The following is a 57,671-nucleotide window of genomic DNA, read 5'->3' as shown; positions in this document are numbered from 1 at the left end:
TACTGTATGGTGTGCAAGGCACCGGTAACGGACACATCGCCCGTGCGCGAATAATGGCTGCAGCTCTGGCACAGCGCGATGACATTAACGTTGACTTTGTGTTTACTGGTCGTCCCCCTGAGAAGTATTTCGACATGGAAATATTCGGAGAATACCGAACCTTTACTGGCCTGAGCTTTATCACCAAAGGAGGCCGGGTTGATAAATGGGCGACCGTTAAAGATGCAAATGTAAGCCAGTTTATAAAAGACGTGAAAGCCTTTGATACCAGCAACTACGATTTGCTAGTCAATGACTTTGAGCCCGTTACGGCGTGGGCAGCTAAACAGCAAGGTCTACCTTCTATTTCGATTAGCCATCAGGCTGCATTTGCCTACGACGTCCCTAAAAGTGGCAACACGATTTTCGACTCCTTGCTAATGAAAGTGTTTGCACCAACAGAGATTCAACTAGGTGTGCACTGGTATCACTTCAATCAACCGATTATTCCGCCATTCGTTGCAGAAAAGCCGATTGTGTCTTCGGGAAATGGTCACGTTCTGGTTTACTTACCTTTTGAAGATATTGAAGATGTTCAACAAATGTTGGAACCCCTAAGCGATCAGGTTTTCGAATGCTTTCACCCGAACATCGATGAAGCGAAAGAAGTGGGACATATTCATTGGCACCCTACATCTAAGAAGCACTTTCAAAAAGCCCTACAGCACGCCAGTGGCGTAATCGCCAATGGGGGGTTTGAGCTATCGAGTGAGGCACTTCAACTGGGCAAGAAGCTGCTTATAAAACCTTTACACGGCCAGTTTGAGCAACTATCGAATGTGCTTACATTAAATAAATTGGATTTATGCCACACCCTGTTTCAACTTGATACCGACATTGTTGAAGAGTGGCTAGAAGCTCCCGACAACGAAGCAATTGCCTTTCCAGACAACCCCAACATTCTTATCGATTGGCTTAAAAACAAAGACTTTTCTGATACGCAAAGCCTGTGCGATGCGCTTTGGAAAAACGTTCGATATGGCGATAAAACACAAGAACGATTATTGGCTCTTGCAATTTAACGCCGCAATGCGATGATAGCGGCATTTGTCGTATTCTTCGCGGGATTTTTCGTGCTTAAAAAGTCAGTTGTTTTCTTGCTAACACTCACAGCATTATGTGGCTGTGGTTACAAAGGGGCGCTCTACATTCCTGACGCGCCTGCACAAAACACGTCTGCTGAACCAGCGTCTTCTGAAAATGCAGAAACCGGCGCCGACTCTGACACCAATAACACTTCACCCGTAACTACTTCTGGAGAGCTGAACTAGTGGATTATTTCGCCTACAGCCAAGGTCAGCTTCATGCTGAACAAGTGGCTGTTTCTGATATTGCAGCCCAGCATGGAACGCCGGTTTACATCTATTCACGTGCAACGTTAGAGCGTCACTGGCACGCATTTAATGATGCCATTGGTGAGCATCCTCACCTTGTGTGTTATGCGGTAAAAGCGAATTCGAACATCGGTGTATTAAGCGTTCTAGCCAAATTAGGTTCAGGCTTTGATATCGTTTCAGCAGGCGAACTCGCTCGCGTAATCGAGGCCGGTGGCGATGCAAGTAAAGTAGTATTTTCAGGCGTTGGTAAAAAGCATGATGAAATTCGCTATGCGCTACAACAAGGCATCATGTGTTTCAACGTAGAATCAGAGCCAGAGCTTCATCGAATTAACCAGGTTGCAGGCGAAATGGGCACGAAAGCCCCTATTTCACTGCGCATAAACCCGGATGTGGATGCCAAAACTCACCCTTATATTTCTACAGGCTTGAAGGCAAATAAATTCGGTATTGCCCGTGAGCGAGCGCTTGCTACCTATGAATTGGCCGCATCGCTACCTCATTTAAATGTTGTTGGTATGGACTGCCATATCGGCTCGCAGCTCACAGAAATCGGCCCATTTGTAGACGCCTTGGAGCGCTTGCTTCTGCTTATTGATGAATTAGCTGAACGCAACATTATCATTGAACATTTAGATGTGGGCGGTGGTCTTGGCGTTACTTATAACAACGAGCAACCACCTCATCCTAAAGCCTATGCACAAGCCATGGCTGAAAAAATGGTAGGCCGAGAAAACCTAAAGCTTATTCTTGAGCCAGGCCGCGCTATTGCAGCAAACGCTGGTATTTTAGTTACCGAAGTTGAATTCATTAAAGAAGGTGAAGAAAAAAGCTTCGCCATTGTCGACGCTGCAATGAACGATTTATTACGCCCTGCACTTTACTCAGCATGGCAAAAAATTATTCCTGTAAAAGAAGAAACTACGGCAACACCACGTATCTACGATGTGGTAGGCCCAGTGTGTGAAACTGGTGACTTTATAGGAAAAGATCGTGAATTAGCCATTGAACCAACAGACTTACTTGCAGTTCGCAGCGCCGGTGCCTATGGTTTTGTTATGGCGTCAAACTACAACAGTCGCTGTCGTCCAGCCGAGATTATGGTAGACGGTGACAAAGCAATTGTGGTTCGCGAAAGAGAAAAACAAAAAGATCTCTGGCAAGGTGAGTACAAACTTCCGTAAACTAGAGACAAACTAACAAGATAGATGCGCGTTTAATGCAGGTTCAATTTTCTAAAATGCACGGTTTGGGTAACGATTTCATGGTTATTGATAACGTTACTCAGAACGTCTTTTTCTCTAAAGAAAAAATTCAGCAACTGGCTAACCGAAACTTCGGCATTGGCTTCGACCAGCTGTTGATGGTGGAACCGCCTTACGATCCTGAACAAGACTTCCACTATCGTATCTTCAACGCGGACGGTTCGGAAGTAGAACAGTGTGGCAATGGCGCACGCTGCTTCGCACGTTTTGTTAAGCAAAAAGGTCTCATTAATCGCAACAAAATTGTCGTAAGCACCAAAGCTGGAAAAATGGTGCTGTATCTTGAGAAAGATGGTCAGGTTACTGTGAACATGGGTAAACCTGAATTCGAACCTGCGAATATTCCACTTAAAGCCAATAAGCAAGAAAACACCTACATATTGCGAGTCGGCGAAAGCACGCTATTCATTGGATCGGCATCGATGGGTAACCCACATTGCGTGATGGAAGTCGACGACGTTGATACTGCTAATGTGGCCGAGATTGGTCCGCTTGTTGAAAAGCACGAACGCTTCCCTGAAGGCGTAAACGTTGGCTTTATGCAAATAATCAATGAGTCACATATTAAACTTCGCGTATTTGAACGAGGTTCAGGTGAGACCTTGGCCTGTGGTAGCGGCGCTTGTGCAGCGGTTGCAATTGGCCAGATTCAGGGTAAATTAGGAAAAGACGTGCGGGTGGACTTACCCGGAGGCAGTTTACGTATACGCTGGCCTGGCCCAGATAACGTGTTAAAAATGACAGGGCCTGCTGAGCACGTGTACGACGGACATATAAATCTATGAGCGAATTATCAGGGCAGTCTAACGCTACGCAATTGATTGAGCCATTTAACGACACAACGGAATTGTCGAGTGCCGATGTGCGCGCGTTCTTGTTACAAAACCCTGAGTTCTTTGCCGAGCACCCCGACCTTCTTGAAAAAATTAAGCTTCCCCACGAGCAGAAAGGCAGTGTTTCACTGGTAGAAATTCAAAGCGATCAGCTTCGAAAGAAAGTTAGGCAGCTTAATTTCAAACTCAATCAGCTGGTGAGCATCGCTAAACAAAACGAAAAAATATATCGCGTTTACACCGATTTAAACGTGCAGCTTCTGCGCTGTGAAAGTGTTGCCGAAGTTCAGTTTACTTTGGAAGATGTGCTTCAAGAGCGTTTACAATTGTCATCGGCGGTCATTAAGAGCTTTAAAGGTCCACACGCGATCCCCGAACTACAGCAACGTTTATTTACTGAAAAACGTTTTAAAAATACCAACTTTTTCTTTGGTCGATTATCTCAGCACGAACGCCAGCTTCTTTTCGGAGAAAGCCCTGCGGAGTCTGTAGCGCTAATGCTGCTTGGTGACAACCGTGAACTCGGTATTTTAGGTATTAGCAGCAGTGACGCCAGCCACTTCACCCCAGATATGGACACCTTGTTACTTCAACAGCTTCAGCAAGTGCTTAATATCATCTTGCCTGAAATGATGGGATATTAGGTGTAGTGTCTACGGACGCATTGATAAGCGAGCCTTGCCAGCAATGGCTAGATAAGTTTCTGCTACATCTACAGGTAGAACGTGGGTTATCTCTTCACACTATCAAAAATTATCAGCGCCAACTCACAGAAGTTGCAAAGCTACTTGGGCTTTACGAGTGGTCGGGGCTGACGCCGAGCGACATAAAGCGGGTAATGGCTGATGCAAAGATGTCAGGGCACAGCCCGCGCAGTATAGCATTGCGCCTATCGGCACTTAGAACCTTCTGCCAATATCTTATCGATCATCAGCAACTATTCAGCAACCCTGTAGAGGGTATTCAAGCTCCGAAACAAGGGAAGCCATTGCCTAAGCAACTAAGCGTAGATGAAATGCAGCAGCTTCTTAATGCCTCCCCCCGAAGCAGTGACGACGATGAAGGTATGCAATTACGTGATGTGGCTATGTTTGAGCTACTTTATGGCTGTGGACTGCGCTTGAGCGAACTGACTGGGCTTAATTTGGCCGACTGTCTAAAGGACGGTACCGTGAAGGTCATGGGTAAAGGAAGTAAACAGCGAATACTTCCGTTAGGCCGACACGCACAAAAAGCACTTAACGCGTGGTTAAAGGTACGCCCTGCCTACGCATCACCTTACGAAAGTGCGGTCTTTGTGAGTAAGCGCAAAACCCGCATATCCAATCGACAAGTCGCTAATCGCCTCGATAAAATGGCAAGCGAACAGTCGCTGTCACAAAAAGTAAGCCCTCACAAACTGCGCCATTCCTTTGCTACCCACGTATTAGAATCCAGCGGAGATTTGCGTGCGGTTCAAGAGCTATTAGGTCATGCTAACTTGTCAACAACACAAGTTTATACCCATCTGGATTTTCAGCATCTCGCTAAGGTTTATGACGCGGCTCACCCTCGCGCACATAAGAAATAACGCTACTAGAAGGTTTCCCAATGCAGTTTTTCAGGTCTATCAATAACGTCGAGGCTATGACCTTCGACCTTGATGACACCCTCTACAATAATGAACCTATTATTCGACGCGCAGAGCAAGCCCTTCAAGCGCATATTGCTGAACATCACAAACATGCGGCTAAGCTAACATCACTTGATTGGCTACAGCTTAAACGTGCGGCTATCGCCAAAGACGCGCGGTTGGCTTCTGATATGGGGCAGCTTCGTCGCGTTGTTTTAAACGCTGCACTATCTGGCACGCCAGCAAACCAGTTATCAATAGTCCCTACAGAAGACACTGCATTACGTGCTGCTGTAGACAGCTGCTTTAATTGTTTTTATGACGCAAGAAGCGATTTTGCATTAGCCAGCAATGTTCACCACACCCTCGATAAACTTAGCCAGCACTTACCGCTCGTTGGTATTACTAACGGCAATGTAAACGCGCAAAAAGTAGGGTTAGACCGTTACTTCACGGCGATCTTACACGCCAGTGTGGAACGGCCTATGAAGCCTGCTCAAAACATGTTTGATGAAGCGGCCTCACTGATAAAGGTAACGCCGTCGCACATTTTACATGTGGGCGATAATATTATTAAAGACGTCTTCGGTGCCATTAATGCAGGCTATCAGTCGGCTTGGTTTGCATGTAATCGTCCAATGCAGTTGAAATTAGAACCCGTTTCAGTACTTCCACACGTTCAACTTGATTCATTAGAAGAGCTTATTCAATTTGTCTAGGCGCTATTTATCTCGAAAATACAGACCTCTACTACTCATTCTTTTGCGGGATGTGAACCTTTGAGTAAGCCGCATTATTAAAGGTCTAGAGAGCCGCACTTAGGGTGTATAGATTTTAACGCTCACTCGTTATACACTGAAAACTGAAGTCGTAGTTTTTGTGTCCTCATGGAAAAACCTGCTATCTCGAAGTCAAGGTCGCAACAAGCGTCCAAGGTAGATAAGCCAACCTCGAATGTTCATGAACATGCCGAGACAGGTCGCTCTTTTTGGCCGTTTAAGCCACTGTCTGGCTTGTATCAAGATGTATTTATTATCTTGTCTTGGATTGCCATATGGCAAATTGGACGCATTGTTGAATACACTGAACACGCCAGTGTTTGGTTTCCTGCGGCAGGCTACACCCTTGCATGCTTCTTAGTTTTAGGTTGGCGCGCGGTAGTGCCTATTATGGTGGCCGCCATTGCGATTACCGTCTGGAATGGTCATAACTACTTGCTGCCGTTAAGTAACGTAGAAATGATGTGGGGCGGCGTGTTATTCGGCGTTGCACATATGCTCCCTTACTATGCAGGAGCCAGTGTTCTCGGCCATCTATTGAGAAAGCCCGACGTCACCACACCCCAATTAATCGTATCGTTCTTAATCATCGGCTGTATTTCGTCGTTAGTTGCTACGCAACTAGTCATTGGTTCACTTGTTCTCACTAATCAGATGTCAGCGGCGGATATTAAAGAAGCGATGCTGCCCTTTTGGATAGGGGATATGGCTGGTGTTGTAGTGCTTGCACCTCTTTTTGCTGGCTTGTTAGTAAAAATAAGTGCGGCATCTAAAATAGACCTCTTAGCATTTTCTAACTGCGCTTCATCCGATTTACACAGCTACTTTAAAAAAGTGGCAATCAATTTGGCCCTCATACTATTCGTCATGTTATTGGCAAAACTTACCCAGTCTCGTGACAGTGCATTTGCTATCTTTTTTCTCGCCATTACCCACATGTGGATAGCGTGTACTGAAAGTACAAAGCGTAATGTTATAAGCCTTGCTATAAGCAGCCTATGTATTGTTTTGCTAGTGCATATATTCGCCTTAATGGATTACGTCAAAGTGTATCAGTTTGCACTCAACGTTATTGCAGCCAACGCGTTGTTTGGTATAGCCATTCCTCAGTTACAAGCAGACAATGCTCTGCTCAAAGACCGTGTTTTTGTGGATACCTTAACCCAAGCTTATACGCGGGAGTATTTGGCTCAGCGCAGCGCACTAGAAATGGCTCAGAGCCGTGAATCTGGAAGCTCGCTTTATTTCGTTATGTTTGATTTAGATAAGTTTAAACGTATTAACGACGAATTAGGCCATGTAGACGGCGACAATGCATTGCGCCGCTTAAGTCAGGTGACGAAGGATATTGTGCGTAAAGCGGATGTTTTTGCCCGTTTCGGCGGCGACGAATTTGTACTGCTTCTGCCTAATATCAACGAGCAAAACGCCCTTAATTTGGTGGAAAAGGTACGTGAAGGTATAAACGCAATCATTATTTCAGAAGTGTCATTATCATCGAGCTTCGGCGTCACTCTTATGCAGCAAAGCGATACACTCGAGACGCTCATTCAGCGCGCCGACCGCGCACTCTACGCATCAAAAGAAAAAGGCGGCAACACAATAACCCTCAAATAATGGGGTCAGAGTACATTTAATCGCTCAAATACGCTGAAGACAAAAATGTACTCTGACCCCATTATTACGAAAGCAGAAATGTACTCTGACCCCAATTTTATACGTGGGAGTTATCTTCTAGTACGTTTTGGCGCATGGATTCACATGGGCTTTGACAAACCGGTCTCCCAACCACTTTAGCTGGAACACCCACCACAGTAACGTGAGCTGGAACACTATTGAGTACAACGCTACCAGCGCCTACTTTTGAGCCTTCACCTATCTCAATATTTCCAAGGATCTTGGCGCCAGCGCCAATTAACACGCCTTGGCGAATTTTAGGGTGGCGGTCGCCCGACTCGTTACCGGTACCACCTAATGTAACGCTCTGCAAAATAGATACGTTGTCTTCAACCACTGCAGTTTCGCCCACTACAATGCCAGTTGCATGGTCAAACATGACGCCTTTACCTATACGCGCAGCAGGGTGGATATCTACACCAAAGCTTGCCGAGTTGCGGCTTTGTAAGAATAAAGCAAGCTGATGACGCCCATGAACCCAAAGGTAATGCGCCATGCGGTGTACTTGCACAGCATGAAAACCTTTAAAGTGAAGTAAGGGAGTAAGGTAATCGTTGACCGCCGCATCCCGCGCCTTAATCGCTAGAATGTCAGCAATAGCCGCTTCGCTGATGCCAGGTTCAAGTAAGTAAGCTTCATCGAAAACTTCACGAATGGCGAGCGCAGGCATAACGTCGTCTGCCATTTTGTTCGACAGAATAAAGCTTAGCGACGATTCAAAGTTGTGATGTGCAAGAACACTGGCATGCACATAGCTAGACAGCAAAGGCTCTTTTTCAGCAACAACTTGCGCTTCTTGTTTCAGCGTAGACCAAAAATCGATGGGCGTAGTAAGTGCGGTCATGAGCATGTCCCGTTATATAAAAATGCTGTGTTCTATAAGAAAATTGAGTAAGCAATCTAACTTGTTCCTTGCTGGGCATATCTATGCTGACAAAAGGGAACGCGTAAAAGTTTACCTGAGTTTGATGTGATGCAATACCGATGTAATACCGACCAAGCGCATAATTCGATCAATTTATCGAATTAATTCGTTATAGCTAATAACCGTATCGTACATGTATACATCATTAAAGCATCCTGTTCTCTCGCTGCGTCTAACTGAGTGCTTCCATTAATTTAATAGAACGTTCAGAGCGCTCGTATCTTTCATTAAATAATACTTAAAATCATGATTGCACACGAACGTATAATGCCGTTGAAGTTTATCTTCACTGGGAAAAACTGGACTGTATAAATTAACAGGCAGGTGGCATAATAGCGCGCTGCTGAATGTATAACACTATCAACTAACAGGTACCACACTATGGATGTATCTCGACTGCTAGACGAGCTAAACGACAAACAGCGTGAAGCAGTAGCAGCCCCACTATCTAACGCCCTAGTTTTGGCTGGCGCGGGCAGTGGTAAAACCCGCGTATTAGTGCATCGCATTGCGTGGTTAATGGAAGTTGAAAACATCGCCCCTTTTTCTATTTTGGCAGTGACCTTTACCAATAAAGCAGCCAAAGAAATGCGCGGCCGAATAGAGTCGTTGATGGGTCGCAGCCTGCACAATATGTGGATTGGTACCTTCCACGGGCTTGCGCATCGCTTACTACGCGCGCACCATGCAGAAGCCAACTTGCCTGAGAATTTTCAGATAATTGATTCGGACGATCAGTATCGACTTATTCGCCGCATTCTGAAGGCCATGAACCTGGACGAAAAGCATTGGGCGCCTCGTCAAATTCAGTGGTACATAAATGGCAACAAAGACGAAGGCTTGCGCCCTCAGCACATTGAAACCCACGGCGATCATATTCAAAAGACCATGCGCGAAGTCTATGCGGCATATCAAGACGCTTGCGACCGTTCAGGCTTAGTAGATTTTGCTGAACTGTTGCTACGCGCACATGAATTATGGGCTAAAAACCCAGAAGTACTAGTCCACTATCAACGTCGTTTCCGTGCAGTGTTGGTAGACGAATTCCAAGATACCAACAATATCCAATATGCATGGCTTCGTATGCTGTGTAGTGGTGGTAATAATAACATTATGATTGTTGGCGACGACGATCAGTCTATTTACGGCTGGCGCGGCGCGAACGTAGATAATATTCAGCACTTCCTGAAAGACTTCAACGAGCCTACTACTATTCGCCTTGAGCAGAATTACCGCTCTACAGGAAACATTCTTAAAGCGGCGAACACGGTTATCGACAACAATACGGGCCGTTTAGGGAAAGAACTTTGGACAGAAGACGCGCAAGGCGAGCTTATTTCTGTATATGCGGGTTTCAACGAGCTAGATGAAGCGCGCTTTATTGTTTCGAAAATCAAAGATTGGCTTAATCAAGGCAACGCCCTTACTGATACCGCTATTCTTTATCGAAACAACGCCCAGTCTCGAGTACTGGAAGAAGCCTTGCTACACGAAGGGCTGGCGTATCGCATATACGGCGGCCTGCGCTTCTTCGAGCGCCAAGAAATTAAAGACGCCCTTGGCTATATGCGCATGGTAAGCCACCCGCACGATGACGCTGCTTTTGAACGCGTGGTTAACACCCCAAGTCGCGGTATTGGTGAGAAAACCTTATCGCAAGTGCGCGACACCGCGCGAATGCACAACTGTTCAATGTGGCAGGCGTGTCAGTTGCTCATTAATGAAGGTGGCTTCAAAGGCCGCGCGCTAAACGCTATGCAAAGCTTTGTGTTGCTAATTACTGAGCTAGAGCAATCCACGTTAGATGAGCCCCTTGACCAACAAGCCGATAAAGCTATTCGCCAATCTGGTCTGTACGCCATGTACCAAGCAGAGCGCGGAGAAAAAGCCCAAGCACGTCTAGAAAACTTGGAAGAATTGGTTACTGCATGTAAAACCTTTATCGTGCCTGAAGAAGCCGAAGAAATGTCGCCTCTGGCAGCCTTTCTAGCTCATGCGTCGCTGGAAGCAGGTGAAACCCAGGCGGATAAAGACCAGGATGCCGTGCAAATGATGACCATTCACACCGCTAAAGGCCTTGAATTTCCACTGGTATTCTTAGCAGGTGTAGAAGAAGGCATGTTCCCTAGCCAAATGACTAACGACGAGCCAGGTCGAATGGAAGAGGAACGCAGACTTTGCTATGTTGGTATGACCAGAGCAATGCAAAAGTTGTATATTACTTATGCAGAAAGTCGTCGACTCTATGGCCAAGATAAGTATCATACTGCTTCTCGATTTATTCGCGAAATGCCAGCAGACTGCGTTGAAGAGGTTAGGCTGAAATCGACTATTTCGCGGCCCGTGCACAACCGCTTTAGCCAAGCGACGTCGCACGCGAGTTTTGAAGAAACGGGCTTTAGTTTAGGTGAGCGAGTTGTACACCGTAAATTTGGCGAAGGGATCGTACTTAACTACGAAGGGAGTGGTGAGCACGGTCGAGTTCAAGTAAACTTCGACGAATTTGGCAGCAAATGGCTGGTACTTGCTTACGCAAAGCTGGAGAAAGCGTAACATTATTAATAGGCAAGGTAGCCTAAACCTAAGTTGAAATGTATGCAGCAACACGTGCTGATCATCGAAAATGGTGAAGGCAACCTTGAACTTATAGCGAAATTAGTACGCCGGGCAGGCCTTACCCCCGTTGGCGCGACGTCGCTGACAGAAGGCAAAGCACGGTTTTCGCAAAATATGCCGGAAACCTTTCTGTGTGCTATTGTTGCATACTCGCTTCCCGATGCACCAAAAGGCGAAGCCATCGACTTTACGGTTGAGTCTTTCATTCCCACCATTGCTACAACAGAAAGTTTAGATAGCGCTATTCGCGATAAAGTCCTAGAACGTGACGTTGTCGATTACATTCCCAAAGAAAATTCGCAGAACTACGACTACCTCAATCGTCTTATTAGCCGATTAGAAAAAACAAGTCTACTGGTGTCGTCGTGGTAAGCACTAATCGGGTGTTGCGCTCAAAAACCGTTTCATTACTTCAGCGCCATAATTTTATTGCGTTTGAATGCCTAACGGCTACAGACGCTATGCAATGCTTGTCTGAACACAAAAACGTACGTCTTGTTATCACTGACAACACGTTGCCTGATATGACAGGCACGCACTTTGTCGCCAGTTTAAGAAAAGCCTTTTCGAAAGAGCAGTTGGCAATTATGGGCGTTGCTGGAGGCAAAGGCATGTTAATGTCTGCGCACTTTATTAAAAGTGGTGCAAATGACTTCTTACGAGTGCCCTACTGTCATGAAGAATTCTTGTGTCGCGTGATGCAGAACGTGGAATATATTGAGAGCGTTGAAGAAATTCGTCGTGTGGCCAACACCGACTATTTAACAGGTTTGCCTAACAGGCGCCACTTCTTCTACATGGTTACTGTACAACACCAAAACCTGTCTGAAGATCACGCTCTCGCCCTTATTGACCTAGACTTTTTCAAATCGATAAACGATACCCATGGCCATGACGCAGGTGACATTGTGCTAAAAGCCATGGCGGCCCTTATTGAGTTTTATTTTCCAGACGAAATTATTTCCCGCTTTGGTGGCGAAGAGTTTTGTATATACATGCCGTCAACACCACTAAAAGAAGCCTGTGAGCGTTTAGACGACTTCAGAAAAGTGGTGGAAGCAGAAATTATTCAGCTGCCTAAAAGCGACATTAAAGTGACCTGCAGTATTGGGGTAAGTGGCGCCCACACTCAGCGCGTAGATAAGCTACTAAGCCTTGCCGACAAGCAGCTTTATGCCGCCAAAAATAGTGGGCGTAACCAAGTGAAGTGCGAACCACCAGATGTTCCTCAGCAAGAGCAAGCTTCACTGCTTTAGCTTTTCACTCAATCAACTGCCGCTTAGCTGTCCGACGTTTAATTAAAGACTTGTGCGCAAAAGCCCCTACTCCACCGCTAGCTTTCGCGCTTTACGCTGACTGCGGTAATTAACTAGCGAATCTGCACTAAACAAGATAAGCGCAAACCACACAAAGCCGAAGGTCACCAAGCGCGACTCTTCAAGCGGTTCGCCGTACAGGTAAACCGCCAGAATGAACATAAGCGTTGGGCCAATGTACTGAAAAAAGCCCAGCGTTGAATACATAATGCGCCTTGCTGCAGCGGTAAAACAAAGTAGTGGCGCGGTAGTTACAATGCCAGCCGCTAAAATAAGGGTATTTAGCGTGGCGTCGTTATTAAATAAGTTACTGTACTCAGAGCCAAAGAAGACCCAGTAAATAATAGCGAATGGCGAGAGCATTAAAGTTTCAATGAATAGGCCCGGTAGCGAGTCTACAGCCACTTGCTTGCGCAATAAGCCATACACACTAAAACTTCCCGCAAGCACCAGGGCAATCCACGGCACGTGGCCATAAGAGAAAATAAGAATAGCCACGCCAATAACGGCAAGCCCAACGGCTACACGCTGTAAGTTACGCAACCTTTCACCTAAGAAAAGTCGCCCTAAAAATACGTTGATAAGAGGGTTGATGTAATAGCCAAGGCTTGCATCAAGAATATGGTCGTTATTAATTGCCCAAATAAACAAGAGCCAATTCGCCCCGAGTAACAACCCTGCAACGAATAAAATCTGCATAACGCGCTTATTGCGAAAGGCGGCGCCCACTTTGGGCCACTGCTTTAGCGCGGCAATAAGCCCAACCAACAGCACCACAGACCAAATTACCCTGTGCATCAGGATTTCAGCAGCCGGCAATACCATCAACTGTTTGAAATAAACAGGTGCAACACCCCACATACTATATGCGGCAATTGCACAAATAACGCCGACTTGAGCGGCACTGGCTTGCTTAGACAAGACTGACTCCAACGAAATTCGGGGGAAGAAGGCGCGTATTGTTTATCAGGTTAGTTGAATACACAACCCTTAACGCTTTCCAATGCGGCAAAGGACGTGTAACAAGCGGCATAATTAATGAAACGTAATTAACAAAAAATGAAAAAGCCCCACTAAATGTGCTCATTCAATGGGGCCTAAGATCCGTTCATCATGAAAAAACAGGACAAGATTTATCGCGGGAATGGTGCTACAGCAGAAACAGTGTGCCCAAACCTAAGAATGCTACAAAGCCTACAATGTCGGTTACGGTAGTCAAAATGACCGACCCCGACAGTGCAGGGTCTATTTTCAGCTTGTCCAATATTACAGGTACAAACACGCCTGCAAGTGCGGCGGCTACAATGTTGAACAGTATGGCCAAACAGATAACCACCCCTAACATGGCATCGGTAAACCAGAAATAAGCAACAACGCCAATTACCAAGGCCCAAATCACGCCATTTACGCCGCCTACTTTAAGCTCTTTCACCATCAGCGCCCGTAAGTTGGCAGGCGTGACCTGCCCCAACGCCAAGCCGCGTACAATCAGGGTTAGCGTTTGACTACCTGCAATGCCTCCCATACTTGCCACTACCGGCATCAGTACCGCAAGGGCAACCACTTGTTGAAGGGTGCCTTCGAACAATCCAATAAACCACGAAGCTAAAAATGCGGTAAGCAAGTTAATGCCAAGCCAAAGGGCACGATTTTTCGCACTTTTCGCCACAGGCGAGAATAAATCTTCGTCCTCATCCATACCGGCCGAGGCCATCACTTGGCGTTCGTAAAACTCGTTAACCAACTCACTTGCAGAGGTCACATCTAATCGGCCGAGAAGCTTGTTGTTTTCGTCAACTACCGGCAGCGACGCAAGCCCAGAACGTTGAACAAGTAGCGACGCATTCATAGTGTCGTCAGCCCCTTGAATGGTCGTCACACTTTCTTCCGACAAGTCGAATAGCGACACGTGATCTTGCGCATTGAAGAGGTGGCTAATTTTAACCAGCGCGGAAAATTGACCTGAGCGGTTCACCAAAAAAATGCTGTCACAATGCTGAGGTATGTCACGTCTTAATAAGCGTAGCCCTTCGCGCACTTTCGCGTTCGAAGGTAACACTAACTGCTCGTGGTTAACCCAGTGCCCTATTTGGTTATCTGGGAATTGTGTCGCTTCTCTGAAGTACTTACGCTCTTTAGAATCAAGTGATTCATAGGCCATATCGACAAGGCGTTTTGGCAATGAATCGAGTAGTTCCAGTAAATCTTCTGCGTCAATATCAGCAAAAATAGACGCCCATTCGTCGTGCGGCGTATTGTCGATAAGAATTTCACGGGGGTCGCTACGCATCTCAACCAATACGTCGAGCTTACGGTCGCGAGGAATGCCTTCCCATACCGCCAAACGTTTTTCTACGGGCAACGATTCTAACAGTGATGCGATGTATACCTCGTCTTGCCCCGCAAGGGTGGCTAACAAGGTCGCCGGATCGTCACCCATACTTTCGGTAACAATCTCTTCAATTAAATCTGGTAATGGCTCTGCCATGCTACACCTCCCGTTAATACCGCTCACTTCCTTTACACAACGTCACAACAGGCATTGTGGGATGATGCAAACCTATTAAGACACTGCTATCCCAGCATATACGTACCCGTGCCAAAGGCTATATGATCGCCTTTTTCATTGTGCAATTCCATTCTACAAACCACTAATTTACTGCCCTTGCGTATAATCGTGGCTGTCGCAACAAAGCGCTCGCCTCTTCCCGGCCTTAAGTAGTCAACGCGCATATCGACTGTGCCCATGGTGGGCAATCTAACTTGAAGGTCCGCAAGGTGTTCACGTGCGGTTTGTTTGATGGTTTCTACAATTGAAACTAAACCACCGATGGTGTCTAGCATAGTCGCTGTTACACCGCCGTGTAGGATTTTTTGCATTGGATTGCCGGTCAGCGCTGGTTGCCAATCAAGGTGCAGGGAGATCTGTGTATCCAGCCCCTCTCCTTCAGTAACAAATTCCAAGCCCAGCAACTGGTTAAACGGCATAGTATCACGAAAAAGCGCAATTACATGTTTAATCATTAGTTCATGGTTTAGTGTTTCGCTGCCCTTAGCTTCGTCTTTATTAGTCGTTTTCTTATCCACTCGCTTTCCTTGATGAATTGATATTTGTAATGTGCTTATAAGCAACATTACTACCGAACGTAAGTTTGACGGAAATTCATCCAACCAATGATGTTGAATCAAAATAAATTATAAGAGCTGCTGCCCCTCTGATCAGGACTATCGCTGAATTTTAGTCTAGTTTTTTAAATTGCCCCGTGAAGACGTCGCCAAAAACGCGTAAAATCCAGCGCCATGACAACTGCAATAGCTCCATCAGAATTAGCGCCAGAAACGCAACGTGTAAAAACACCAGAAACCGTCTTAAAAGATGTATTTGGTTACGATGCTTTTCGCGACGGTCAAGGCGAAGTCATTCACCAAGTATGTGAAGGTAAAGACGCACTTGTTTTGCTTCCAACAGGTGGTGGCAAGTCGCTGTGCTATCAAATTCCTGCGTTAGTGCGCCAGGGCACCGCTATTGTTGTGTCACCGCTTATATCGCTTATGCAGGACCAAGTAGAACAGCTTAAAGCGCTGGGCGTAAAAGCTGCCTATCTCAATTCAACGCTAGAAGCAGACGAACAAGCACGCATAAATGACGCACTTCAAGCAGGAAAGCTCGACTTGCTCTACGTGTCGCCTGAGCGTTTAATGCAGTACTATTTTCAGCAGTCGCTTGCGCACGCCGACATTGCCTTATTTGCCATTGATGAAGCGCACTGCGTTTCCCATTGGGGGCACGATTTCAGGCAGGATTATCGCGCTCTGGGGCAAATAAAATCTCGCTTCCCCTCTATTCCTGTTATTGGACTCACAGCGACTGCAGATTCAGCGACCCAAGCAGACATACTGACGCAGCTAAACCTTAACAACCCGCTGGTTTATAAAGGCAGCTTCGACAGACCTAATATCCGCTACCGCGTAATGAGCAAGTACAAAGCCTTTGATCAAGTTGTTGCTTACGTAAAACAGCAAGAAGGTAGCGGCATTATTTACTGTAACAGTCGCGCTAAAGTCGACGACCTGCACGCTAAATTATTCAGACAAGGTTTTCGCTGCGCGGCCTATCACGCGGGTATGGACAACGACGAGCGAGAGCTGGTACAACGCCAGTTCCTTAACGATAAAATTGATATTGTGGTGGCCACCGTTGCCTTTGGCATGGGTATCAACAAATCGAACGTGCGTTATGTGGTTCACCACGATGTTCCGCGCAGTGTTGAAAGCTATTATCAGGAGACCGGCCGAGCGGGGCGAGACGGCTTGGAGTCTGAAGCTTTACTATTGTTCGACGAAAAAGACGCAGCCCGCGTAAAACAGTGGATAGAGCAAGGGGAAATAGCCGAGCGTAACCAAATAGAGTTACAAAAATTTGCAGCTATGGAAGCTTTTTCAGAAGCACAAACCTGTCGTAGACAAGTACTCCTGAATTACTTTTCGCAGTTCAGCGACAGCGCCTGTGGCAACTGCGACATTTGCCTAGACCCACCTAAGATGATCGACGGTTTGGTGATTGCACAAAAAGTACTGTCGTGTGTACTTCGGCTCTCACAGCAAGCCTCTAGCCAGTATGTCATTGATGTTTTGCGAGGCAAGCAGCTTAGGCGCCTTCAGGAAGCAGGCCACTACCAGCTTTCCACATACGGCATAGGTAAAGATAAGTCGGATAGCTACTGGCACAACATTATCAACCAGCTTGTTCATAAAGGCCTTATACGCGTTGATATTACTGCTCATGCCGCGTTGCGTTTAACCGAGGCCGCACGACCAGTACTCAAGGGCGAGGTCGCGGTTCAGCTTGCCGTTCCGCGACTTGAATTTAAGCCCGACAAGAAAAAAGCAAAACAAGCGCCTGCTAACTACGACCGAACGTTGTTCACCCGTCTTAAGCACTTACGCAAAGTGTTGGCCGAAGAAAATGAAGTGCCGCCGTATGTGGTATTTAGTGACGCCACCTTAGTGGATATGGCGTGTAAACTCCCCACTACGCGCAACACCTTACTTGATGTAAGCGGCGTAGGCCAAACCAAACTCGAGCGCTATGGTGAGGCTTTTATCCAGCTTATTGATGATTACATAAATCGAGAGCACTGAGGGCTTGCAGGCCAACTAGATTCTGTTTTCCAGCTGGCCGCAGGGTTTGCAGAAAGTAAAAGTGCACGCAGTAGAGATAAACACACTAGGCGTAAGCATATTCCCCCCCTTTCTCAAGCGCAGCTTTGTAGGCTTCTCTAGCATGAACCCGTTTTACGTAACCTTGTATGGCAGTAAAGTCTTTCGCACGCCCGCTGGCTACCAACGACTCTAACGGAAATATCATTTGAACATCAGCGCCACTAGGCGCGTCACCCGCAAACCAAGTATTTTTCGCTAAGTAAGATTCCACATAGCGTAAGCTCTGCCCTAAATTAGGGCCATAATAGGCATTTAAAATACCGTCTATCAGTTTGTTAGTAATTGGCTTAATAAAGAAAGGCTTCGAACCTTTTTGACGCGCTTTCTCCAGCACTAAGTTTGCCACTAGTGGCGGCATTAGCGAACCTTCAGCGAAATGCAGCCAAAACCAATACTGTTGAAGTGCCTCTGGGTCTTGAGGTACAGAAAATGCGTCTGTAGCGTGGTGGCGAACAAGGTATTCCACAATAGCACCAGACTCGGCAATAGCACCGTGCGGCGTAGTAAGCACCGGAGAGCGTCCCAGCGGATGAACAGCGCGCAATGAATCCGGCGCTAGGTTTGTTTTACTGTCTCGTTGATAGAATTCTATTTTGTAATCTACGCCCAGCTCTTCAAGAAGCCACAAAATTCGCTGCGAGCGAGAGTTATTTAAATGGTGAAGTGTTAGCATACCCCGTCCTTAATACGCTTAGATTAACGCTATTGTTTTTGTGTTGTACTATATACACTTTATAAAGCAAGCAGGTTTACAATAACCAGCGAATTGATAAGTTCTATGCAAAATCTCACCAAAGAAGACATTCAACAGCACGCCGTGGTTAACGAACAAAGCGTAGAAATCCGCGTTGCATTACCTTTAACGCCTCTTAAAACTCAGCAGTGGGCAGAGCAGTTTTGTGAAATTTTTCACTTTTCACTATCCGACGCAGATTGGGGAGCCGATCGCTTTCAGGCGCTTGTTACCACCCAATCCAGCGATACAAATTTTCAATGCATACTTTGCATTGAATGGCTTTGCGAGGCGATTTGGCTGGAACCGGTAGGCACTCAACAATCACCGAATGCGATCTACCAGTATCTTCAAAACACGTAAGTATCACCATGCCTTTTTCTTTCTGTTTGGCTTTTAGGACAGACTAGTATTATTCTATAGAAAACACATAATTAGCGCTTCAAGGATCATGCTAGTGCCAATCTCCCAGCTAACAAAGTACGTTGCAGCTTTGCTCATTAGTTGGGTGGTTCTAAGCATAAACGCCTTTGCCAGCCCGCGGCTTGTTATCGATGAGTCTTTCGAAAGGGAAATCATCAACCATTATGCACGGGTATCAATTGCACCTAATAGCGCAACCTATTTTGATGTATTGACGGGAAGCTTCACAAAAACACCAACAGCAACGGCTTCTTCAACAGAACGTGTGTGGTATTCAACAGAGCTTGTCCACTCTGGCTATAGTGCCATTCCCTTAGTGCTTAATATCGACCGACTAAACGTTGATGATTTGCAGATTTATCTTCTAGACAGCAGCCAGCGAATTATAAAATCGTACCGTTATCAAGCCGGTAAAGGTGACTATTCGTTAAGACAACCGCTTCCAAATATCAGGCTTGCTTTCACCCTTCAACCATACCAAGACGCTCGGTTACTAATCGCAGTGAAAGACGAGGGGCTAAAGTACTTTCCAATGTCACTATGGGAGCGAGACCTGCTTGCTCAACACGACACTAATATGCTGACTTTGCTTGGTGCTGTGTCGGGTGTGATGGCACTCATTGCTTTCTATTTTCTTTTTTCCTACTTATATCAGCGTATCCCTACCCGCTTCTGGCTAACCATGTCGTCATTGGTGCTTATTGCATTATTGTTCATTACAGAGGGTGGCCTCGCGTTTTGGCCTAGCCTGACTAACGCTAGCGAGCATTTTTACGCCGTATGCTTCGGCGTATTACTACTGTGTATCGGAAAAGTGACTCATCATCTGTTCTCTCGTGTGCCTTTCGTTTTAAGACTGCTTAATTATGCCCTACCTATTGCTGCTACCATTTACTGTTTTACCGTAAATGCTTATATGGTCACAATCACGCTGCTTATACTCACAGCGGCGATGGGTTTGTATCACGTTACCCTTGCTCTTATCTTTAAAGACAAAGGCAGTAGTGTTGTCAGCACCACTTATATTCTGGCCTGGCTATCTTTCTTTGCGTTTTACGCTTTGGTGACCCAAAACCTTTTCAGCGACCTTATTTATACTGTCGATGTCGCGATGGGAATGCTGTTTTTCTTAACCTTGGGTTTCCTGTGTTTTGGATTTGCGGTCATCACAAAAGAACAGGTACTCAATCAACATAAACTCTCCTCTCAAGCTGAAACAATTTCTAGCTTAAATCACTTTTATGACTTGTTCCGAAACTCCGCTGAAGGACACTACACATCAACCTGGGACGGTAAGCTTATTTCAGTTAACCCTGCGATGTGCACGGTGTTTGGGTATGAGAATGAGGAAGAAATGCTTAGCGAGGGGGCAAGCACAAAAGCCTTTTACGCATCACCAGAAGATAGACATGTATTGTTAGGTGAGATATCACAGCAAGGCCACGTCACCAGAAAAGAGATACGGGGAAAACGTCGGGACGGCACAGAGTTCTGGTTTTCATTGTCTTGCCAGATCCGCGAGAACGATGAAGGAACTTACCTGTACGGCTCAATTATTGATATCACGGAAAAAAAGCAATCCGATTTAAGCCTTCAGTATTTGGCCACTCACGACTCACTAACCGGCGTATACAACAGACGGCAATTTGAATCTGTCTTTAAGGAAAAAGTACATAACCACAGCGCGTTACCTGTGTGCCTACTCTTTTTAGATTTAGACCGATTTAAAGTTGTTAACGACACCTGCGGTCACAAAGCGGGAGATGTACTCATAAAAGACGTCGCCCGCCTGATTGAAAATACGCTGCTACCCAACGCGCAGCTAGCAAGACTCGGGGGTGATGAGTTTGGCGTTATCTATTCAGATTTAGATGCTGATGCGGTTTATCTCAATGCAGTGAAAATTCTCAATGCAGTACAGGCCTATCGGTTCATGTGGGATAACCGAATATTCAACTTAGGCGTAAGTATTGGCATGGTCGTATGCGATGATAGTAACGTTAGCTCAGGGCAGTATTTAAGCATGGCTGACGCCGCCTGTTATTTTGCCAAAGAGCAAGGCAGAAATCAGGTGCATAGATATAATAAAGATGATGAGAGCATGCAGCGCTATCAGCGTGAGCTGGACTGGGTCTCTTCTATAAACAACGCCTTGGAAGAAGGGCGCTTTGAACTTTATTACCAGTCATTAAGACCTTTGAGCAAAGCCAGCGATGGTCACTATTATGAAGTGCTACTGCGCCTAAGGGAAAAAGACGGAAAAATTGTTGAGCCCGCTAATTTTTTACCCACGGCAGAGCGCTTTGAAATGAATGTAAATGTCGACAAATGGGTAGTCACAAATACGTTCAAATGGCTGTCTGAAAACCCTGAACATCTCGCTGAGTTAAGGCGATGCAGTATAAACCTTAACTGCCATTCGTTAGCAGACAGAGATTTTACGCTATTCATTTTAAACGCTTTCGAAACCTTTAATATTCCTTACAACAAGATTTGTTTCGAGGTGATCGAGTCGGTAGCGATTATAAAAATGGAGGACACCCTTGCCTTTATGCGTACTTTTAATCGCCTTGGGTGTTCGTTTGCCCTAGACGACTTCGGTAGCGGCTTCTCTTCGTACAGTTACCTTAAAAGCTTGCCGGTTAATCAGGTAAAGATTGACGGTATGTTTATCAAGGATATGCTGAACGACAGTGTAGATACGGCTATGGTTGCGTCAATCAATGATGTAGCGAAAGCCATGGGTATGCAAACCGTTGGGGAATTCGTTGAAAATGAAGGCACCATGGCACAACTTGGCAAAATGGGCGTTGATTTTGCCCAAGGCTATAGCGTTGCAAAGCCTGCCCCGCTGCGAGAGTTTACGCCACTTTAATAACTGCACTTAATATACGTCTTACGAAAAAAGTGATAGCACTAGCGTCAACTCGCGTATAATAAAATGGTAGACTTGCAAAAAAAGAAGTCATCCCCACTTATTGCCTACTGTCCAAAGTGTAGAAGTAACATGAGTAGCAAACAGCCTAAATACGAATATGTCAGTACCGCAAAATTACCCACTCGCATGGGTGATTTTAAAATACACGGCTTTGTTGAAGCCAGCGGCCAAGAACACGTTGCCCTTTCTTATGGAGAGTGGAAAGAAGACGACGTAGTGCCAATTCGTATCCATTCAGAATGCTTAACAGGCGATTCTTTATTTAGCACTCGCTGTGACTGTGGCTTTCAATTAGAAAAAGCCATGCAAAATATCGTCGATAATGGTCACGGTGTGCTTTTATACCTTCGCCAAGAAGGTCGCGGTATTGGTCTTTTAAATAAAATTCGCGCCTACAACCTTCAAGATAGCGGCATGGACACGGTAGAAGCTAACGAACATCTTGGATTTGACGCCGATTTAAGAAGTTACGATATCTGCAAGCTGATGCTAGATACGCTGAATGTGAAGCATGTTGAGCTTATGACAAACAACCCGAAAAAGTTGGCAGCACTAAAAGCGCTTGGTATAGACGTGGTTGCACGTAAGCCTATTGACCACGGTATCACCAAAGACAACAAGCATTACTTAAAGACGAAAACAGAAAAGCTTGGGCACGCTTTCGACCCCCACGTTTTCAAATAGACGAATTCCTTAAAAACGCCCACACCAATGTGGGCGTTTTCTATTCAGCTTGGGTTAATCATAGGCTGGTTATAACGTATACAGACTTACCATTTAGCGCGCGAAAAGCCGTTGCTCATGCGCTAAGGAGAATGTATGAAAAACATAACCTTATCTGTGATTGTCGCACTGTCTAGTGTTTCAGCGCTACCTGTCATCGCCCAGTCGAACGCCAACCTTGCACATGTTTCTGCGTCAACGCAGCAATATTCTGACGCTGAATTAGACAGTGTACTTGCGCCCATTGCGCTTTATCCTGATACCCTGCTTACTCACATACTGATTGCGGCTACCTACCCGCTTGATGTAGTTGCAGCCGACCGCTGGCGCCAAAGCAACAAGCATTTAACCCCGGAGCAGGTAGAAAATGTGCTGGCGAGTGTTAACTGGGATCCCAGCGTAAAAGCACTTGCTCCGTTCACCGACTTACTCAGCACCATGGCGAACGATCTTCAGTGGTTACAGCAACTTGGTGATAACGTATTGATTGATCAAAGCCGCGTACTAGACCGCGTGCAGGTGCTTCGACAACACGCCCTCAACACTGGCAATCTGGTGACCAATGACTACATTGAAGTTGAACGGGAACGTGAGCCTACTCGCGAAATAATTTACATTGAGCCCCGTCAGCGGGAAGTGGTGTATGTGCCTTATTACGACCCTCATGTTGTGTACGGTCACTGGTGGCACACAACTTCACCAGTTCGCTGGCGTCATCACGTAAGCTATCATCATCATAGCAATGTCTATTGGTCTCCAAGCATCCATCTTTCTACGTTCTTTTTCTTTGGTAGCGTGCACTGGCATAACCGCCATGTGGTTATTCACCGCGAGCCTGTACGCCGGTATTATCACGGTAGCCCAAGAAAACGCGTGATAAGCCGAGACTATCGTCGCTGGGAACACAACATGGTGCATCGTCGTGCGCGTTACTCTACTCGAGTAGTTCACAATGCGCCTTCGCGATATGAACATGCGGGTGTGTCGCGGGCAAAGCACTTGTCTAATAAACACGCTAGCACGGTAAACACATCGAAACGCCACAATGACAAAAATACCGTAAGACCCATTGCGCGTACCGAAAATACCAAGACTGTAAGACGCACTATTGAGCCAAAACAGGTAACGCCACTTAGAGAAAGTCGTTTTCAGAACAAACAAGACTCGGTAAGCCGCAAACAATCCATTGAGTACGCGCTAAAACGCAATCAAGCGGCGAGCAGAAGCGATAAGCCGACTAGAGACCGGACGCTAAGCCAGTTAAAGCGGGACAAACCCGCTCGGATATCAACGCCGTCAGAGTCGAAGCGATATGCTAATAGAGAAAACACGCTAAAACGCCCAGCTAAACAAAACATAAATCGAGAGCGATTTGAAAGAACGAGTCCGCAAAACAAGCCGGTGGCTCGAGAGAGCAGTAAGCCAAGACGAATTGAGCGGGCGAGTACTTCTTCAGTTAGCCGTGCTCAAGTTAAGAATTCTGAATCAAGCAGAAACAGGACGATAAAGCAGGGACGAACTGAGAAGACGCTGCGTTAGCACTAAATTAGAGCGTTAGTTTCCTATCAGTAAGCCAGCAAACCTATAATTTGCTAGCTTCACTTTTCATTTATTCAACGCTTAGGCCCTATTCAAATGAAAGCTTATCAATGCGTCGACAAAGCGCAGGGGAGACTGTTCATCTAAATTGAAGTAAAGAGAGGGCTCAATAAGTTCAAGTTCCATTATCGCCCAGCCACTGCCCTGCCTGACTAAATCAACCCGTGCATAAAGTGCTTCGCAAGGCATTGCTGATAATGCTTTCTGGGCAATATCAAGTTGTTCTTCATCTACGGCAACGGGATGTAAGCTCCCCCCGTGCTCTTCTTGTACGCGAAAATCGCCTTTCTGCGGCACCTTTTTAATGGCATGGCTGTACTTCCCTCCAAAATAGAAAAGCGAGTACTCCCCTTCTTCAACCACGCTATTTAAGAAAGGTTGAATCATGAAATCACGTTGATTAAACGTATCAGAAAGCGCCTGTTGCTGTTCATGCCAATTTGAGACCGAGAGCTTAAACGTATCATCAGCATTAGCGCTAAGCGTAGGTTTAACCACCACAGTGTCGCAATTGAAATGGGAAAAGGCCTCATCAATAACACTGTTATTAAATGCATTACTCCACCGTGTCCTTACAATAGGCACGCCCTTGTCCTGTAGGTCTTTTAAGTAGTGCTTTTCAATATTCCACTGTATAAGAGGCAATGGATTGAGCAAGGTTGCGCTCGACGCATCAATTTGAGTCAAACAAGCCAGAAAGGCCTCTGCATGCTGCTGATAATCCCACGTACTGCGCACAATCACGTAGTCAAACCTATCCCAGTTCTCTGACTGACTATGCCAAGATATGGTTTCTACAGACCAGCCGATATCATTAAAAAACGGGATCAAAAGCTCGTCGTACACAAAGAAGTCTTCAAGGTGGTCAGTAGAAAGAAAGGCGATAGCAGGCATGATTGTGTCCTTTAGCTTATTTAGGCATTCGAAGATTAAACTTTTTTAATAACAGTAACTTCTATACAAAAGTTAAATGGCGTAAAAACCGTGACTTACGTAAACTGTGGCGAAGTTAGCACACCCCTTATTTTTAACCTACACTTAATCCCAAATACTTGTCGGAGATTGGCATGCAGTATCCTTGGCTCCTAGAAGGTCACAAGATTTTTCGCGTTGTAATTGTTATCCAACTGCTAATTGCGATTGGCATCGGTTTTTATACTGGCGAGATTCTTCCTGCATTTGTTCTTGGTATTCCAATTGCTGCCGTACCACTTGTACTTAGTTTGCAAAATCCCTATTCAGCGATAAGTCGCCATGCGATGGCTATCGGTGTTCAACTGCTAACAGCCCTCCACATCCACCAGTCATTCGGGTTAATTGAAGTCCACTTTGAAATCTTTGTTCTTCTGGCATTTCTTTCCTACTTTAGAGACTGGAAAGTGGTGGCAACCGGCACCGCAGTCGTTGCTGTACATCATATTTCGTTCTTCTTTTTACAAGCGGGCGGCGCGCCGTTATTTATTTTTGAAGAAGGTCACGTAACCTTTCCTATCTTGCTGATGCACGCCGTATTCGCGCTTTCTGAGGGCGGTGTTTTGATGTACATGGCTAAACAAAGTCATCAAGAAGGTGCCGGTGCGGCTGAACTGCGCTTAGCTATTGAGACCATGCAAAAGGGTGACGGTAGACTCGATTTATCTATTGAACTTAACCGAGGCCACAAGATTGTGAGACCTTTCGCAGAGCTCATCGACCAAGTAAAAGCTTTAATTGAGCTTGCTTCAAATTTAACAGACGAAGTTGTTAGAGGCTGTAACAAGATGGAGCTGGCGGCAAACAACATGTTTGAAATCAGCAGAAACACTGACCAAGAGATTGCCATGGTTTCGGCATCGTCAGAAGAAATCGCACAAACGATGCAGCTGTCTACCGAACAAACCACCCTTGCCAGCGACAAAGCCTCTGCGGCACAAAGCTCTTCTCAGACTACGCGCGACTCTATTTCCAACACAAGCCGCACCATAGACTCGCTGCGCAACACATTAAATGCGGCAGCGCAAACAAACTCGGCGCTTAACGAGCAGTGCGCGCATATTTCTGACGCAATGCGCTCTATCACCGCCGTTGCCGAGCAAACTAACTTGCTTGCGTTGAACGCAGCAATCGAGTCAGCCCGCGCAGGGGAACACGGCAGAGGTTTTGCCGTTGTTGCCGATGAAGTACGCACTTTGGCTATTCGCTCAAAAGAAAGTGCAGACCAAATCACAAGTATTACTGAGCAGCTAGTTGCCCAAACCGCCAGTTCAGTCGAACAAATGCAAACCTGCATTCAGCTGGTTGATGAAGCCGTTGTATCGAGCGATAACGCCACTTCAGCCATGACCCAGATCATGCAGCAAATTCGCGAAGCGAGCGAAAGCATGACCGAAATAGCGACATCAGCGGTGGAGCAAGAAACCGCATCGTCTTCTATAGCGCAAAGTACGGCGCGATTAAGCGAATTCACTTCTGAGGAACTGGCTACCGCTGAATCGCTAGCAGGCGAAGTTGAGGTGTTGTCACAAATCTCTCAACGCATGCGCAGTGCTATCGAGCGATTTAAGCTTTAACCAAAGCGCTAGAAGCACGCTGTTGGCATTTGGGTTATGCATAAAAAAACAAGCTGGATACTTTTGTTGTTATGGGCGGTGAGTTTACTCACCGCCTTGTTGGTTTACGGTCAGCGCCAGCTTTCTTCCTTCGACCCAAATGGTGATTTACTTCACCGCACAACAGCGCCTAATTTTGACGCTTCACTTGTCGAACTACTAAACGAACAAAACATTGCCCCTGGTTCTGTTATTCATGTGGGAACGCAGTCTCGTTGCTACTGTGAAACGTTAACTACACCTCACCAAACTCAGCTATTAACAAAGCTAGGAAATGACTTTCATCAAGTCAGAGTGAATATAGAAGACGTACCAGAACTCGCCGCTATGCTTGATGCAGTGCCCGCGCTTATAGTTTTAGACATGCAAAATCAGCTTCGCTATTTAGGTCCATACGCAACGGGCTACGGATGCTTTACCGGAAAGAACCTTGTCGAACAGGTTGTAAGCTATACCACACAACTCCCCTACAACGGTGCGGTAATTAACACTGATGCAACTGGATGCTTCTGTTAAACCCTTGGCATGGATTATGTAACTTATCTTTGTATATCGTGATATCACTATGAATATGGCAGAAGGCGCGCATATTTTGCGCACTAGGTGCCACTTCGTGAAAGGTTTACAAGGAGTCCACAATGTCAAAGCGCGCCGTTCTTTATCGCATGGTTACCCCTGATCACATTTGTCCCTTCGGACTTAAGTCGAAAGATTTGCTAGAAAGAAAGGGCTACGATGTTGAAGACCATCACTTGTCCAACCGAAGTGAAACTGACGCTTTTAAAGAGAAGTACAATGTGAAAACCACGCCGCAAACGTTTATCGATGATAAGCGAATTGGTGGCTATGATGACTTACGAGATTATTTCAATTTGAAGCAAGAAAGTGAGTTCGGTTCGCGCTACACACCTATCATTGTGATTTTTTCTTTAGCCGCCCTTGTAGTATTTGCGCTTATGCTAAAAGGTGGACTCCCGACAGGTCTTGAACCTTTCATAATGAATTTCATTGGCGTCACCATGGTGATCCTCGCATTACAAAAACTACAGGACATTGTAGCGTTCTCAAATCAATTCATTACCTATGACTTACTTGCAATGAAGCACGTAAGGTACTCGTATGTGTACCCTTTCGCAGAAGCGTTTGCTGGGATTGGTATGCTAGCGGGGCTTCCCGCACTATTAGTTTCACCCGTTTCTATTTTTATCGGTGCAATAGGTGCAGTTTCAGTTATTAAAGCGGTATACATCGATAAACGTGAACTTAAGTGCGCCTGTGTGGGCGGTAATTCAGACCTTCCTCTTGGGTTTATCTCGCTTACCGAAAACCTTGCCATGTTAGGTGCTGGCCTTTACATGCTTACACGATGGATAGCCTAAGTTAAATGAAGGCTGATGCACCGGTGTTGAGCTGGTATCTATTACCGTGTTTACCCGTTGAATTAACAACACGATAATTCACTTGCTATGAGACCCTATTGAGTTTCTTCAATAGGGCGGCTCATACCTTTAAGGTGCGACACCACACTGCGGCCTAGTGCACTTAAATCGTAGCCACCTTCTAACATGCTGACTATGCGACCATGGCAACACTCGTCAGCCACTGCGCGAAGTTGTTGGCTTATCCAGAAATAATCGTCTTCCACCAGTCGCAAATGCGCCATAGGATCTTCTGCGTGGGCATCAAAACCCGCTGAGATAAAAATCAGCTCAGGTTGAAAGTTGCGCAATGCGTTAAACCAGTGCTGCACTTTTTCTCTAAATACTTCACCTGTAGAGCCTGCTTCTAGCGGCACAGAAAGAATATTACTTGCCGACACCGGTGAACCACTGTGTGGATAAAAAGGATGCTGGAAACTGCTGCAAAGCATGATGCGTTGATCGCCAGCAACAATTTGCTCGGTACCGTTTCCGTGGTGAACATCAAAATCGATTATGGCAACGCGCTTTAGTTCATAGTTTTGAAGGGCATAGCGCGCAGCTATAACAATGTTATTAAAAATACAGAAGCCCATGGCGCTGTCGTATGTAGCGTGGTGACCTGGCGGCCTTGTCGCGCAGAACGCCTGCCTGTCACTGCCTTCCATAACCCAATCCACCGCATTACATCCCGCACCAGCCGACTCAAGTGCTGCATTTAAGCTGTGTCGCATCAAGCCGGTATCTTCGTCTAACCATGCCACGTTATCCTTGCGTTCGGAATAGAGCGTTTTTTCGTGGTCGCTAAATATGGACTGAGCCGCATGCTCAAACACACTTTTCACATAGTAAGGGTCGTGGGCTAGCTTAAGATAAGCTTCAGCAATAGGCGTAGCATCAGCGTGCTCACACACCATATCGAGTCCAGAAGACAGTAATTGGTCGTCTATGGCGAACAGGCGATCCGGTGACTCGGGATGATCTTTCCCTAAGTCGTGTTTAGTGCCGTGTTTGCCGCGAAAAATTTTAATTGTCATGCGAGTGATGCCACATCTAGTACTAACTCTATGTCACTGGGGTCGCCAGTGAACTTCCGTTTAAATTGCGCTTGCTCGAAAATGGCAATCATCGGGCTGTTGTCGCCACGCACGTAGGCCATCATCTTTGCAATGCCTCGTTTTTTCGCAACGTTGATCAATTCGTTTAGCAGCCTGCTTGCCATCCCCTTCCCTTGCTGGGTTTCACGGGTAACAAACGCTGCTTCACAGGTATTGTCATTTGGATTGAAGTAAAAACGCCCTACTGCGTGAATGGTAATACGGGAGCCTTCTTGCCTTACAATACATAACGCCGCATCTGAGCTTTGATCCACCGACACTAAATTACACGACTTTTCGCGCGACATTTGCTTCGGGTCGTAGTTGTAACGCAGCCTTAGTGTTTCTTTCGTATGGGAGTAAAAGAATTCCTGCAAACGCCTTTCATCGGCGGGGTTCAGCGGGCGCATGTAATAGGTTTCCCCCTGAATATTCAGTTTTTTAAGCTGAATAGCACCCAGTTCTGGAATATCGGTTGGGTACTTTTCCTGATAATGAGGTACCCAATAATGCTGTCTTACTTCTTCTAAGAGCGCTGCACGGAATTTGGGGTGTGCCACACGAATAAGTTCCAATGCACGCTCTCGAATGCTTTTGCCTTTAAGCGATGCTATGCCGTATTCGGTCACCACGTACTGAACATTCCCTCGCGAAGTAACAACACCCGCCCCTTCACTTATACGGGGTGTGATACGGGAAATGGTTTCATTCTTGGCAGTAGAAGGCAGCGCTATAATCGCTTTCCCACCTTTACTGATAGACGCGCCCGTTACGAAATCAACTTGCCCGCCTATGCCACTGTAAAAGTCGTAGCCCAATGAATCGGCGACGACCTGACCGGTTAAATCCACTTCAAGCGCACTGTTAATGGCAACCATATTATCGTTCTTGGCAATATTGGTGGGTTTGTTTACGTAGCTACTTGGATAAAACTCGATGTGAGGGTTGCTGTCGATTAAATCGTAAAGCTGGCGAGTACCAATAGCAAAGCTAGTAACAATTTTACCGGGGTGGAAAGTCTTCTTCTTGTTGGTGATAGCGCCCGACTCCAACAGTTCAATAATACTGTCGGTGAGCATTTCGCTGTGAATGCCTAGGTCTTTATGGTTACACAGATATTTAAGGGTGGCACTCGGTATTTTCCCAATACCAAATTGCAACGTAGCACCGTCGTCCACCAGCATAGATACATACTGACCAATTCGCTCTGCCACCGAATCGATAGGCGGCGGCGTTACTTCAACAAGCGGCTCTTCGGCTTCAATGCAGGCCGTTATTTCGCTGATATGAATATAAGAGTGCCCGGCGGTTCTTGGCACCTGAGGATTAATTTGAGCAATGACCTTTTTGCTTTGTCTGATTGCTGACATAGCAATATCCACTGCAGGACCTAGTGAGCAATAGCCGAATTCATCGGGTGGGCTTACGTTAACCAGCGCAGCATCCAGTGCCAGCGTACCGTCGCTGAATAAGCTTGATATTTCAGACAGGAAAACGGGGGTATAGTCAGCACGGCCCTCATCGACCGCCTTACGCATGGCTTCGCCACCAATGAAGAATGTATTCGCTTTAAAGAGGTTTTTATACTCTTCTTTCACCCATCGGGTGTCGCCTAAAGCCAGCATATGAACCAGCTCGATGTCGCTAAACCCTTCGCTGTTATCAATGAGATGCTGCACTAGTGCATGCGGCACCGAGGCATTTCCGCCAACAAAGACACGGCAACCAGACTTTATCAGCGACGACCATTGTGGCGCTTGAGGTAAACTAAATGTCATTTCCATCTGCCCTGTTTTAAGCAATAACTCATCATGCCATAAAAACAGGCGCTTTCCCGCATTTGCGTAAGCGTGAACTATAAGCGATTGGTCGTAGGCTTACCGATTCATCATTAGTATCGAAATTTTTCCAACCAATTTCTGAAAAACGGAGAAATAACAGATTTGCTATTCGCTAGGCGATGGCCGTCATTAAGTAACAAGAGCTGAGCTTTTTGATGGCGCGCGTACTTTAAGCTATTTTCGATAGGCACGATATCGTCATTCCAGCCGTGCACTAGGCTCACGTAGCCGTCGTAGGGGAACCGTTGAATTTCGTAGTTTGGCAAATACAGTGCAGGAGCCATAAGGAATACGCCTCGTGCCGAGATTTGGCTTGCTGCGGCAAGTGATACATAGCCGCCCATGCTTGAGCCAACCAGAACAACATCATTGCACTTTTCAGCAATAAACTCTTTAAGTCGCGCTAGGCGAGCTTCCGGGCAGTCGAGATCTTGATAATCAATACTCTCGACGCCAAAACCCATATCGCTCGCTACATTTGAAAGCGTTGTTATTTTACTGCCCCATGGACCGCTTTCTTTGCCGTGAGAAAAAACAACGGTGGTCATTACCGATATCCCTATTCAAAAATGAAAAGTTTTTCCCACTCTAGCGCACTTGCTTGTTACTTGTCTTCCCTGTGAAAGAGTTTTTCTACCAGCACATAGAACATGGGCACGAAGAAAATCGCCAAGAAGGTAGCGGCGAACATACCACCCATAACCGCAATACCTATTGCATTTTGGCTGGCTGCGCCTGCTCCGCTAGCTAGTGCTAACGGCGTTACTCCCAAAATAAACGCCATTGACGTCATTAGAATTGGGCGGAAACGCTGAGAGGCTGCATTTGAAACCGCAGTCATTAAATCTTCGCCGTTTTCATACTGCTCTTTTGCAAATTCGACAATAAGAATAGCGTTTTTCGCCGCCAAACCTACGGTAGTCAAAAACGCTACTTGCAGGTACACATCGTTCGGCAAGTTGAAAATAAACGCAGCGGTTACAGAGCCGAGAATCCCCAAAGGTACCACTAACATAACGGCGAATGGCACAGACCAGCTTTCGTACAGGGCTGCTAAGCACAAGAAAACAATCAAGATTGATAGTGCGTAAAGCATAGGCGCTTGCGAGCCTGCTTCCTGCTCTTCATAAGATAGGCCTGACCATTCAATTGCGAAGCCTGGCGGTAACTGCTCAACCAATTTCTGCATTTCAGCCATTGCTTCACCCGAAGAGATACCTTCAGCAGCACTACCTTGAATATTGACAGACGACACGCCGTTAAAACGCTCTAACTTAGGTGAGCCATAAACCCATTCAGTGGTCGAGAACGTGTTAAACGCCACCATCTCGCCGTCGCTGTTGCGAACAAACCACTTATCCAAGTCTTCAGGGGTCATGCGATGAGGCAAATCTGCCTGCATGTAAACACGCTTAATTCGACCTTTATCAATGAAGTCATTTACGTAGCTGGACCCCCACGCTATTTGAAGCGCGTTATTGATCTCACTTAAATTCAATCCAAGTGCCGACGCTTTCTCGCTATCAATATTGATTTTAAATTGAGGTACATCGCTTAAACCATTGGGGCGAACACCCGCCAGCTTTGGATTCTGCGCTGCCATGCCCAACAGCTGATTACGCGCATTCATCAGCGCTTCGTGACCATTTCCACCACGGTCGACAAGCTGCATATCAAAGCCCGTTGCATTACCTAGTTCCATGATAGGCGGAGGCACTATAGGAAAGGCTGAGGCATCTTGAATTTGGCTAAACGCGCCAAAAGCTCGGTTCATCACTGCAAACGCAGAATTATTTTCGTCTCTTACGCTCCAGTCGTTGAAGTTTAAGAAAGCCATACCTGCGTTTTGCGCCTGACCCGCAAAGCTAAAGCCCACAACCGCGAACATGCCGTTAACCGCGTCTTGTTCTTGCTCAAGAATATAGTCTTCCACTTGCTTGATAGACTCGAGCGTACGGCCAGCTGTTGCACCAGGCGGTGTGCTTACCAACACCATCATACGCCCTTGGTCTTCATCTGGAAGAAACGCGCCAGGAAGCTGGCTGAAAATAAATGCCATACCACCTACCAGCAAACCATAAACAACGAAATAGCGCTTAAAGCGTTGCGCCATATGAGTTGTAGTCTTTTGATAGCGATCGCGGCCTTTGTTAAACGTGCGGTTAAACCAGCCAAAGAAGCCTTTGTTTTTGTCATGGTTTTCCGGATGCTTTTTCAATAACGTGGCGCACAAAGACGGTGAAAGGACAATGGCGACCAATACCGAAAATGCCATAGCCGACACGATAGTAACCGAGAACTGACGATAAATAGCGCCTGCTGAGCCGCTGAAGAACGCCATTGGAATAAATACCGTTGAAAGCACGGCCGCAATACCAACAAGTGCACCTGTGATTTGAGTCATCGACTTTTTAGTGGCTTCGGCAGGTGAGAGACCTTCCTCTTCCATAATACGTTCAACGTTTTCCACCACCACGATGGCATCATCTACGAGCAGACCGATAGCAAGTACCATAGCAAACATGGTTAGCACGTTAATACTAAAGCCAAATGCCAGTAGCACAGCAAAGGTGCCGAGCAATACCACAGGTACCGCAATGGTAGGGATCAACGTTGCACGCCAATTTTGAAGGAACAGTAGCATCACCAAGAATACCAGTACTACCGCTTCAATAAGCGTATGTACTACCGACTCGATAGACAGCTCGATAAAAGGAGAACTATCAACCGGGTAAACCACTTTAACTGTATCTGGCAAATTCGAGCGCAGTTCTTCAACTCGGGCTTTTACTGCCTTAATGGTATCTAGTGCGTTTGCGCCAGAGGCAAGGCTTATCGCCATACCTGATGCAGGCTTGCGATCGTATCGAACAATAACGTCGTAGCTTTGCGCACCCAGTTCAACACGCGCAACGTCACGCACGCGAACCTGAGAACCATCGGTATTTACGCGAAGTACGATGTTTTCAAAATCTTCAACGGTTTGAAGGCGACTCTGCGCTTGAATTGTCGCGTTAATTTGCTGATTTTCTATTGCAGGCATACCACCTAGTTGACCAGCAGACACATCAGTATTTTGTACCTGAACAGCACCTTGAACGTCAGTAGGTGTAAGATTGTAGCTGTACAGTTTATCTGGATCTAACCATATACGCATTGAACGCTGCGCACCGAATACCCGTACATTTCCCACTCCATTAACACGGGAAATCGGGTCGCGAAATTGAGAAACTAACAGGTCGCTCAGGTCATATTGCGTCATTGAGTCGTCTTCAGAATAGAAGCCAACTGCCAATGCAAATGCGCTATTTGCTTTAGTTACGGTTACCCCTTGTTGCTGTACCTGAGTAGGCAACAGCGGCAGTGCACCCTGTACCTTATTCTGAGTTTGTACTTGCGCAATATCAGGGTCAGCACCTGGCTCAAAAGTGAGCGTAATAGACATGCTGCTGTTCGAACTGCTTGCCGAGAAATAACGTAGGTTATCAATTCCCGTCAGGCTTTGTTCTATTACCTGAGTAACCGAGTTCTCTACGGTTTCTGCAGATGCTCCAGGATACGTTGCTGAGATAGTCACCGAAGGCGGTGCCACCTTGGGATATTGTTCAATGGGGAGTGAGGTAATTGCCAACACACCCGCCATCATTGTGATAATTGCCAGCACCCATGCAAACACGGGCCTGTCTATAAAGAAACGAGCCATATTACTAAAATCCCTTGTTTGCTATCGTGAGCCACGTGATGATGGTTGCCACTCTGACGGATTAACTTTCGCGCCAGGCTTCACCTTCTGATATCCAGTTACAATTACCTTTTCGCCTTCGCTCACACCGCTTAGGGCAACATATTGGTCTCGATAGATTTTGCCTATTTCCAAGGTACGACCTTCTACTTCGTTGTTCTGGTTAACAACATAAACTGAAAGCGAACCGTCTGGTTGGCGTGTCGTTGCGCGTTGAGGAACAAGCAGCGCATTTTCGCGTCCAGTAATGACGTGGCCTTTCACAAACAAGCCAGGCAGCAATACACCATCTGGATTTGGCATTTCAGCACGAAGTGTTACCGACCCAGTGGTCTCATCAACCGTTACCTCAGAAAATTTAACGCTGCCTGTTTGGTCGTAACGCTTGCCTGTTACTTCATCTACCGTTAATTCAACATCCATTGAGCCTTGGTTTCTCATTGACTGACGAAGCGTAATAATTGACGCACCTGACTCCTGCATATCAATGAAAACTGGGTCAAGCTGTGTAATGGTTGCAAGTTGCTGAGATTGGTTCGTAGTAACAAGGGTACCTTCAGTAACAAAAGAGCGGCTAATACGTCCGCTAATTGGGGCGTACACTTTGGTGTAACCCATGTTAACCTTCGCTACGTCAACAGCTGCCTCAGCTACGCTAATTGCCGCTTGCGCTTGATCTTTCTGAGCAATTACGTCGTCATATTCTTGTTTGCTTACCGCGTTTTGCGCAACAAGGTCGTCATAGCGTCGCGCCTTTGCTTCCAACGTTTTAAGGTTCGCTTGAACACTTTTCAAATCGGCTTTTGCGCTATTTAACTGTGCTAGATAACGGGCTTCGTCAATTTGATAAAGCTGCTGTCCTTTTTCTACATGTGCGCCTTCTTCAAACAAGCGCTCCGTAATAACACCATCTACCTGAGGACGCACCTGAGATTGACGAGACGGGCTTACTCGGCCCGGTAACACCATTTCATGTACTACAGGTTCTTGTTTCAGTGTAACTACCGATACTGAGGGTGCAGGCATACCTTGCTGAGCACCTTGCTGTGCTTGCTCGCCTTCATTCGAACACCCAATAACGCCGACAAGGGTTATTAATGCTGCAGTAACATAAAAAATGCGACTCATAAATTTTCTATTTCCCAATAACTTTTTGTACAGAACACGGCCTTTGCTCTGCATATCCAATTTTAAAATTAAAGCTTATTGCTTCCGGTGCACCGAATTATCTAGCGCATTTCAAAGCCTGAAACTGCGATAATTGGTTTTGAAGTGGCATAGTTAAGCGATCATTGATACGGATCTACGCTCTTATAGGTCATATTGTGCGCATTTATAGATGATAATAAAAGTCAATGAAGTTGAAATTACTGAAGTTGTCGGTCAAATACCTGAGCGTGTATACGTTATACGAATAAAGCGAAATCACAGCGCACTTAACGTTCTATTTTAACGAATAATACCCCAGCAATAACTGGTAGGCGTGAATGACGTCTTGGGCTTCCTGTTGCGTTCCTCCCTTATCAGGGTGAACCAACTGCAGGGCTTTTTTATATACTCGTTTTAGTACCGACAAAGAAACATGTTCATCTTGGGGCAGGCCCAGAAGCGCGTGGGCATCAGCAATATCTTCCTGCTCAAAGGTGTGCGCGTTTCCTGAGGCCATGCGATGCCAAAACGCATTGAGCAGTGCATCTACACTTTTTCTGTCGGCCTTCTCAAAATTGCCCCAGTCCAAGTAGTATTCAGCCAAGGCATCAGCTTCGGTTATTGCTCCAACCTTATCCTGACTTTCTTTATCTTTATAATTGTCGCCGTGGGTACTATTTTTGTCGCTGTGGGCACTATTATGGTCGCTGTGGGCACTTTCTTGGTTTAGCTTAATATTAAGAGTATGAATGTCTAGCACGCCTTCGCCCTGCTCTATCCAACGACGTTTAAGTTGATAAAGGGCGTGAAACACAATGAAATGGGTTTTAAAGAGCATTAAAGGCTCTCGTAACGAAGCGTCATCAAAAAAGTGATATGGCGCTTTTTTCAAAATCTCAATGAGCTCATACTCGCTCACACCACGTTGAAAAAGCGGCTTTTGTGTCGATAACGTATCAACAAGTAGTTCGGCTTGAAGCACGTAAGCTTCGCTGGCATCAGGCTGATTTTGCAAAACTAATTACCTTGCTTTAAATAGGGTTCATCCAGGGCCTGCTGGTCTTTGATGTACGTTAAAGACCAACAGCCCTAGTGTACAAACATGTTAAATATTGGCCTAGTACCGATTTTATTGCTAGAAAGTAATCCAAAACGCAACGTTCACTGTTAAAGTAGCTTAGTAAAAATAAAATAATAACTTTGGAGTTCACTTGAAAGCACTCATTGCCCTTACCAGTATTGTCGGTTTCCTTATGGTGGTATTACCCGGCCCCCTTTATCAGTATGCCGGTGTGAGTTTAGGCACCGCATTCACTTCACTGCGATTTGGCGTGTATGTGGGCGGCGCAGCGTTGATACTCATTATTTTGCAGGTTTTGATTAACCGTAAAAACGTTAGCTGGGGAAGCACCTTTATCTGTGCCATTCTTGCCCTGGTTGCTGTAGGAATGCCGGTGAGCATGATGAGCAAAGCCAGCGCAGTTCCTCCGATCCATGACATTACTACCGATGTCACTAATCCGCCGGAGTTCGTTGCAATTGCTCCGCTACGCGAAGGTGCGCCTAACTCCATCGCTTACGAAGGCGGTGAAGTCACTAAGCAGCAACTAGAAGCTTACCCTGAAATTAAAACTCAATTGCTGCCGCAACCCGCAAATGAGGTATACATCGCTGCAGAAAAAGCCATAGAGGCGCTTGGATGGGAACGCGTTAACGACGGCGCATTGCCTAACACCTTGGAAGCCACCGACACCACAGCGTGGTTTGGTTTTAAAGACGACGTTGTTATTCGCCTAACCGCTAAAAGCGATGACACACTGGTTGATATCCGCAGCAAATCACGAGTAGGGAAAAGTGATTTAGGCAAGAATGCTGAACGTATCGAAACCTTTATGGCAGAGCTTAGAAACCAACTTGGATATCACTAAAATCTGACCACCCGCTTAAAAAACAAAGCCCGTTCGCACTAAGCTAACGGGCTTTTTTGTAATTGAACCTAACTTTAGTGGGCCAACTTTAAGACAACAACTCCTGCAACAATAAGCGCTACGCCGAAATATCGTGCCAATGATGAGGGGTCGCCATAAAACATAACACCCACTAAAAATGTGCCCGCGGCGCCTATTCCTGTCCACACAGCGTATGCCGTTCCAATTGGAATTTGTTTTTGCGCCATCCATAAACAAAAACCACTGGCAGCCATAAACCCAACCGCAAGTAAAATACCCATTACGCGGGTTTCCGCCTCTTGTGACATTTTTAGTCCAACAGGCCAACCAATTTCCAGAAGGCCCGCCACAATCAAATAAATCCAGCTCACCAGTCTATCCCTCTCTTCGCGCTCATCGTCAACTATCACAGGTGCGTAGCGTACCGTCTTAAATCATAAAGCGTACTCGACGCGTCGTAATATTTTGCTATTTAGCGCTTTTGCCTTACAAACTCGCCAACTGAATACTTACCATACCTAATACCGCAGCATTAAGACGGTTAAACCAACGCCAGAAATTAGGGCGCTGCATATGGTGCGCAAAACGTGCGGTTAAGGTACTCAAACCGACGAACCAAACTACAGATGCACCAATAGCTCCCCCCACAAACCACCATTTATTTTCTTGCCACTGACTCGCTAAATTTCCCATCAACAATAAAGTGTCTAGGTAAAAGTGGGGGTTTAACCAGGTTACTGCCAACGCGATGAGCAGTGCTTTTTTGAACGACAGTTGCTTTTTCGCCATTTCTAAAACTAGCGCGTCGTTGGCCAAAGATGATTTTATTTTGTTAAAAGCAATCCACAGTAAGAACGCAACACCAGCCCACTTGGTGATAGACACCAGCATTGGGTATTCCTGCAATAGCAAGCCAAAGCCCATCGCTCCTAAGCTTATTGAGATAGCATCGCTTAGGATAAACAGCAGGACAAATAAGGTTGTCCACTGTCGCTTCATCGATTGCTCAATCAAAAAACTGTTTTGTGCGCTTACTGCAATAATTAGGGTACCGCCCATCACGAAACCACTTGTTGCTGCCGCCAACATGATAAATGCCTCTTAGTGTAAATAAGTTCAAACGCCGTAGCTGTAACGCGGTTTAAGGTTACATGCTGAATAATTGGCTTGATTTTATACACCTTGAAAGACTAAATTAAATTAATGATATTTGTTTTGAATAAGCAAAATTAATACTTATAACCTTCTTTTCACAGGTAGTCATTAATGTTGGATTACGACGCGCTTCGATGCTTTCATGAAGTGTTACGCTACGGCGGATTTGAAAAAGGTGCACAGGCCCTAAACCTCACCCAGTCGGCGGTATCGCAAAAAATAAAACGGCTAGAGCAGAGTGTCGGCGGCCCAGTGATGGTTCGCACCAAGCCGCTTCGCGCTACGCCACTGGGAAAAGAGCTGCTGGCGCATATTCAAAAAGTAAGCGTATTAGAAGAAGCGCTGAATATACAAAGTGGATTAGAAGCGTCGGCTGCACCTATAAGCGTTGCCGTGAATAACGATGTGCTGGCTACCTGGTTCTCGCAAGTAATGGCCGCGTTTAGTGATAAGCGTGCCAACCCGATTCATATTGTTAACGCGGATCAAACTCAAACCCGAGACATATTACAGCAAGGCCGTGTAATGGCTTGCATTAGCCAAACAGGTACACCCGTTACCGGTGGGCAATCTATAAGACTGGGAACCATGCGCTATCAACTTTATGCATCGCCTCGCTTCATTGAGCGATACCTGCATAAAGAAATATCCCCCCAGAGCGTGATGAGTACACCGGGTTTGCTGTACGACGAATACGATGTGACTTTGCTGACTGATTATCAACGAGAGTGTTTAAACATAGCCCCCTCTTTTACAACTTGTCATTGGTATCCATCGTCTCATGGCTTTGTCAAAATGGCGCTAGATGGCGTGGTGTGGGCTTTGCTACCCACGCTTCAAGTTAAACAAGAGGTTAACGAAGGCGATCTCGTTCCGTTATTTCCTCATAAAGAGCTTGGTGTACCGTTATTTTGGCATTGGACAACCCTTGAATCGGCAGCGCTTGCCGACTTGACCAAAGCCGTAAAGAATATAGCGAAAGCGCAGCTTAAATGATCCTAATACGCTGCGTGTGTGATACGTTGCTGCAAGGTTAATTAAGAAGACGCCAATTGAACCGTTTTATGCTTCTCCTTAACGCTGTACATCAGTTTATCTGCTTTATTTAACAGAGTGGTGAGATCTTTGCAGCGTTCATTTGTGATGTATGTGCCTACGCTTGCCGTAACAGAAATAACAACGTTATCGGTTCTAATATCCCTTTCCAGCAGACTGGCTTCTATGCGCGCAGCCAAGCGCTCAGATTGTCCTTCACTGTAACAGTGGCTTAGCACCACAAATTCATCGCCGCCAAGTCGCCCTACTGCATCTTGGTCTCGGCATCGGCTCAGCAGAATTTTAGCAATAACCTGCAGCACCTTATCGCCACAATGGTGCCCATATTGATCGTTAATCTCCTTGAAGTTATCAACGTCGATGAATAGCAAGGTTAAATACCCTCCTTCCTTGTTGAAGTTAGTAAGCAGGCTTTGTGCTATTCCTTCCCATCCACTGCGGTTTAGCACTTTACACAAGGAATCTGTAGACGCACGTTTGAATGCACTTAGCCTATCGTCATCAAGCTTTTTCACTTTTCTCGACGTGGCAATAGCAAAAATAAACGCTTCAATAGTTATTCCCACAATAAGTCCGTAGCGGTACATAAACGCTGACACGTCTGAAAAAACCAATCGAAACATCATGGAAAACACCATGACAGCAATACCCATTAATACTAAGTTTGAGCAATGTACTTTGCGGTAGGCGGCGTAAACGCAGCTTGATAGCGTACAGGTCATTGTTATCAGCGTGATAAGACTTAGCGTACTATTTACTCTCATCGCATCAGAAGTGGACAGAATGATCTGCACAAATGAAAGTGCCAGTGCCGAACACGCCATTCCCAGAATAAACTGGCGCTGCCATACTTTTAGCAGTGCTTTGAAATCGAGTAGTTGATCAAGAAACTTTACCGCAGCAAATACCGTGATCCCTGCGAATAACAGATGCAGTTTAAAGTTCGAGAAAAAGGCGACATGGGGAAACGCAATGTTCAGTAACCCTTCTTGAAGCAAAAAGAAAATTGCCGCACTGAGCACATAGAAACTGTAGGAGTAAAAGCCGTAGTTGCGCATACTTGTTCCCAGCATTCCAACGTACAAGGTTAACGCTAAGCAAAAGCCGATGAACAAGCTCAATGTGAAGGTATGTATTGACGCCAACGTCTGAAAATCATTTAACGTAGCGATATTTAGCCTGACAGGTCGCTCTACCTGAGAGTTAATATCCAAAAATAGACGCTTATGGGTATTATCTATTGCATAGGACTCAAATGCGCCGGTTAACTTGGGGACTTTTTGCATCTCGCTGTCATACAGCTGATTATAAGAAAGGTAGTTTCTTGGGAAATAGAGAACGTGAGTCGCGTTGACATCGCAGCTTAACGAAAGTCGCTGTGCACCTTCTTTAAGTACGATAGACAGAGCACTATCGGTATCAGTATCAGAAGTACCATTTTCAGCATTAATGACGCACGCTGCATTGGCAAACGTGCCGAACGTCAGCAAAATCAACCCAAACAACAAGCGAACAAAATTACGCGACACTCCACATGCCATAGATTTGCTTCCTACTGGTACCGCAGCTAAATCCGTGTAGCAAAAATATCCCTGTACGGCTATTACACAAAGATGAGTTATGAGTATTTATATTCTGGTATAAAAACTCACACCCATTAAGCTTAGTTTAAAAATGTGAGAACGCTGAAAAATATCCTGCGGAATGACAAGAAATATATATTTTCCTATGCGGAGTTAGCTGCTAGCGCCGTCGAAGGAAAAATCAATACCACTAACACCATTTAATTTGGGCTTTGCGAACAAGAACCCCTGAAATCTTTGTACACCCGCATGTTGCAACCACAGCCACTCATCAATCGTTTCGACGCCTTCTACCACCAAGGGAATTCCCATAGAGTTGGCAAACTCGAGTACGGCCTCGGTTATTGCTTGTCGATGCCCGCTTTCATGAATGCCTGTCGTTATTTTTCTATCTAATTTAATTTTGTCTGGTGTGAAGTCTGCGAGTAATGATAACCCTGCGTACCCTGCGCCGAAGTCATCTATAGCGACTCTCATGCCTCGTGAACGGATCTGCTCTATTGCTTGGTAAAATGTGTCACTTTCGCTGATTATTTCTGTTTCGGTAACTTCGATAACAAGCTGCTGTGGTTTCAATTTATTGCGTTTAACCAATTCGTGAAGGTAGTCTGCGACGTTGACGGTGGAGGTAATCGCTCCGGGGCATAAATTGATGGATAAAGACTGGTCTGAAGATAGCAACGCAGCGCCTTGCTTAATTGCTATAGCTTTGCTTTTCAGGTCAAAATCGTACTTTTCCGGCCCAACCAGCTCCTCCAAAATAGTCTCAGGGTATCTCCCATCGTTACTTCTGATTAGGGCTTCAATTGAAGAGACACGAGCTCTGTAGGTATCCACAATAGGCTGAAAGGCAAACTGAATGTCAGAGTTTTCGAAGGGTTTAACTGCTTTCTCTGACGTCGTAACGTTAGCTCTTACGTCTTTGCGCGCGTTATCACTTAAACAAGTTCGCCATTTCCCAGAAGCAAAGCTGTTGAGAAGCGCAAATATCCGGCTTTCCCGGCTAATATTAATGTCCGAAGGTAACCAATAGCAGCGGCTTCCTTCTGCGACAGAAAGCGTTCTTAAATGCCAATCTCCAAAATCGCGTTTGTGAATGACCATTTCGGTCACTTTCATAATGTTGCTGTGACGACTGTCTGTTTTTATATGTTCGAAAAGCGCGTTTACCTTCTCACAATCTCCTTCAAGCACTTGAAAGAAGTATTCCCCATCAAACAAAAGAATACCTGTAATGTGGTTTTTCGCATTAAATGGCAGTGAATCGTTTGTTATTTTAAGAAGTTCATTTTCATCAATTTTTACCGTCGACTGACTTCTGTAAACTAACTGCTTGAGCACGGGTTGCCTCTTGTTAAACTTTGTTTTCATCCCTGCTTCGAACTAGCTGCAACCTCTTTTTACAGCTTTCTTTTCATAGTGTGGGGCAAAGTATAGTCTTAGAAACGAGAATCTCGCAAAGTCGGTTTAGGTAACTTTGCTTAACTTAAATTAACGTCTTTCAATGGCGGGAATCTCAATATATGCATCGGGATCAGATTCTTTTAGCGCATCAAGTTTACGTTTTCTTGTCGCTCGCTCATCAATAGTTTCACCAAAAACCTGTACATGTAAGTCGGCAATCAGCGCCTTGCCCTGTTCATTGGTAATTATCCCTAGAAGCTCGCCAGCGTGCATAAACCCTTGTACCCGATATTTCTCAGCATCGACCTTTTTACCGTTTTTGCTGGCTGTATAAAGCGCGATAAGCTGTTCGGTACAAGCATCTAAAAAACGTACCTTCTGTTTCTCATCAATCATTATTTTATTCTTTCCTTCGGTGGCTTGTATTCAGACACCTTAGCGAGATTTTGATGTTATGGGTAGATGTAAGCTTAACTATGCCCCTAACGCCGACTAAGTTAGGCCTATCGATTACTTCAACTAAAGTTCATTGGTGAAATAGCCATTTGATGCCTACGCTCTCATTAGTGCTAGAAAGAAACTTTCTAGGTAGTCACCGTTAAATTTATGTGAGCATCACTATGCGAGTTCAAATAGCGTTAGGCTTGGTTGCGGCCTTAGTATTTGCCCCCGTTGTTGTTGCAAAGGGAAATGCTCATCATTGGGAAACGTCACCCCATCATTTATCTGCATTGGTAGGTACCACTTACACAAAAGAGTGCGGAAACGCTTTTACACTAGGTATCGATTACGAATACCGTGTGAGCGACTTTTTAGGCGTAGGCTTTGTGGCTGAATACGCGTTTGAAGACTTAGACGCTTACACCTACCTGCTTGTTGCTGACCTGCACATTACCAATAATTTTATTGCACAAATAGGCCCCGGCGTTGAGTTCCACGGCAGCCATAAAATGGAGGTGGCCCGGTTAGGCTTTTTGTATGAGTTTGAAGTATCGGGGGTTACCATATCGCCGCAGCTTCATTACGACTATCATCGAAATCATAAAAGTGCAGTGGTTGCTGGTCTGGCAATTGGTATGTCGTTTTGATTACAGCGCAATTCTGCGCCGTTTTTAGCTTTTTATATGACGAAGGCTTTTAATCTAACGTTAATCTTCTAGAAAGTTCTTTTTAAGTAAGTCTGTTTAGTCTTATCTGTGTTCAATTATCAGACTGAGAGACTACGATGAAAAACTTAGCTTTAGCACTAACCGCCCTTCCCTTTATTGCTTCAGCATCCAGTGCAGTTGCATTTGAAAAAGGCGACATTCTCGTCCGAGGTGGCTTTGCCACGGTTGCACCTGATGAATCGTCTTCAAACATTAACGTGGGGGACGACTTGGGCTTTGGCCTGACCATTGATAACAACACGCAATTGGGCCTCACCGCGGCCTATTTCATCACGGATAGAGTTAACGTAGAAGTATTAGCCGCAACACCGTTCACACATGACGTTAATTTCGCTATCGATAACCCATTAGGAACAGGTAACCAGCTAGGCGAAGTAACCCACCTTCCGCCCACAGTGACGGTTAACTATTACTTTAACGATCCATCAAGTGCTTTTCAGCCCTATGTAGGTGCGGGCCTAAACTATACGTTTATTTATGACGAGCAATTTACGGGAGCTAATGAAGAGGCAGGGCTTAGTGACTTATCTCTAGATAACTCGTTTGGCTTAGCCGCACAAGTGGGAATAGACTATCAGTTAAGCGAAAGATGGTTTTTGAATGCCGCCGTTCGTTGGATAGATATAGACACAGAAGCAAGCTTCAACCTAGGTGATACCCGGGGCTCTGTGAGCGCTATTGAAATAGACCCCTTTGTCTATGCTATTTCGCTAGGTTACCGGTTTTAGGTAACCGTTTAATTCTTAGATTTCCGCAAAGTGTACGACAATTTGGAGCGTGGTGAGGTTCTAAACCACCTGCCCTGCTGCCCAACCACTGCTCCATGCCCACTGGAAATTAAAGCCACCGAGCCAACCGGTAACGTCAACCACTTCGCCAATGAAGTACAGACCTTCTACGTTTTTCGCCATCATGGTTTTTGATGATAGGTCATTGGTATCAACACCGCCTATAGTAACTTCGGCGGTGCGATATCCTTCTGTGCCGTTTGGCTTTATTTGCCAATTCTCTAGGGTGTCAGCAATGGCGTCGCACTCGCCGTGAGTCAGCTGTTTCACCGGCACGTTGCGCCAACTATGATACTCAATAAGGCTCTGCACCATACGCTTTGGAAATACTTTATTTAAACAGGTAGCAAGCAATGCGTCTGGCGTCTCTGTGCGTGCAGTTTGTAGAAGCGCCGTAGCATCGTCGTTAGGTAGCATGTTGATACTTAAGCAGTCACCCGCTTCCCAATAGCTGGAAATTTGTAGCATGGCAGGGCCGCTCAACCCTCGGTGGGTAAACAACATCGCTTCTTTAAACGTAGTGTCGTTGCAGCTGGCATATACATCAACTGCGATACCGCTAAGTTCTGCCAATGTGTCTTTATCTTTATCGTGCAAGGTAAAGGGAACAAGTGCTGCACGAGTAGGTAAAACGTTAAGACCAAATTGCTGCGCTATTTTATAGCCAAATGGCGTGGCTCCTAGCTTTGGCATGCTTAAACCGCCGGTAGCAATTACAAGGGATTCACATTCATACTCACCATTCGAGGTTGTAAGTGAGTACCCACTTTCAGTCTTTTCTACACTTAGAATGTCGCAACGAGTGGTAATCGTCACATCCGCTTTGTTGCACTCATTTAGCAGTAAATCGACGATCTCTTTGGCGCTATCATCACAAAACAGTTGGCCCAAGGTTTTTTCATGGTAGGCAATGCCATACTCGGCAACCAAGCCAATAAAGTCCCATTGGGTATAGCGACTTAGTGCCGACTTACAAAAGTGAGGGTTTTGCGAAAGAAAGTTTTCAGGGCCTGCATACATGTTAGTGAAGTTACAGCGTCCACCGCCAGACATCAGGATTTTTCGGCCCACTTTTTTGGCGTGATCAAGCACTTCTACGCTGCGTCCACGCGCGCCGGCCTGCGCCGCACAAAAAAGCCCTGCAGCTCCTGCACCAATAACAATTACATCGCGCTTGATCACAATTAACCTCTAGGAAAAACGGCCAATGGATGTGTGGTTATTAGCTGTACGAAGGCGCGAGTACCGGGCTTTATAGCATTTTCGTGGCTTACTCGTACTTTAAGCTCGTCGCCGCAATCTAAGACAACCGCGTAAAGCCGACTTTCGCCTTCGTAGCGTACCCATTCAACCTTACAGTTAGTTTCACTAAGTGTAGCATCTAAGCTTAAATCGTCAGGGCGTACCAACAAGTCTACGTTGCCGCTTGCACCTTGAAGCGGTGTGCCCGGCACATTACCAATATCGGTAACCACTGTTTTGTCTGTATTTGCTGCGCTGCTATCGAACGTCGCACTTAAGAAGCTGGCCTCGCCCATAAAACGCGCCACAAAACGGCTGGCAGGAGAAGAGTAACAGGCTTCAGGTGTGTCTAATTGCTCAAGCACACCTTTATTAAGTATACCCACTCTATCGCCAACGCTTAGCGCCTCTTCTTGATCGTGCGTTACCCAAATAGCAGGTACGCCTGCTTTTTTTAAGGCATCGCGAATTTCCCAGCGCAAGCTGTCTTTTAGCGCAGCATCAAGGTTTGAAAGGGGTTCGTCTAGCAATACAAAGGAAGGTTCGTGAGCTAGCGTTCTTGCTAGCGCAACGCGCTGCTTCTGACCGCCAGAAAGACGTGCAGGTTTTGCATCGCGGAAGTTATCTAAGCCTAATAATTGAAGCCAATGATCGGCCAGCTTAGTGTCTTTTAAACGAAAGCAAACGTTCTGCTGAACGGTAAGATGAGGAAACAACGCAAAGTCTTGAAACACCATACCCACGTTACGCTTTTCAGGCGGAACATGTTTGTTTGCTGTACTTTCCCATTCACCTAGGCTCATAGCACCTTCTGAAATAGGAATAAGCCCAGCCAACGCTTGCAAAATGGTGGTTTTACCGCAGCCGGTTGGCCCCACCAGCATCAGGATTTCGTCTTGTCCAAGCTCAAGATTTAACTTGTCGACAACGCGGGTAGACCCATAATTCACAGACAAATTATTTACACTAAGCATTACGAACGATCATCCTCGGTAACGGTAAACTGGGCTTTTCTTTCGCCCGACAGCATGAGAATTAACCCCACACCTGATAATAAAACAAGTAAAAGCCCTGGCACGGCTGCGCGGCCAAAGTAACCCGCTTCGTAAACTCGCCACATATAGGTAGCTAAGGTTTCAAATCCTGTAGGTCCTAACATAAGCGTTGCAGGTAGTTCGCGCATGGCTTCTAAGAACACAAGCGCTGCACCCGCAATCATACCACGAAGGGTTAACGGCAGCGTAATTCGCATAAATGCCTCACGCGGGCTAGCACCCAGCACGCGAGCAGCTTTTACCAGACCTGAATCAATATTCTCAGCCGTACTTCTTACACTTCCCACAGCAAGTGGGATAAAGCGCAGTACATAAGCCATCACAAGCAGACTTAACGTTTGATAGAGCGCGGGCAACTGCAGGCCAACATAAACAAGGGCTGTCCCCATTACGATACCCGGAACCCCAAAGCCAAAATAAGTAATGCGCTCCATAAAGCGTCCAGCTTTTCCGGCAATAGCGGCGTGAGCTACCGGAATGGCGAGTAATACAGCAACAATCGCTGCAATAAATGACGCATGAGCTGAGTTCCACGCATAGCTAAATTCAAAACCGCCGGCGCCTTCTCGCACTAACCACAGCGTAAAAATAGCAAGGGGAAGTACAATAGCCATAAATACCACCGGCATAGTAGCCAGCAACATTAGGTTTCGCTGCCAGCGAGCAGGAAACAACGATAAATGCTTACCTGGGCGCTCTTGAGCGCCACTAATACGACTTTCTATAAATAGAATAAGCCCAACAATAACCATTAGCTGAAGGCTCAGCATGGCGGCTTGACTAAGACCGAAGGCGTTATACTCAACAAAGATAACACGGGTAAAAGTGTCAAAGCCCATTATTGCAGGCGTACCAAAATCGGATAACGCATAAAGTGCAGCAAGGAGTGCCCCTGCGGCAATGCTATTCACAACACGCGGTAAAACCACTCGCCATAAGCTTGCGCCTAAGGTTAACCCTAGCGTGCGCGCCGCGTTAACCAAGCTTGCATCTAAACTCAGTAAGCTTGAACGGGTTGTCATCATGACGAATGGATAAGTATAAAGGCTCATGACCAGCGCAGAGCCCCAAAGGCCGCTGATAGGTGGCGTGCTAATTCCCAGTACGTTTTCAATTTCGCCACCTGTGCCAAATGAAAAGTACATCGCAAATGCGCCAATGTAGCTTGGTAGTGCTAATGGCGCGGCAAATAAAATGAGCCAAAACCGCTTAAATGGCATCTGCACATAAGCGGTTAAAAAGGCAAGCGGTACTCCGATAAGTACAGAGCCAATAATGGTAAGCACCACCAATGACACTGTGTTCGCTAGTACCCTTAAGTTATGAGTATCAAAAAGTTGCGCACTATCTTGAGCTAGAGAAAACAAAACGCCGACGGGCAATAAAGCCATCAGCGCGATAAGAAGTGCCAGTGGATACGACTTTGGCCAATTTGTCACAGTACGCCAACTTCCCTCATAAGATTAAGTGTAGGGCGTAAGTCAGCCAGTTTACGAAGGTCCATTTCAGGCGGTGACAGCGTACTTAGGTCAGCTAAGCCTTGCGGCTGTTCAACCCCCTGAACCAGAGGAATTTCGTAGGCTTCGCGAGCAAGATAAGACTGAACTTCGTGCGAAAGCAGGTAACGAATGAAGTTAACCGGCAAGTCACCGTCGCTCAATGCCACAATACCAGACGCATTTACTAGGCAACCTGCGTCGCTTTTACTGTACGCAAGCGCTACGTTTGCGTTCGGCTTACCTGATTTAAGGCGAAGGGTGTAGTAGTGATTCGCAAAGCCGATATCGACTTCACCACGTTCAACGCCCATCACTACACCAAGTTCACCTGCGTACTTTTTCGAGTGCTTATTAATGCCTTTAAGCCATGATTTAGTGGCTTTATCGCCCTCTAAAATGCGCATTGCCGTGACAAAAGACTGAAACGATGAGTAGGCTGGCGCCCAGCCAATTTTTAAATCGCTGTCGGCTAACGCCATCACGCTTTCAGGGATTTGCTCCGGTTTAACACGCTCAGTGTTATAAGGCAGTGTACGCACACGACCTGTTACCGGTGACCAGCTCGGGTACTGAAAATCTTCACGCAGCTGCGCAGTAAGGTCGCCTGGCAACGGCTTAGCCGCGCCAGCATCAGTAACCATGCCAATAGAGCCCGTGTCTACGGCCCAGAAAAGGTCGGCGCGTTTAACGCCTGCCTTAGTCTCAGCGACGATGGTGTTGGCTAATGCCGCAGAGCCGCCGCGTCTTATTTTAAGATTAAGCTTTGGATTGCGCTTTTCGATGGCCTTAAGAACATTCTCGTACAAGCCACCTTCACCACGACCTAAGTAAAGTGTGAGATCACCTTCTAATTTAGGCAGTGACTCAACTGACACACTGCCTGTTTGTGTCATAGCGTGAGCAAAACTAAACGGCAAACCAGATAATGCACCGGCCGCTGCTAAGCCTTGTAAGAATGTTCTACGTTGCATACACCTTCCTTAAAATACGTCTTTACGACTTTGTTCTACTTCAACCAAAAGTGCGCGAGCGCGGTCAAGTTTGGCCTGCATAGACTCTACGACCTTACGAACTGAATCAACGCCAGTGTCTTTTGAGATAGCTTGTGGAAGCGTTACGTTAAAGTCTTTCTCCAAGTCTTCAACCAAAGCTGCGTTTTTCGCAATCAAGTCACCTTCCACACCTTCAAATCGTTGAAGGTAAGTATCGTGAACGAGTGTAGTTGCTACTTCGTGAAGCTGTTCCGCGTACTTAGCAACAACACGATCAAGACGTGTTTTAATATCGTCGATAACTTCAGGGCCTGTGGTAGGTTCTTTTTCGGTGGTTTGAACCTTGTTCACTAAGCCTTTCTTTTGATACTGGGACGCAAGTTTAACTGCGCCTAACGCCTGCCACAAGGCATGATTTAGCTTCTCTTGCTCTACGCGCACGTCTGCAACAGGCTTACCTTCATCAATGGCGACTTTCACACCATAAATACCTTGCCAAATAGAGGCGTAAATAGGCACATACTGGGTTTCAATAGCAGAGTGAAAATCCACCTCTTCCCAATACTCAATCAGTGCATCGGTCTTAAGCGATTTATCTTTTGCTTCATACGCATCAACAACACTGCCAAACTTGCTTTCTAACCAATGTACCTCTTCCGTATATTCGCCGATGTGCGCGTGAAGATTGTTCACGTGATCGCCAATGGCACCGTTAGCAAGCGCCTGAGAAGATAGCATCGAGAAAGTGACCGCAGAAGCCAGTACCAAAGCACTCATTTTTTTCAGTGTTGTTGTCATAATTATTCCTAAAACGTTTGTCTTTTCACGCAAATGATACTTATTATCATTAAGCAAGTAAAGGTAACTGAACGAGCCCACATGCTAAGTAACGTAGTGTGTTAGTCCTTATTTTTTCTGCACTTTCGACACAGAATACTACATGTTAGTTCATTAACCTTTACTGAACGTACTGATATTCAACGCTATTTACAGAGCGCCAGATCATACATAGGTTACATTTTAATGAAAATGGCGACCAAGTATACGCTTAAGTAAAGAATACCAAGCCGCATAGATAGTTGCCCACTCAGAAGCTTGCCAGACCTTCTCGAAGGGCGAGTAATTAACTATGCGGACTGGTATTAACGAACCTTCACAAACATCTAAACGAAAAAAGCCCGCAACCTTAGTTGCGGGCTCTTGAGATTATTAACGCCGTATTTTCGGTGTTACAGACTATCTAACATGGTTTGCGCATCGCTAACGTCGAAACGACCTGGGTCTTCAACGTTTAGCTTTTTCACTTCGCCATCTTCCACAAGCATGGAATAGCGTAACGAACGCAAGCCGCCGAAATTGCCCGTGCTCATGTCTAAGCCAATTTGCTTGGTAAAGAAACCATTGCCGTCTGCCAGCATTATGATCTCTTCAGCATTGCTTGCTTTGCCCCATGCATCCATAACAAATGCATCGTTCACGCTTAAGCAAATAATACTATCAATACCTTTGGCTTTAAGCTTATCAGCAAGCGCTACATAGCCCGGTAAGTGGGCTTGAGAACAGGTCGGTGTAAATGCACCGGGTACCGCAAACAATACAACGCGTTTATCCGAAAACAGTTCGTTCGTTCCTGGGTTGGTTATTTCGCCGTTTTCTAAAAGGCTAAAATCTACTTCAGGCAAAGTGCCCCCAACTTGTATCATGCTACTCTCCTAGATTTTTTTGACACAAATACACATCAAATCTGTGTTTTTTGCTTTCAATAGCCATTGATGCTTTTATTCCTGCCAGCACGTCTGCACTGTTTGGGCGTTTCACCACTACCCGGTGCGTGGCTAGCTCTAGTGCTGGCGGTAACAGCGCATCTGCGTCTGGGTCATGACCAAGCAGTTGCTGAAACAGCCGCATTTCCTTTTTCACCAAGGCTGACTTCTTTTTGTGTGGGAACATGGGGTCTAAGTAAATAGCGTTCACATTCTCACCAGTGAAGTATTGCATTACCTCAGCACTATTTCCATGTTGAAGCGACATTTTAGCTGCAAGTTCCGGAAAACTAAGCGCTAATCTGCGAATACCATCTTCAAGTAAGGCGGCAACCACGGGCGATCGCTCTATCATTGTGACCTTGCAGCCAACGCTTACCAACACAAAGGCATCACGACCTAGCCCAGGCGTTGCATCCACTACGTGCCATGCTTCATTGCCTTTGAGACCAATGGCCTTAACAATGGGCTCTTTGCGCCCACCGCCGTGCTGCTTTCGAAACAAACTAGCCGGCGAAGCAAAATCAACTTCTACCGGATTCACCTTTTTCTCACCTGCGTCGGCAAGTCCAAGCACGCCGTTTTGTACCTGCAAATACAGGCCTTCGCTAGGCTTTTCACTACTGCTAACAACAGGAAAACCCCACTTTTCGCTGATTGCACTAATTAATGCAGCGTCATCCCTATTGGCGTCATCACAAATAATTAAAGACACATGATTAAGCATGACCGTACTGTTCCTTATGCCCTATCCATCTATTAATGATGGCTTGAGCGTGAGAGGGGTATTTGTCCCAAAGGGTATAGGCAATTTCCTGAACCTTAGGGATAAGAGCGGCGTCGCGTACTAGGTCTGCTATTTTAAGCTCGGCCATTCCCGTTTGCTTAGTACCCATAAATTCACCCGGGCCACGAATTTCCAAATCGCGCTGGGCAATATAAAAGCCGTCGTTAGATTCGCGCAATACGCCAAGGCGCTGAGTAGCGGTTTTCGATAGTGGACTCTGGTACATAAGTACACACTGACTTTCTACCGCACCACGCCCTACCCGGCCTCTAAGCTGGTGAAGCTGCGCTAAACCCAATCGTTCAGGGTTTTCAATGATCATGATGCTGGCATTAGGCACATCTACGCCTACTTCAATAACGGTAGTCGCTACCAATAAATCCAGCTTTCCGTCTTTAAAGTCGGCCATAACCTGCGCTTTTTCAGCAGGCTTTAAACGCCCGTGTACCAAACCAACGTGTAAGTCTGGCAGCGCGGTACGAAGGGTAACCGCAGCGTCTTCTGCTGCCTGACACTCCAACACTTCCGATTCATCAATAAGCGTACACACCCAATAGGCTTGGCGGCCGTTTTCTTTACAGGCCCGACGTACGCGCTCAATTACATCGGCGCGGCGTGTATCGGGTAATACCACGGTTTGCACTGGCGTTCTGCCTGGTGGCAACTCATCAATAACCGAGGTGTCTAAATCGGCATAAGCTGTCATGGCCAACGTTCTTGGAATAGGCGTCGCCGTCATAATTAGCTGATGAGGGTAGCGACCTTGCTGCTCGCCTTTATCGCGCAGAGCCAAACGTTGATGTACACCAAAGCGGTGTTGTTCATCTACAATAACCAGCGCTAGCTGCTGGTAGTTCACGCTCTCTTGAAAGATGGCGTGAGTACCCACCAGCATTTGAATATCGCCAGCTTCTAAGCGGGCTAATACTTCATTGCGGGCTTTGCCTTTCAGCTTGCCGGCAAGCCAGCCTACTTCAATACCTAAAGGTTCTAGCCAGCCACGAAAGTTATTGGCATGCTGTTCTGCCAACAGCTCAGTAGGTGCCATTAACGCTACCTGGTGCCCTGCACCAATGGCTGATAGCGCGGCCAGTGCCGCAACTAAGGTTTTGCCCGACCCTACATCGCCTTGTACAAGGCGCATCATAGGCCGCGCATGCTGCATATCTTTTTGAATATCTTCCACTACCCGAGCCTGTGCCCCCGTTGGTGAGAATGGCAGTTGAGCGAGCATTTTATCGATAAGCGGCTGATTCACCTTAATAGGGATACCGGGCTGGGCGTCAGATAGCTTGCGTACTTTCAACACACTTAGGTGGTGTGACAATAACTCTTCCAAAATTAACCGATACTGAGCAGGGTGCAGCCCCTCTTCCATTTCGTGTACGTCTACATCTGGTGGCGGGCGATGCACCAAATGAAGCGCCTCATTAAGGCTAATTTGGTCATCGTAAATGCCGTCGGGCAGTAGGTCGGCCAGCGCGCCTTTATCTAGAAGTTTTAAGGCCTGGTCGGTTAAATTACGAAGGGTTAACTGCTTAACACCGTCTGTGGTGGGGTAAACTGGCGTTAGTGATTCTTCTGATGGTGGCGCGTCTTCATCCACTAATTTAAATTCGGGGTGCATCATTTCAATGCCCCACTTGCCAGTACGCACTTCTCCAAAACAGCGCACCGTGTTTCCCGGCGTCATAATAGACCGCTGCACGGCACCAAAGTGGAAAAACGTAAGGTTATAGTACCCGTACCGTCGCTAAGCTTTACCACTAGCATGCGTTTTTTGCCGTACTGAATGTCGGCGCTCATAACCTCGCCCTGCACGCTTACATGGGTAAACGGGCGGCACTCTGCCACGCCATAAATACGGGTTCTGTCTTCGTAGCGGTGAGGAAGATGAAACAGAATATCTTGAAGGGTAAACAAACCTATTTTGTTAAGCTTTTCTGCCACCTTTGCGCCTACGCCTTTAAGCGCAGTAATGGGTGTAGTGGCAAGTGCTTGCATCAAGCGATATCCTTCTTTTGGAACATTAACTATTTAACCTTTGAATTGGCACAAGCTGGTGTTATTCAACGTGTTATAGGAAAAGAAGTGTAAAGGATTGTTGAGGGGTTGGCGAGTACGCTTTAGGCCAGTTTTTTACACTGGCCCCTATACAAGTAAGAGCAAAACTAAAAGTGCAACCAATAGGTTAGGCCCTAGTCGGCCTCTAGCGCGTTTGCTTCTGCTTTTGTGATCTGCATTTCTTTCCACCAGCTATCGTCGGCATCCACTTCACCAATGGCGTTAATAGCAGGCAAAGGCAAACCTTTGCGTTGGCAGAGTTTATACAAACGCGGGTACCCATTTTGAAAGGCCAATGCTTGGCACTCTTCTTCTGGTAACTGCTGAGTGTTATACATACCTGCAATAGTACGTTGGCGCTGGGCTTCATAAAGCACTAGCGCTGCGGCCACCGATACGTTCAACGACTGCACCATGCCCATCATAGGAATAACAATGTCTTGATCGGCAATGGCTTTCGCCTCATCAGAAGCACCATACTTTTCCTGACCAAACAAAATAGCCGTAGGCTTGGTGTAGTCAATATCACGAAAATCGACAGCGGTATCAGATAAGTGGGTTACCAGCACCTGCATACCTTGGCCTTTTAATTCAGCCATCGCGTCGTTGATATTATCGTGATTGGTTTGACGCACCCATTGTTGGCTGCCCATAGCGGTGCCGCGACGAAACTGGTATTTCTTTTCCCACACGGTGTGAACGCGATGAATACCCACTGCATCACAGGTTCTCACTACTGCAGATACATTATGCGGCTTGTGTACATTTTCAAGGCAAACCGTAAGATCAGTTTGCCTTCTTTCCAGCACTTGTCTTATGCGCTGGTAACGCTCAGGTGACATGGCTTACTCCGGCAGTTCCATTACACCATCAATTTCAATTTGTGCACCTTTAGGCAATGCAGACACCTGAACGGCTGCGCGTGCTGGGTAAGGCTTGGTGAAGTAACGGCTCATGATTTCATTAACCGTTGCAAAGTGACCTAGGTCGATAAGGAAGATGTTCACTTTCACTAAATCGTTTGTGGTGCCGCCTGCCGCGTCACACACCGCTTTAATGTTCTCAAAAACTTGTATAGCTTGCGCTTCAAAGTCGTCAGAAACCATTTCCATAGTTTCAGCAACAAGAGGAATTTGACCTGAAAGATAAACGGTAGTACCTGCTTTAACCGCTTGGCTGTAAGTACCAATAGCAGCAGGTGCCTTATCGGTCTGAATAATAGACTTAGACATAGTAGTTCCTAAATAGTGTAGTAATTAGTGTCGTGATTGACTATGACGAGACACTCTTTGAACTTCCGGCATGGTACGTATTTTCTTCATTACGCGAGCCAGGTGCACACGGTTGTGCGTGGTAAGTTCAAGGTCAATAAAGTAGATATTACTCTCTTTCTCTTCAGTTTGCAGACCAATGATATTGGAATCGCACCCTGAAATGGTGTTTGTTAAAGTTGCCAGTGTGCCCTGATGGTTAAACAACTCTATACGCAGTGAGGCTTTAAATTCACCTTGCGGGTTGTCGTCCCACTGCATGGGCAGTACGCGCTGAGGTTCTTCGCGTGTTAGCTTGCGAATATTATTACACCCAATTTGGTGAATAGTCATGCCGCGACCTGGGCTTAAAACCGCAACAATTTCATCGTCTGGAATAGGATGGCAACAACGAGAATAGTGAACAAGCAGGCCTTCTGTGCCGCGAATAGCCACATTACCTTTCTTATCTGATAAATCTGTTGTGCTTTCACCCAATAAACGGCGCGCTACAATTGCGCTTAGCTCGTTACCAAGGCCGATATCTACTAGCAAATCGTCAAAATTAGCATGCTTAGTTTCGGCCACCACACGTTCGATATCTTCGTTTGGAATATCGTCTAGTTTAACGCTGCCTAACGCATGACGAAGTAGACGGTTACCCATGTTCACCGCTTCTTGAGAATGCTGTTTACGCAGATACTGACGAATACGCGTTCGCGCGCGAGCGCTCACCACAAAGTTTAGCCAATTTGCATTTGGCTTCGCTTTCGGCGAGGTAATAATTTCCACGGTTTGACCGTTTTCGAGCGGTTTACTTAAGCTAAAGTTTCTGCGCTCTACGCGCACACCTACGCAGGTATTGCCCACATCAGAATGCACGGCATAAGCGAAGTCAACGGCGGTTGCGCCCATTGGCAACTCGATAATACGTCCGTCTGGTGTAAATACGTAAATTTCATCAGGGAACAGATCGGTTTTTACCGATTCGATGAATTCAAAGGATGAGCTGGCCGACTGCTGAAGCTCGAGCAGGCTTTGCATCCACTTGCGCGCTCGAAGCTGTGCGGTGGTGCCATTATCACCAGGCTCTTTGTAAAGCCAGTGCGCCGCCACCCCTTTGTCTGCCATTTGGTCCATTTCCTGGGTTCGAATTTGAATTTCCACAGGAATGCCGTGCGGGCCAATTAATGACGTATGCAACGACTGATAGCCGTTGGTTCGAGGGATGGCGATATAATCTTTAAAACGGTTTTCAATAGGCTTGTACAGCCCATGCATAGCACCGAGGGCGCGATAACAGTTATCTACCGATTGAACAACGATACGAAACGCATAAATATCCATTACCTCATTGAACATCAGTTCTTTGTTTTTCATTTTGCGGTAAATGGAATACAAGTGTTTTTCGCGACCCAATACATTCGACTCAATTTGGTAGGCGTCTAAACGAGTGTTCAGCTCTTCGCGAATGTTTTCGATAATCTCTTTACGATTACCGCGGGCCTGGCGCACAGCAGACTTTAGTGCGCGATGGCGCATAGGATACATGGCCTGAAAACCTAAATCTTCAAGCTCATTTTTAATGTCGTGAATACCCAAGCGGTGGGCGATTGGCGCGTAGATTTCTAGCGTTTCTAGCGCAATGCGGCGGCGCTTGTCTGGTCGTAATGACCCGAGCGTGCGCATGTTGTGCGTGCGATCAGCAAGCTTGATAAGAATAACCCTGATGTCTTGCACCATGGCCATCATCATTTTACGGAAGTTCTCCGCCTGCGCTTCCTGTTTAGTGCTAAACGCGAGTTTATCTAGCTTACTTACCCCTTCTACCAGTTCAGCAACGGTATCGCCAAAAGCGTCGGCTAAGTCTTCTTTGCTGTAATGGGTATCTTCAATAACGTCGTGAAGGAGTGCCGCCATGATCGTTTCGTGATCAAGGTGCATGTCAGCCAAAATACCGGCGACGGCAACTGGGTGAGTAATGTACGGATCGCCGCTTGAACGCATTTGTCCGTCATGCGCTTCTTGCGCAAGCACAAAAG

Annotated in this window: 50 protein-coding genes and 1 pseudogene (2 of these 51 running past the window's edge); 23 read left to right on the top strand and 28 right to left on the bottom strand. The window is 46.2% G+C overall.

Annotated elements, in window-relative coordinates:
* From MASE_RS00770 to MASE_RS00735, 8 genes are all read left to right on the top strand, one after another.
* On the top strand, positions 1 to 1,061 hold the 3' portion of the coding sequence (locus tag MASE_RS00770; protein WP_014947853.1) for an MJ1255/VC2487 family glycosyltransferase. Its footprint begins 7 nt before the window's first position; only the last 1,061 of its 1,068 coding nucleotides appear in the window; the start codon falls outside the window, past its left edge; the stop codon is at positions 1,059 to 1,061.
* Between the two features lie 12 nt (positions 1,062 to 1,073).
* Positions 1,074 to 1,310, top strand: coding sequence for an LPS translocon maturation chaperone LptM (gene lptM / locus MASE_RS00765; RefSeq protein WP_014947852.1), 237 nt, complete (start codon positions 1,074 to 1,076; stop codon positions 1,308 to 1,310).
* Positions 1,310 to 2,560, top strand: a complete 1,251-nt coding sequence (gene lysA, locus MASE_RS00760) for a diaminopimelate decarboxylase (RefSeq protein WP_014947851.1) — start codon at positions 1,310 to 1,312, stop codon at positions 2,558 to 2,560. The genes lptM and lysA overlap by 1 nt, the downstream gene beginning before the upstream one ends.
* 35 nt (positions 2,561 to 2,595) lie before the next feature.
* Positions 2,596 to 3,426 carry a diaminopimelate epimerase gene (dapF, locus tag MASE_RS00755; protein ID WP_014947850.1) on the top strand — a complete coding sequence of 277 codons (831 nt, stop codon included), beginning with the start codon at positions 2,596 to 2,598 and terminating at the stop codon, positions 3,424 to 3,426.
* Positions 3,423 to 4,118, top strand: coding sequence for a DUF484 family protein (locus tag MASE_RS00750; RefSeq protein ID WP_014947849.1), 696 nt, complete (start codon positions 3,423 to 3,425; stop codon positions 4,116 to 4,118). Before dapF ends, MASE_RS00750 begins: the two co-directional genes overlap by 4 nt.
* Positions 4,119 to 4,123: 5 nt before the next feature.
* Complete coding sequence (gene xerC / locus MASE_RS00745) at positions 4,124 to 5,044, top strand: tyrosine recombinase XerC (RefSeq protein WP_014947848.1); 921 nt, start codon at positions 4,124 to 4,126, stop codon at positions 5,042 to 5,044.
* A gap of 20 nt (positions 5,045 to 5,064) precedes the next feature.
* Positions 5,065 to 5,805, top strand: coding sequence for an HAD-IA family hydrolase (locus MASE_RS00740; RefSeq protein ID WP_014947847.1), 741 nt, complete (start codon positions 5,065 to 5,067; stop codon positions 5,803 to 5,805).
* Positions 5,806 to 5,973: 168 nt separating this feature from the next.
* On the top strand, positions 5,974 to 7,482 hold the full coding sequence (locus MASE_RS00735) for a sensor domain-containing diguanylate cyclase (RefSeq protein WP_014947846.1): 1,509 nt from the start codon (positions 5,974 to 5,976) through the stop codon (positions 7,480 to 7,482).
* Between the two features lie 97 nt (positions 7,483 to 7,579).
* Here MASE_RS00735 and cysE read toward each other — a convergent pair whose 3' ends face one another.
* A complete protein-coding gene (gene cysE, locus MASE_RS00730; protein ID WP_014947845.1) occupies positions 7,580 to 8,386 on the bottom strand; it encodes a serine O-acetyltransferase in 807 nt (268 codons plus the stop codon).
* Between the two features lie 462 nt (positions 8,387 to 8,848).
* On the opposite strand from cysE, the gene uvrD reads away from it, so the two are divergent.
* From uvrD to MASE_RS00720, 3 genes are read left to right on the top strand one after another with little or no spacing between them, the layout of a single operon-like run.
* Positions 8,849 to 11,020, top strand: coding sequence for a DNA helicase II (uvrD, locus tag MASE_RS00725; RefSeq protein ID WP_014947844.1), 2,172 nt, complete (start codon positions 8,849 to 8,851; stop codon positions 11,018 to 11,020).
* A 42-nt stretch (positions 11,021 to 11,062) separates the two neighbouring features.
* Positions 11,063 to 11,455, top strand: coding sequence for a response regulator (locus MASE_RS20135; RefSeq protein ID WP_232362792.1), 393 nt, complete (start codon positions 11,063 to 11,065; stop codon positions 11,453 to 11,455).
* Positions 11,449 to 12,339 carry a GGDEF domain-containing response regulator gene (locus MASE_RS00720; protein ID WP_232362791.1) on the top strand — a complete coding sequence of 297 codons (891 nt, stop codon included), beginning with the start codon at positions 11,449 to 11,451 and terminating at the stop codon, positions 12,337 to 12,339. The genes MASE_RS20135 and MASE_RS00720 overlap by 7 nt, the downstream gene beginning before the upstream one ends.
* Before the next feature lie 66 nt (positions 12,340 to 12,405).
* Here the strand turns inward: MASE_RS00720 and rarD are convergent, their stop codons facing one another.
* The 3 genes from rarD to MASE_RS00705 form a co-directional block, all read right to left on the bottom strand.
* Positions 12,406 to 13,320, bottom strand: a complete 915-nt coding sequence (rarD, locus tag MASE_RS00715; protein WP_014947843.1) for an EamA family transporter RarD — start codon at positions 13,318 to 13,320, stop codon at positions 12,406 to 12,408.
* A gap of 229 nt (positions 13,321 to 13,549) precedes the next feature.
* On the bottom strand, positions 13,550 to 14,887 hold the full coding sequence (locus MASE_RS00710) for a magnesium transporter (RefSeq protein ID WP_014947842.1): 1,338 nt from the start codon (positions 14,885 to 14,887) through the stop codon (positions 13,550 to 13,552).
* Between the two features lie 86 nt (positions 14,888 to 14,973).
* Positions 14,974 to 15,486: a thioesterase family protein gene (locus MASE_RS00705; RefSeq protein ID WP_014947841.1), complete on the bottom strand. Its 513-nt coding sequence runs from the start codon at positions 15,484 to 15,486 to the stop codon at positions 14,974 to 14,976.
* A 213-nt stretch (positions 15,487 to 15,699) separates the two neighbouring features.
* Between MASE_RS00705 and recQ the strand changes: the two genes are divergently transcribed.
* The gene (gene recQ, locus MASE_RS00700; protein WP_014947840.1) at positions 15,700 to 17,541 is read left to right on the top strand and encodes a DNA helicase RecQ; all 1,842 of its coding nucleotides are present in this window, start codon (positions 15,700 to 15,702) and stop codon (positions 17,539 to 17,541) included.
* A gap of 85 nt (positions 17,542 to 17,626) precedes the next feature.
* Here recQ and MASE_RS00695 read toward each other — a convergent pair whose 3' ends face one another.
* Positions 17,627 to 18,295 (bottom strand): glutathione S-transferase, encoded by a 669-nt coding sequence (locus MASE_RS00695; protein ID WP_014947839.1) that lies wholly within the window; start codon positions 18,293 to 18,295, stop codon positions 17,627 to 17,629.
* 105 nt (positions 18,296 to 18,400) lie between these two features.
* Here MASE_RS00695 and MASE_RS00690 point away from each other — a divergent pair, with 105 nt between their 5' ends.
* The 4 genes from MASE_RS00690 (at position 18,401) to MASE_RS00675 (ending at position 23,978) form a co-directional block, all read left to right on the top strand.
* Positions 18,401 to 18,718 carry a hypothetical protein gene (locus tag MASE_RS00690; RefSeq protein WP_014947838.1) on the top strand — a complete coding sequence of 106 codons (318 nt, stop codon included), beginning with the start codon at positions 18,401 to 18,403 and terminating at the stop codon, positions 18,716 to 18,718.
* A gap of 88 nt (positions 18,719 to 18,806) precedes the next feature.
* Entirely contained in the window at positions 18,807 to 21,653 is a 2,847-nt protein-coding gene (locus MASE_RS00685) for an EAL domain-containing protein (RefSeq protein ID WP_014947837.1), read from the top strand.
* A 132-nt stretch (positions 21,654 to 21,785) separates the two neighbouring features.
* Entirely contained in the window at positions 21,786 to 22,400 is a 615-nt protein-coding gene (gene ribA / locus MASE_RS00680; RefSeq protein ID WP_014947836.1) for a GTP cyclohydrolase II, read from the top strand.
* A gap of 135 nt (positions 22,401 to 22,535) precedes the next feature.
* On the top strand, positions 22,536 to 23,978 hold the full coding sequence (locus MASE_RS00675) for a DUF3300 domain-containing protein (RefSeq protein WP_014947835.1): 1,443 nt from the start codon (positions 22,536 to 22,538) through the stop codon (positions 23,976 to 23,978).
* Positions 23,979 to 24,059: 81 nt separating this feature from the next.
* Here MASE_RS00675 and MASE_RS00670 read toward each other — a convergent pair whose 3' ends face one another.
* Positions 24,060 to 24,932 (bottom strand): ATP-grasp domain-containing protein, encoded by an 873-nt coding sequence (locus tag MASE_RS00670; RefSeq protein ID WP_014947834.1) that lies wholly within the window; start codon positions 24,930 to 24,932, stop codon positions 24,060 to 24,062.
* 173 nt (positions 24,933 to 25,105) lie between these two features.
* Between MASE_RS00670 and MASE_RS00665 the strand changes: the two genes are divergently transcribed.
* The 3 genes from MASE_RS00665 (at position 25,106) to MASE_RS00655 (ending at position 28,005) form a co-directional block, all read left to right on the top strand.
* Positions 25,106 to 26,587 carry a methyl-accepting chemotaxis protein gene (locus MASE_RS00665; RefSeq protein ID WP_014947833.1) on the top strand — a complete coding sequence of 494 codons (1,482 nt, stop codon included), beginning with the start codon at positions 25,106 to 25,108 and terminating at the stop codon, positions 26,585 to 26,587.
* 36 nt (positions 26,588 to 26,623) lie between these two features.
* Positions 26,624 to 27,142, top strand: coding sequence for a DUF6436 domain-containing protein (locus tag MASE_RS00660; RefSeq protein ID WP_014947832.1), 519 nt, complete (start codon positions 26,624 to 26,626; stop codon positions 27,140 to 27,142).
* A gap of 122 nt (positions 27,143 to 27,264) precedes the next feature.
* The gene (locus MASE_RS00655; protein ID WP_014947831.1) at positions 27,265 to 28,005 is read left to right on the top strand and encodes a MauE/DoxX family redox-associated membrane protein; all 741 of its coding nucleotides are present in this window, start codon (positions 27,265 to 27,267) and stop codon (positions 28,003 to 28,005) included.
* 95 nt (positions 28,006 to 28,100) lie between these two features.
* On the opposite strand, the gene MASE_RS00650 is transcribed toward MASE_RS00655, so the two are convergent.
* The 6 genes from MASE_RS00650 to MASE_RS00625 all read right to left on the bottom strand — a co-directional run bounded on the left by MASE_RS00650 (position 28,101) and on the right by MASE_RS00625 (position 36,888).
* The gene (locus MASE_RS00650; protein ID WP_014947830.1) at positions 28,101 to 29,081 is read right to left on the bottom strand and encodes a histone deacetylase family protein; all 981 of its coding nucleotides are present in this window, start codon (positions 29,079 to 29,081) and stop codon (positions 28,101 to 28,103) included.
* Positions 29,078 to 30,919 carry a bifunctional acetyl-CoA hydrolase/transferase family protein/GNAT family N-acetyltransferase gene (locus MASE_RS00645; RefSeq protein ID WP_014947829.1) on the bottom strand — a complete coding sequence of 614 codons (1,842 nt, stop codon included), beginning with the start codon at positions 30,917 to 30,919 and terminating at the stop codon, positions 29,078 to 29,080. The genes MASE_RS00650 and MASE_RS00645 overlap by 4 nt, the downstream gene beginning before the upstream one ends.
* Before the next feature lie 113 nt (positions 30,920 to 31,032).
* Entirely contained in the window at positions 31,033 to 31,530 is a 498-nt protein-coding gene (locus MASE_RS00640; protein WP_014947828.1) for an alpha/beta hydrolase, read from the bottom strand.
* Between the two features lie 56 nt (positions 31,531 to 31,586).
* Positions 31,587 to 34,685 carry an efflux RND transporter permease subunit gene (locus MASE_RS00635; protein ID WP_014947827.1) on the bottom strand — a complete coding sequence of 1,033 codons (3,099 nt, stop codon included), beginning with the start codon at positions 34,683 to 34,685 and terminating at the stop codon, positions 31,587 to 31,589.
* Positions 34,686 to 34,706: 21 nt separating this feature from the next.
* A complete protein-coding gene (locus tag MASE_RS00630; RefSeq protein ID WP_014947826.1) occupies positions 34,707 to 35,852 on the bottom strand; it encodes an efflux RND transporter periplasmic adaptor subunit in 1,146 nt (381 codons plus the stop codon).
* Positions 35,853 to 36,168: 316 nt separating this feature from the next.
* Entirely contained in the window at positions 36,169 to 36,888 is a 720-nt protein-coding gene (locus tag MASE_RS00625) for a DNA-J related domain-containing protein (RefSeq protein WP_014947825.1), read from the bottom strand.
* A 196-nt stretch (positions 36,889 to 37,084) separates the two neighbouring features.
* Between MASE_RS00625 and MASE_RS00620 the strand changes: the two genes are divergently transcribed.
* Positions 37,085 to 37,801 (top strand): DUF1499 domain-containing protein, encoded by a 717-nt coding sequence (locus MASE_RS00620; RefSeq protein WP_014947824.1) that lies wholly within the window; start codon positions 37,085 to 37,087, stop codon positions 37,799 to 37,801.
* A gap of 74 nt (positions 37,802 to 37,875) precedes the next feature.
* Here MASE_RS00620 and MASE_RS00615 read toward each other — a convergent pair whose 3' ends face one another.
* Positions 37,876 to 38,193, bottom strand: a complete 318-nt coding sequence (locus tag MASE_RS00615) for a DMT family transporter (RefSeq protein WP_014947823.1) — start codon at positions 38,191 to 38,193, stop codon at positions 37,876 to 37,878.
* Positions 38,194 to 38,308: 115 nt separating this feature from the next.
* Entirely contained in the window at positions 38,309 to 38,911 is a 603-nt protein-coding gene (locus MASE_RS00610) for a LysE/ArgO family amino acid transporter (RefSeq protein ID WP_014947822.1), read from the bottom strand.
* Positions 38,912 to 39,088: 177 nt separating this feature from the next.
* On the opposite strand from MASE_RS00610, the gene MASE_RS00605 reads away from it, so the two are divergent.
* The gene (locus tag MASE_RS00605) at positions 39,089 to 39,973 is read left to right on the top strand and encodes an ArgP/LysG family DNA-binding transcriptional regulator (protein WP_014947821.1); all 885 of its coding nucleotides are present in this window, start codon (positions 39,089 to 39,091) and stop codon (positions 39,971 to 39,973) included.
* A gap of 41 nt (positions 39,974 to 40,014) precedes the next feature.
* Here MASE_RS00605 and MASE_RS00600 read toward each other — a convergent pair whose 3' ends face one another.
* The 3 genes from MASE_RS00600 to MASE_RS00590 form a co-directional block, all read right to left on the bottom strand.
* Positions 40,015 to 41,562: a GGDEF domain-containing protein gene (locus MASE_RS00600; protein WP_232362790.1), complete on the bottom strand. Its 1,548-nt coding sequence runs from the start codon at positions 41,560 to 41,562 to the stop codon at positions 40,015 to 40,017.
* A gap of 207 nt (positions 41,563 to 41,769) precedes the next feature.
* Entirely contained in the window at positions 41,770 to 42,957 is a 1,188-nt protein-coding gene (locus MASE_RS00595; protein WP_041693652.1) for a diguanylate phosphodiesterase, read from the bottom strand.
* A gap of 150 nt (positions 42,958 to 43,107) precedes the next feature.
* Entirely contained in the window at positions 43,108 to 43,416 is a 309-nt protein-coding gene (locus MASE_RS00590) for a hypothetical protein (protein WP_014947818.1), read from the bottom strand.
* A 224-nt stretch (positions 43,417 to 43,640) separates the two neighbouring features.
* Between MASE_RS00590 and MASE_RS00585 the strand changes: the two genes are divergently transcribed.
* Positions 43,641 to 44,108, top strand: coding sequence for a hypothetical protein (locus tag MASE_RS00585; protein ID WP_014947817.1), 468 nt, complete (start codon positions 43,641 to 43,643; stop codon positions 44,106 to 44,108).
* A 137-nt stretch (positions 44,109 to 44,245) separates the two neighbouring features.
* Positions 44,246 to 44,917, top strand: a complete 672-nt coding sequence (locus MASE_RS00580; protein ID WP_014947816.1) for an OmpW/AlkL family protein — start codon at positions 44,246 to 44,248, stop codon at positions 44,915 to 44,917.
* Positions 44,918 to 44,977: 60 nt separating this feature from the next.
* Here MASE_RS00580 and MASE_RS00575 read toward each other — a convergent pair whose 3' ends face one another.
* The 11 genes and pseudogenes from MASE_RS00575 to spoT form a co-directional block, all read right to left on the bottom strand.
* Complete coding sequence (locus MASE_RS00575) at positions 44,978 to 46,159, bottom strand: BaiN/RdsA family NAD(P)/FAD-dependent oxidoreductase (protein ID WP_014947815.1); 1,182 nt, start codon at positions 46,157 to 46,159, stop codon at positions 44,978 to 44,980.
* A 2-nt stretch (positions 46,160 to 46,161) separates the two neighbouring features.
* Entirely contained in the window at positions 46,162 to 47,193 is a 1,032-nt protein-coding gene (locus MASE_RS00570) for an ABC transporter ATP-binding protein (protein ID WP_014947814.1), read from the bottom strand.
* Positions 47,193 to 48,713 carry an ABC transporter permease gene (locus tag MASE_RS00565; protein ID WP_014947813.1) on the bottom strand — a complete coding sequence of 507 codons (1,521 nt, stop codon included), beginning with the start codon at positions 48,711 to 48,713 and terminating at the stop codon, positions 47,193 to 47,195. The genes MASE_RS00570 and MASE_RS00565 overlap by 1 nt, the downstream gene beginning before the upstream one ends.
* On the bottom strand, positions 48,710 to 49,744 hold the full coding sequence (locus MASE_RS00560; protein WP_014947812.1) for an extracellular solute-binding protein: 1,035 nt from the start codon (positions 49,742 to 49,744) through the stop codon (positions 48,710 to 48,712). The genes MASE_RS00565 and MASE_RS00560 overlap by 4 nt, the downstream gene beginning before the upstream one ends.
* Positions 49,745 to 49,753: 9 nt before the next feature.
* Positions 49,754 to 50,563: a hypothetical protein gene (locus MASE_RS00555; protein ID WP_014947811.1), complete on the bottom strand. Its 810-nt coding sequence runs from the start codon at positions 50,561 to 50,563 to the stop codon at positions 49,754 to 49,756.
* Between the two features lie 431 nt (positions 50,564 to 50,994).
* Positions 50,995 to 51,468 (bottom strand): peroxiredoxin, encoded by a 474-nt coding sequence (locus tag MASE_RS00550; protein WP_014947810.1) that lies wholly within the window; start codon positions 51,466 to 51,468, stop codon positions 50,995 to 50,997.
* 1 nt (position 51,469) lies between these two features.
* Positions 51,470 to 52,255, bottom strand: coding sequence for a class I SAM-dependent methyltransferase (locus MASE_RS00545; protein ID WP_014947809.1), 786 nt, complete (start codon positions 52,253 to 52,255; stop codon positions 51,470 to 51,472).
* Positions 52,248 to 54,319 (bottom strand): annotated as a pseudogene (gene recG / locus MASE_RS00540) (ATP-dependent DNA helicase RecG). The gene MASE_RS00545 and the pseudogene recG overlap by 8 nt, the downstream one beginning before the upstream one ends.
* A gap of 194 nt (positions 54,320 to 54,513) precedes the next feature.
* A complete protein-coding gene (gene trmH / locus MASE_RS00535) occupies positions 54,514 to 55,221 on the bottom strand; it encodes a tRNA (guanosine(18)-2'-O)-methyltransferase TrmH (protein ID WP_014947808.1) in 708 nt (235 codons plus the stop codon).
* 3 nt (positions 55,222 to 55,224) lie between these two features.
* Complete coding sequence (locus MASE_RS00530) at positions 55,225 to 55,611, bottom strand: RidA family protein (protein ID WP_014947807.1); 387 nt, start codon at positions 55,609 to 55,611, stop codon at positions 55,225 to 55,227.
* Between the two features lie 24 nt (positions 55,612 to 55,635).
* A protein-coding gene (gene spoT / locus MASE_RS00525) for a bifunctional GTP diphosphokinase/guanosine-3',5'-bis pyrophosphate 3'-pyrophosphohydrolase (protein WP_014947806.1) crosses the window boundary here: on the bottom strand, positions 55,636 to 57,671 show its 3' portion. 76 nt of this gene lie beyond the right edge of the window; the window shows 2,036 of its 2,112 coding nt (coding positions 77-2,112); its start codon lies off the right edge, out of view; the stop codon is at positions 55,636 to 55,638.

It is taken from the genome of Alteromonas macleodii ATCC 27126, assembly GCF_000172635.2.
Taxonomy (GTDB): domain Bacteria; phylum Pseudomonadota; class Gammaproteobacteria; order Enterobacterales; family Alteromonadaceae; genus Alteromonas; species Alteromonas macleodii.
The sequence above is the reverse complement of the archived record's forward strand: the minus strand, read 5'-3'. Positions and strand labels throughout refer to the sequence as shown.

Coding starts and splice junctions, on each gene's coding strand:
- lptM (WP_014947852.1), top strand. CDS start 1,074: ATGATAGCGGCATTTGTCGTATTCTTCGCGGGATTTTTCGTGCTTAAA.
- dapF (WP_014947850.1), top strand. CDS start 2,596: ATGCAGGTTCAATTTTCTAAAATGCACGGTTTGGGTAACGATTTCATG.
- MASE_RS00750 (WP_014947849.1), top strand. CDS start 3,423: ATGAGCGAATTATCAGGGCAGTCTAACGCTACGCAATTGATTGAGCCA.
- MASE_RS00740 (WP_014947847.1), top strand. CDS start 5,065: ATGCAGTTTTTCAGGTCTATCAATAACGTCGAGGCTATGACCTTCGAC.
- MASE_RS00735 (WP_014947846.1), top strand. CDS start 5,974: ATGGAAAAACCTGCTATCTCGAAGTCAAGGTCGCAACAAGCGTCCAAG.
- cysE (WP_014947845.1), bottom strand. CDS start 8,386: ATGACCGCACTTACTACGCCCATCGATTTTTGGTCTACGCTGAAACAA.
- uvrD (WP_014947844.1), top strand. CDS start 8,849: ATGGATGTATCTCGACTGCTAGACGAGCTAAACGACAAACAGCGTGAA.
- MASE_RS20135 (WP_232362792.1), top strand. CDS start 11,063: ATGCAGCAACACGTGCTGATCATCGAAAATGGTGAAGGCAACCTTGAA.
- MASE_RS00710 (WP_014947842.1), bottom strand. CDS start 14,887: ATGGCAGAGCCATTACCAGATTTAATTGAAGAGATTGTTACCGAAAGT.
- recQ (WP_014947840.1), top strand. CDS start 15,700: ATGACAACTGCAATAGCTCCATCAGAATTAGCGCCAGAAACGCAACGT.
- MASE_RS00695 (WP_014947839.1), bottom strand. CDS start 18,295: ATGCTAACACTTCACCATTTAAATAACTCTCGCTCGCAGCGAATTTTG.
- MASE_RS00690 (WP_014947838.1), top strand. CDS start 18,401: ATGCAAAATCTCACCAAAGAAGACATTCAACAGCACGCCGTGGTTAAC.
- MASE_RS00685 (WP_014947837.1), top strand. CDS start 18,807: ATGCTAGTGCCAATCTCCCAGCTAACAAAGTACGTTGCAGCTTTGCTC.
- ribA (WP_014947836.1), top strand. CDS start 21,786: ATGAGTAGCAAACAGCCTAAATACGAATATGTCAGTACCGCAAAATTA.
- MASE_RS00675 (WP_014947835.1), top strand. CDS start 22,536: ATGAAAAACATAACCTTATCTGTGATTGTCGCACTGTCTAGTGTTTCA.
- MASE_RS00670 (WP_014947834.1), bottom strand. CDS start 24,932: ATGCCTGCTATCGCCTTTCTTTCTACTGACCACCTTGAAGACTTCTTT.
- MASE_RS00665 (WP_014947833.1), top strand. CDS start 25,106: ATGCAGTATCCTTGGCTCCTAGAAGGTCACAAGATTTTTCGCGTTGTA.
- MASE_RS00660 (WP_014947832.1), top strand. CDS start 26,624: ATGCATAAAAAAACAAGCTGGATACTTTTGTTGTTATGGGCGGTGAGT.
- MASE_RS00655 (WP_014947831.1), top strand. CDS start 27,265: ATGTCAAAGCGCGCCGTTCTTTATCGCATGGTTACCCCTGATCACATT.
- MASE_RS00650 (WP_014947830.1), bottom strand. CDS start 29,081: ATGACAATTAAAATTTTTCGCGGCAAACACGGCACTAAACACGACTTA.
- MASE_RS00645 (WP_014947829.1), bottom strand. CDS start 30,919: ATGACATTTAGTTTACCTCAAGCGCCACAATGGTCGTCGCTGATAAAG.
- MASE_RS00640 (WP_014947828.1), bottom strand. CDS start 31,530: ATGACCACCGTTGTTTTTTCTCACGGCAAAGAAAGCGGTCCATGGGGC.
- MASE_RS00635 (WP_014947827.1), bottom strand. CDS start 34,685: ATGGCTCGTTTCTTTATAGACAGGCCCGTGTTTGCATGGGTGCTGGCA.
- MASE_RS00630 (WP_014947826.1), bottom strand. CDS start 35,852: ATGAGTCGCATTTTTTATGTTACTGCAGCATTAATAACCCTTGTCGGC.
- MASE_RS00610 (WP_014947822.1), bottom strand. CDS start 38,911: ATGTTGGCGGCAGCAACAAGTGGTTTCGTGATGGGCGGTACCCTAATT.
- MASE_RS00605 (WP_014947821.1), top strand. CDS start 39,089: ATGTTGGATTACGACGCGCTTCGATGCTTTCATGAAGTGTTACGCTAC.
- MASE_RS00590 (WP_014947818.1), bottom strand. CDS start 43,416: ATGATTGATGAGAAACAGAAGGTACGTTTTTTAGATGCTTGTACCGAA.
- MASE_RS00585 (WP_014947817.1), top strand. CDS start 43,641: ATGCGAGTTCAAATAGCGTTAGGCTTGGTTGCGGCCTTAGTATTTGCC.
- MASE_RS00580 (WP_014947816.1), top strand. CDS start 44,246: ATGAAAAACTTAGCTTTAGCACTAACCGCCCTTCCCTTTATTGCTTCA.
- MASE_RS00570 (WP_014947814.1), bottom strand. CDS start 47,193: ATGCTTAGTGTAAATAATTTGTCTGTGAATTATGGGTCTACCCGCGTT.
- MASE_RS00560 (WP_014947812.1), bottom strand. CDS start 49,744: ATGCAACGTAGAACATTCTTACAAGGCTTAGCAGCGGCCGGTGCATTA.
- MASE_RS00555 (WP_014947811.1), bottom strand. CDS start 50,563: ATGACAACAACACTGAAAAAAATGAGTGCTTTGGTACTGGCTTCTGCG.
- MASE_RS00550 (WP_014947810.1), bottom strand. CDS start 51,468: ATGATACAAGTTGGGGGCACTTTGCCTGAAGTAGATTTTAGCCTTTTA.
- MASE_RS00545 (WP_014947809.1), bottom strand. CDS start 52,255: ATGCTTAATCATGTGTCTTTAATTATTTGTGATGACGCCAATAGGGAT.
- trmH (WP_014947808.1), bottom strand. CDS start 55,221: ATGTCACCTGAGCGTTACCAGCGCATAAGACAAGTGCTGGAAAGAAGG.
- MASE_RS00530 (WP_014947807.1), bottom strand. CDS start 55,611: ATGTCTAAGTCTATTATTCAGACCGATAAGGCACCTGCTGCTATTGGT.